Source organism: Streptomyces sp. NPDC020958 (assembly GCF_055562175.1).
The window spans coordinates 229,384-286,186 of record NZ_JBVHFU010000002.1 but is presented as its reverse complement, the minus strand read 5'-3'; the positions used below and the strand labels follow the sequence as shown (position 1 = coordinate 286,186).

50 protein-coding genes and 1 pseudogene (2 of these 51 running past the window's edge) are annotated in these 56,803 nt (G+C 71.1%); 40 read left to right on the top strand and 11 right to left on the bottom strand.

Annotated features, from left to right (window positions below; all coding sequences use genetic code 11):
* The 7 genes from ACZ3KP_RS07160 to ACZ3KP_RS07130 form a co-directional block, all read left to right on the top strand.
* Positions 1 to 847, top strand: the 3' portion of a protein-coding gene (locus tag ACZ3KP_RS07160) for an ABC transporter permease (RefSeq protein WP_132889703.1). It extends 161 nt beyond the left edge of the window; only the last 847 of its 1,008 coding nucleotides appear in the window; the start codon falls outside the window, past its left edge; the stop codon is at positions 845 to 847.
* Between the two features lie 69 nt (positions 848 to 916).
* Complete coding sequence (locus tag ACZ3KP_RS07155) at positions 917 to 2,713, top strand: ABC transporter substrate-binding protein (RefSeq protein ID WP_467497117.1); 1,797 nt, start codon at positions 917 to 919, stop codon at positions 2,711 to 2,713.
* 110 nt (positions 2,714 to 2,823) lie between these two features.
* A complete protein-coding gene (locus ACZ3KP_RS07150) occupies positions 2,824 to 3,822 on the top strand; it encodes an ABC transporter permease (RefSeq protein ID WP_132889705.1) in 999 nt (332 codons plus the stop codon).
* Positions 3,819 to 4,916, top strand: coding sequence for an ABC transporter ATP-binding protein (locus ACZ3KP_RS07145; RefSeq protein WP_132889706.1), 1,098 nt, complete (start codon positions 3,819 to 3,821; stop codon positions 4,914 to 4,916). The genes ACZ3KP_RS07150 and ACZ3KP_RS07145 overlap by 4 nt, the downstream gene beginning before the upstream one ends.
* Positions 4,913 to 6,292 carry an ABC transporter ATP-binding protein gene (locus ACZ3KP_RS07140; RefSeq protein WP_467497114.1) on the top strand — a complete coding sequence of 460 codons (1,380 nt, stop codon included), beginning with the start codon at positions 4,913 to 4,915 and terminating at the stop codon, positions 6,290 to 6,292. The genes ACZ3KP_RS07145 and ACZ3KP_RS07140 overlap by 4 nt, the downstream gene beginning before the upstream one ends.
* Before the next feature lie 189 nt (positions 6,293 to 6,481).
* Positions 6,482 to 7,873: a M1 family metallopeptidase gene (locus ACZ3KP_RS07135; RefSeq protein ID WP_467497112.1), complete on the top strand. Its 1,392-nt coding sequence runs from the start codon at positions 6,482 to 6,484 to the stop codon at positions 7,871 to 7,873.
* A 47-nt stretch (positions 7,874 to 7,920) separates the two neighbouring features.
* Positions 7,921 to 8,580: a trimeric intracellular cation channel family protein gene (locus tag ACZ3KP_RS07130; protein ID WP_132889710.1), complete on the top strand. Its 660-nt coding sequence runs from the start codon at positions 7,921 to 7,923 to the stop codon at positions 8,578 to 8,580.
* Here the strand turns inward: ACZ3KP_RS07130 and ACZ3KP_RS07125 are convergent.
* On the bottom strand, positions 8,489 to 9,712 hold the full coding sequence (locus tag ACZ3KP_RS07125) for an alpha/beta hydrolase (RefSeq protein WP_467497109.1): 1,224 nt from the start codon (positions 9,710 to 9,712) through the stop codon (positions 8,489 to 8,491). The two genes, ACZ3KP_RS07130 and ACZ3KP_RS07125, sit on opposite strands and share 92 nt — an antisense overlap.
* Before the next feature lie 164 nt (positions 9,713 to 9,876).
* Here ACZ3KP_RS07125 and ACZ3KP_RS07120 point away from each other — a divergent pair, with 164 nt between their 5' ends.
* Together ACZ3KP_RS07120 and ACZ3KP_RS07115 are read left to right on the top strand one after the other, a co-directional pair.
* Entirely contained in the window at positions 9,877 to 10,728 is an 852-nt protein-coding gene (locus tag ACZ3KP_RS07120; RefSeq protein WP_467497107.1) for a thioesterase family protein, read from the top strand.
* 195 nt (positions 10,729 to 10,923) lie between these two features.
* Positions 10,924 to 11,298 (top strand): hypothetical protein, encoded by a 375-nt coding sequence (locus tag ACZ3KP_RS07115; RefSeq protein ID WP_467497105.1) that lies wholly within the window; start codon positions 10,924 to 10,926, stop codon positions 11,296 to 11,298.
* Positions 11,299 to 11,358: 60 nt separating this feature from the next.
* Here the strand turns inward: ACZ3KP_RS07115 and ACZ3KP_RS07110 are convergent, their stop codons facing one another.
* The gene (locus tag ACZ3KP_RS07110) at positions 11,359 to 11,997 is read right to left on the bottom strand and encodes a TetR family transcriptional regulator (RefSeq protein WP_467497103.1); all 639 of its coding nucleotides are present in this window, start codon (positions 11,995 to 11,997) and stop codon (positions 11,359 to 11,361) included.
* Positions 11,998 to 12,118: 121 nt separating this feature from the next.
* On the opposite strand from ACZ3KP_RS07110, the gene ACZ3KP_RS07105 reads away from it, so the two are divergent.
* From ACZ3KP_RS07105 to ACZ3KP_RS07095, 3 genes are all read left to right on the top strand, one after another.
* On the top strand, positions 12,119 to 12,286 hold the full coding sequence (locus ACZ3KP_RS07105) for a hypothetical protein (RefSeq protein ID WP_165939399.1): 168 nt from the start codon (positions 12,119 to 12,121) through the stop codon (positions 12,284 to 12,286).
* A gap of 35 nt (positions 12,287 to 12,321) precedes the next feature.
* Complete coding sequence (locus tag ACZ3KP_RS07100; protein WP_358975312.1) at positions 12,322 to 12,594, top strand: DUF4190 domain-containing protein; 273 nt, start codon at positions 12,322 to 12,324, stop codon at positions 12,592 to 12,594.
* 184 nt (positions 12,595 to 12,778) lie between these two features.
* On the top strand, positions 12,779 to 13,942 hold the full coding sequence (locus tag ACZ3KP_RS07095; protein ID WP_467497101.1) for a cysteine desulfurase family protein: 1,164 nt from the start codon (positions 12,779 to 12,781) through the stop codon (positions 13,940 to 13,942).
* A 92-nt stretch (positions 13,943 to 14,034) separates the two neighbouring features.
* Here the strand turns inward: ACZ3KP_RS07095 and ACZ3KP_RS07090 are convergent, their stop codons facing one another.
* Positions 14,035 to 15,579, bottom strand: coding sequence for a multicopper oxidase family protein (locus ACZ3KP_RS07090; protein WP_467497099.1), 1,545 nt, complete (start codon positions 15,577 to 15,579; stop codon positions 14,035 to 14,037).
* Between the two features lie 256 nt (positions 15,580 to 15,835).
* Complete coding sequence (locus tag ACZ3KP_RS07085; RefSeq protein ID WP_467497097.1) at positions 15,836 to 16,498, bottom strand: N-acetylmuramoyl-L-alanine amidase; 663 nt, start codon at positions 16,496 to 16,498, stop codon at positions 15,836 to 15,838.
* A 72-nt stretch (positions 16,499 to 16,570) separates the two neighbouring features.
* On the opposite strand from ACZ3KP_RS07085, the gene mnmA reads away from it, so the two are divergent.
* Complete coding sequence (gene mnmA, locus ACZ3KP_RS07080; protein WP_132889718.1) at positions 16,571 to 17,707, top strand: tRNA 2-thiouridine(34) synthase MnmA; 1,137 nt, start codon at positions 16,571 to 16,573, stop codon at positions 17,705 to 17,707.
* On the opposite strand, the gene ACZ3KP_RS07075 is transcribed toward mnmA, so the two are convergent.
* Positions 17,683 to 18,009: a DUF427 domain-containing protein gene (locus tag ACZ3KP_RS07075; RefSeq protein ID WP_358974812.1), complete on the bottom strand. Its 327-nt coding sequence runs from the start codon at positions 18,007 to 18,009 to the stop codon at positions 17,683 to 17,685. The genes mnmA and ACZ3KP_RS07075 overlap by 25 nt on opposite strands.
* 85 nt (positions 18,010 to 18,094) lie before the next feature.
* On the opposite strand from ACZ3KP_RS07075, the gene ACZ3KP_RS07070 reads away from it, so the two are divergent.
* From ACZ3KP_RS07070 to ACZ3KP_RS07050, 5 genes and pseudogenes are all read left to right on the top strand, one after another.
* Entirely contained in the window at positions 18,095 to 18,634 is a 540-nt protein-coding gene (locus ACZ3KP_RS07070; protein WP_358974814.1) for an LOG family protein, read from the top strand.
* A 16-nt stretch (positions 18,635 to 18,650) separates the two neighbouring features.
* A pseudogene (locus ACZ3KP_RS07065) lies at positions 18,651 to 19,342 on the top strand (SDR family oxidoreductase).
* Between the two features lie 223 nt (positions 19,343 to 19,565).
* Positions 19,566 to 20,564 carry a methionine synthase gene (locus ACZ3KP_RS07060; RefSeq protein WP_358974818.1) on the top strand — a complete coding sequence of 333 codons (999 nt, stop codon included), beginning with the start codon at positions 19,566 to 19,568 and terminating at the stop codon, positions 20,562 to 20,564.
* Between the two features lie 13 nt (positions 20,565 to 20,577).
* Complete coding sequence (ligA, locus tag ACZ3KP_RS07055; RefSeq protein WP_467497093.1) at positions 20,578 to 22,773, top strand: NAD-dependent DNA ligase LigA; 2,196 nt, start codon at positions 20,578 to 20,580, stop codon at positions 22,771 to 22,773.
* A gap of 214 nt (positions 22,774 to 22,987) precedes the next feature.
* Positions 22,988 to 25,225, top strand: a complete 2,238-nt coding sequence (locus tag ACZ3KP_RS07050) for a putative bifunctional diguanylate cyclase/phosphodiesterase (protein WP_467497091.1) — start codon at positions 22,988 to 22,990, stop codon at positions 25,223 to 25,225.
* A gap of 97 nt (positions 25,226 to 25,322) precedes the next feature.
* Here the strand turns inward: ACZ3KP_RS07050 and ACZ3KP_RS07045 are convergent, their stop codons facing one another.
* Positions 25,323 to 25,922, bottom strand: a complete 600-nt coding sequence (locus ACZ3KP_RS07045) for a TetR/AcrR family transcriptional regulator (RefSeq protein WP_358974825.1) — start codon at positions 25,920 to 25,922, stop codon at positions 25,323 to 25,325.
* Positions 25,923 to 26,016: 94 nt separating this feature from the next.
* On the opposite strand from ACZ3KP_RS07045, the gene ACZ3KP_RS07040 reads away from it, so the two are divergent.
* From ACZ3KP_RS07040 to ACZ3KP_RS06985, 12 genes are all read left to right on the top strand, one after another.
* Positions 26,017 to 26,388 carry a DUF4267 domain-containing protein gene (locus tag ACZ3KP_RS07040; protein ID WP_467497089.1) on the top strand — a complete coding sequence of 124 codons (372 nt, stop codon included), beginning with the start codon at positions 26,017 to 26,019 and terminating at the stop codon, positions 26,386 to 26,388.
* 36 nt (positions 26,389 to 26,424) lie between these two features.
* Positions 26,425 to 26,952 carry a cupin domain-containing protein gene (locus ACZ3KP_RS07035; RefSeq protein WP_467497087.1) on the top strand — a complete coding sequence of 176 codons (528 nt, stop codon included), beginning with the start codon at positions 26,425 to 26,427 and terminating at the stop codon, positions 26,950 to 26,952.
* A 67-nt stretch (positions 26,953 to 27,019) separates the two neighbouring features.
* Positions 27,020 to 27,316, top strand: a complete 297-nt coding sequence (gene gatC, locus ACZ3KP_RS07030) for an Asp-tRNA(Asn)/Glu-tRNA(Gln) amidotransferase subunit GatC (protein WP_007384860.1) — start codon at positions 27,020 to 27,022, stop codon at positions 27,314 to 27,316.
* Between the two features lie 6 nt (positions 27,317 to 27,322).
* Entirely contained in the window at positions 27,323 to 28,816 is a 1,494-nt protein-coding gene (gene gatA, locus ACZ3KP_RS07025) for an Asp-tRNA(Asn)/Glu-tRNA(Gln) amidotransferase subunit GatA (protein WP_358974831.1), read from the top strand.
* Positions 28,813 to 29,055, top strand: coding sequence for a hypothetical protein (locus ACZ3KP_RS07020; protein WP_046726919.1), 243 nt, complete (start codon positions 28,813 to 28,815; stop codon positions 29,053 to 29,055). Before gatA ends, ACZ3KP_RS07020 begins: the two co-directional genes overlap by 4 nt.
* 15 nt (positions 29,056 to 29,070) lie before the next feature.
* Complete coding sequence (gatB, locus tag ACZ3KP_RS07015; protein ID WP_467497084.1) at positions 29,071 to 30,585, top strand: Asp-tRNA(Asn)/Glu-tRNA(Gln) amidotransferase subunit GatB; 1,515 nt, start codon at positions 29,071 to 29,073, stop codon at positions 30,583 to 30,585.
* 170 nt (positions 30,586 to 30,755) lie between these two features.
* Positions 30,756 to 31,118: a hypothetical protein gene (locus ACZ3KP_RS07010; protein WP_467497082.1), complete on the top strand. Its 363-nt coding sequence runs from the start codon at positions 30,756 to 30,758 to the stop codon at positions 31,116 to 31,118.
* A gap of 55 nt (positions 31,119 to 31,173) precedes the next feature.
* Positions 31,174 to 31,746: a GNAT family N-acetyltransferase gene (locus tag ACZ3KP_RS07005; protein WP_467497080.1), complete on the top strand. Its 573-nt coding sequence runs from the start codon at positions 31,174 to 31,176 to the stop codon at positions 31,744 to 31,746.
* A gap of 35 nt (positions 31,747 to 31,781) precedes the next feature.
* The gene (locus tag ACZ3KP_RS07000; RefSeq protein ID WP_467497078.1) at positions 31,782 to 32,399 is read left to right on the top strand and encodes a hypothetical protein; all 618 of its coding nucleotides are present in this window, start codon (positions 31,782 to 31,784) and stop codon (positions 32,397 to 32,399) included.
* Positions 32,400 to 32,596: 197 nt separating this feature from the next.
* Positions 32,597 to 32,788, top strand: coding sequence for a hypothetical protein (locus ACZ3KP_RS06995; RefSeq protein WP_467497076.1), 192 nt, complete (start codon positions 32,597 to 32,599; stop codon positions 32,786 to 32,788).
* A gap of 161 nt (positions 32,789 to 32,949) precedes the next feature.
* The gene (locus tag ACZ3KP_RS06990) at positions 32,950 to 35,985 is read left to right on the top strand and encodes a helix-turn-helix transcriptional regulator (RefSeq protein ID WP_467497074.1); all 3,036 of its coding nucleotides are present in this window, start codon (positions 32,950 to 32,952) and stop codon (positions 35,983 to 35,985) included.
* A gap of 31 nt (positions 35,986 to 36,016) precedes the next feature.
* Positions 36,017 to 36,241 carry a DUF6191 domain-containing protein gene (locus ACZ3KP_RS06985; protein WP_467497072.1) on the top strand — a complete coding sequence of 75 codons (225 nt, stop codon included), beginning with the start codon at positions 36,017 to 36,019 and terminating at the stop codon, positions 36,239 to 36,241.
* 10 nt (positions 36,242 to 36,251) lie between these two features.
* Here the strand turns inward: ACZ3KP_RS06985 and ACZ3KP_RS06980 are convergent, their stop codons facing one another.
* A complete protein-coding gene (locus ACZ3KP_RS06980) occupies positions 36,252 to 37,409 on the bottom strand; it encodes a PQQ-dependent sugar dehydrogenase (RefSeq protein ID WP_467497070.1) in 1,158 nt (385 codons plus the stop codon).
* Between the two features lie 168 nt (positions 37,410 to 37,577).
* A complete protein-coding gene (locus ACZ3KP_RS06975; protein WP_467497068.1) occupies positions 37,578 to 38,576 on the bottom strand; it encodes an aldo/keto reductase in 999 nt (332 codons plus the stop codon).
* 74 nt (positions 38,577 to 38,650) lie between these two features.
* Here ACZ3KP_RS06975 and ACZ3KP_RS06970 point away from each other — a divergent pair, with 74 nt between their 5' ends.
* The 6 genes from ACZ3KP_RS06970 to serA all read left to right on the top strand — a co-directional run bounded on the left by ACZ3KP_RS06970 (position 38,651) and on the right by serA (position 48,799).
* Complete coding sequence (locus ACZ3KP_RS06970; protein WP_467497066.1) at positions 38,651 to 39,601, top strand: 2-hydroxyacid dehydrogenase; 951 nt, start codon at positions 38,651 to 38,653, stop codon at positions 39,599 to 39,601.
* 411 nt (positions 39,602 to 40,012) lie between these two features.
* On the top strand, positions 40,013 to 43,015 hold the full coding sequence (locus ACZ3KP_RS06965) for a putative bifunctional diguanylate cyclase/phosphodiesterase (RefSeq protein WP_467497064.1): 3,003 nt from the start codon (positions 40,013 to 40,015) through the stop codon (positions 43,013 to 43,015).
* A 254-nt stretch (positions 43,016 to 43,269) separates the two neighbouring features.
* Positions 43,270 to 45,120 (top strand): acetolactate synthase large subunit, encoded by a 1,851-nt coding sequence (locus ACZ3KP_RS06960; RefSeq protein ID WP_467497062.1) that lies wholly within the window; start codon positions 43,270 to 43,272, stop codon positions 45,118 to 45,120.
* 20 nt (positions 45,121 to 45,140) lie between these two features.
* Positions 45,141 to 45,665, top strand: coding sequence for an acetolactate synthase small subunit (ilvN, locus tag ACZ3KP_RS06955; protein WP_046726929.1), 525 nt, complete (start codon positions 45,141 to 45,143; stop codon positions 45,663 to 45,665).
* A gap of 131 nt (positions 45,666 to 45,796) precedes the next feature.
* A complete protein-coding gene (ilvC, locus tag ACZ3KP_RS06950; protein WP_358974865.1) occupies positions 45,797 to 46,795 on the top strand; it encodes a ketol-acid reductoisomerase in 999 nt (332 codons plus the stop codon).
* A gap of 414 nt (positions 46,796 to 47,209) precedes the next feature.
* Positions 47,210 to 48,799, top strand: coding sequence for a phosphoglycerate dehydrogenase (gene serA, locus ACZ3KP_RS06945; RefSeq protein WP_467497060.1), 1,590 nt, complete (start codon positions 47,210 to 47,212; stop codon positions 48,797 to 48,799).
* A gap of 64 nt (positions 48,800 to 48,863) precedes the next feature.
* On the opposite strand, the gene ACZ3KP_RS06940 is transcribed toward serA, so the two are convergent.
* Positions 48,864 to 50,366, bottom strand: coding sequence for an MFS transporter (locus ACZ3KP_RS06940; protein WP_360561624.1), 1,503 nt, complete (start codon positions 50,364 to 50,366; stop codon positions 48,864 to 48,866).
* Between the two features lie 98 nt (positions 50,367 to 50,464).
* Here ACZ3KP_RS06940 and ACZ3KP_RS06935 point away from each other — a divergent pair, with 98 nt between their 5' ends.
* Entirely contained in the window at positions 50,465 to 51,040 is a 576-nt protein-coding gene (locus ACZ3KP_RS06935) for a TetR/AcrR family transcriptional regulator (protein WP_358974874.1), read from the top strand.
* A gap of 27 nt (positions 51,041 to 51,067) precedes the next feature.
* On the opposite strand, the gene ACZ3KP_RS06930 is transcribed toward ACZ3KP_RS06935, so the two are convergent.
* Entirely contained in the window at positions 51,068 to 52,366 is a 1,299-nt protein-coding gene (locus ACZ3KP_RS06930; protein ID WP_467497057.1) for a PucR family transcriptional regulator, read from the bottom strand.
* Positions 52,367 to 52,508: 142 nt separating this feature from the next.
* Between ACZ3KP_RS06930 and ACZ3KP_RS06925 the strand changes: the two genes are divergently transcribed.
* Together ACZ3KP_RS06925 and pruA are read left to right on the top strand one after the other, a co-directional pair.
* Entirely contained in the window at positions 52,509 to 53,435 is a 927-nt protein-coding gene (locus tag ACZ3KP_RS06925; RefSeq protein WP_467497055.1) for a proline dehydrogenase family protein, read from the top strand.
* 59 nt (positions 53,436 to 53,494) lie between these two features.
* Complete coding sequence (gene pruA, locus ACZ3KP_RS06920; RefSeq protein ID WP_467497053.1) at positions 53,495 to 55,126, top strand: L-glutamate gamma-semialdehyde dehydrogenase; 1,632 nt, start codon at positions 53,495 to 53,497, stop codon at positions 55,124 to 55,126.
* 9 nt (positions 55,127 to 55,135) lie between these two features.
* On the opposite strand, the gene ACZ3KP_RS06915 is transcribed toward pruA, so the two are convergent.
* Positions 55,136 to 56,038 carry a helix-turn-helix transcriptional regulator gene (locus tag ACZ3KP_RS06915; RefSeq protein ID WP_467497051.1) on the bottom strand — a complete coding sequence of 301 codons (903 nt, stop codon included), beginning with the start codon at positions 56,036 to 56,038 and terminating at the stop codon, positions 55,136 to 55,138.
* A gap of 95 nt (positions 56,039 to 56,133) precedes the next feature.
* Here ACZ3KP_RS06915 and ACZ3KP_RS06910 point away from each other — a divergent pair, with 95 nt between their 5' ends.
* Positions 56,134 to 56,803, top strand: partial view of an SDR family NAD(P)-dependent oxidoreductase gene (locus ACZ3KP_RS06910; RefSeq protein ID WP_467497049.1) — the 5' portion only. The gene runs 26 nt beyond the window's last position; 670 of the gene's 696 nt are visible here — the first part of the coding sequence; it begins with the start codon at positions 56,134 to 56,136; its stop codon lies beyond the right edge, outside the window.

The window sequence follows — 56,803 nt, the reverse complement described above, 5'->3', positions numbered from 1 at the left end:
CGTCGTGCTCGTCCTCATCGTGATCGCCCTGCTGGCGCCAGTGATCACCCACCTGCTCGGGCAGGACCCGGACAACTTCAACGAGAGCCTGATCGACCCGCTGTTCGGCACCCCCAAGGGTTCGCTGGGCGGCGTCAGCGGCGACCACCTGCTGGGTGTGGAGCCCGTCAACGGCCGCGACATCCTCGCCCGCATCCTCTACGGCGCCCGCGTCTCGCTCCTGGTGGGCTTCCTGTCCGCCGTCGTGGCCGTCGTCCTCGGCACCGTGCTGGGCATCCTGGCGGGCTTCTTCGGCGGCTGGGTGGACTCGCTCATCAGCCGTGTCATGGACGGCCTCCTGGCCTTCCCCCAGCTGCTGTTCACGATCGCGCTGGTCTCGGTGATGCCGAACAACATGCTGGGCCTGTCCGGTTCCAACGTGCGTGTGTTCGTGATGATCCTGGTCATCGGCTTCTTCGGCTGGCCCTACATCGGACGCGTGGTGCGCGGCCAGACCCTCTCGATGCGTGAGCGCGAGTACGTCGAGGCCGCCAAGTCGCTGGGAGCCGGGCGCTTCTACATCCTGTTCAAGGAACTGCTGCCCAACCTGGTCGCGCCGATCATCGTCTACACGACGATGATGATCCCCACGAACATCCTCACCGAGGCGGCGCTCAGCTTCCTGGGTGTGGGCGTCAAGCCGCCCACCTCCTCCTGGGGACAGATGCTGTCGAGCGCGATCGACTACTACGACTCCGACCCCATGTACATGGTGGTCCCCGGTGTGGCGATCTTCATCACCGTCCTTGCCTTCAACCTGTTCGGCGACGGCGTGCGTGACGCGCTGGACCCGAAGGCCTCCCGCTGAACCGCCGTACCCCAAGCGTCCCGTGGCACCAACACGGGGTCTCTCATCTAATCCGGAGGATCCGAGATCGTGACTACCCAACGCACCTCAGGGCGGCGTAAGCAGGCGTTTGCCGCCGCTGCTGCGGTCGCCGCACTGCTGACCACGGCGGCGTGCGGCGGCGGAGGCAGCGACAACAACGGTTCGAAGTCCGGCGCCGCCGGCTTCGACGCCGCCAACAACAAGGTCGCCCAGGCCTCGCTGGTCAAGAAGGGTGGCACGCTGCGGTTCGGCGGTGCCCAGGACGCGGACTCGTGGGACACCACGCGCGGCTACTACGGCTTCATGTGGAACTTCGCGCGCTACTACAGCCGTCAGCTGGTCACGGGCAAGACCGAGCCGGGCAAGGCGGGCGCACAGCTCACCCCGGACCTCGCCACCGGTCTGGCCAAGGTCACGGACGGCGGCAAGACCTACACGTACACCCTGCGTGACGGCGTCACGTGGGAGGACGGCAAGCCGATCACGTCCAAGGACGTCAAGTACGGCATCGAGCGCGTCTGGGCGCAGGACGTGCTGTCCGGCGGCCCGACCTACCTGAAGGACTTCCTGGACCCGAAGGGCGAGTACAAGGGCCCGTACAAGGACACGTCCAAGGACAAGCTCGGCCTGAAGGCGATCGACACTCCGGACGACAAGACGATCGTCTTCCACCTGCCGAAGGCCAACTCGGACTTCCAGGACGTGCTGGCCCTGGTCTCGGCCTCCCCGGTCCGCCAGGACCAGGACACCAAGTCCAAGTACGGCCTGCACCCGTTCTCCTCCGGCCCGTACAAGTTCCAGTCGTACAGCCCGGGCAAGAGCCTGACGCTGGTGCGCAACACCGCGTGGAAGCAGTCCTCGGACCCGGTCCGCAAGGCGTACCCGGACAAGATCACCGTCCAGTTCTTCTCGGACGCCAACCAGCTGGACCAGCGTCTGCTCAACGGTGACCTGGACCTGGACATCAACCAGACCGGCATGTCCCCGCAGGGCCGCACCACCGCCCTGAAGGAGCACAAGGCCAACCTGGACAACCCGGTCTCCGGCTACATCCGTTACGCGGTCTTCCCGCAGAGCGTGAAGCCGTTCGACAACATCGAGTGCCGCAAGGCCGTCATCCTGGGCGCCGACCACGTGTCGCTGCAGACCGCCCGTGGTGGCCCGATCGCCGGTGGCGACATCGGCACCAACATGCTCCCGCCGTCCGTCCCGGGCTCCGAGGGCCAGAAGTACGACCCGTACGGCATCTCCGGTGCCAACAAGAACGGCAACATCGCCGAGGCCAAGAAGGCCCTGAAGGCCTGCGGCAAGCCGAACGGCTTCTCCACCACCATCGCGGTCCGCAACAACAAGCCGGTCGAGGTGGCCACGGCCCAGTCGCTCCAGGCGTCGCTGAAGAAGATCGGCATCAACGCCCAGATCGACCAGTACGACGGTTCGCAGACCACCGGCATCATCGGCAGCCCCTCGAACGTCCAGAAGAAGGGCTACGGCATCATCATCATGGGCTGGGGCCCGGACTTCCCGACCGTCCAGGGCTTCGGTCTGCCGCTGTGGGACAGCAAGTACATCGTGCAGAGCGGTAACAACAACTACGCCCTGATCAAGGACAAGACCATCGACGGTCTGTTCGACCAGTACGTCACCACGCTGGACGAGCCGGGCAAGGCCAAGATCTCGACCGAGATCAACCACAAGGTCATGGAGGGCGCGTACTACCTGCCCTTCACCTTCGAGAAGTTCATCAACTGGCGCTCGGACAACCTGGCGAACGTCTACACGACGGACAACTACAGCGGTACGTACGACTTCGTCAACCTCGGTCTGAAGAACCCCAAGAAGTAAACCGGCACACCCGCCGTACGGCACGAAAGGCAGGTGAAGGCCGGCGCGGCGTGGTCGCGGGCCATCGGAAGACCTCCGGTGGCCCGCGGCCCCGCGGCGGGCCGTAAGCTGTGCTCGCTTACCTGATCAGGCGGCTGTTCGCCGCCGCAGTGATGCTGGTGGTCATCGTCATGGTGGTCTTCGGCATCTTCTTCCTCGTCCCCAAGTGGGCGGGCGTGGACATCGCCTCCAGCTTCGTGGGCAAGCAGGCCGACCCGGCCGCCGTCGAGGCCGTACGGCAGAAGCTGGGCCTGAGCGACCCGATCTACTCCCAGGTCTGGCAGTTCTTCAAGGGCATCTTCGTCGGCCGCACCTACTCCGGCGGCGGTGACGTGACGCACTGCGCCGCGCCCTGCTTCGGCTACTCCTTCCGCAGCGAGCAGGCCGTCTGGCCGGTGCTCACCGACCGCTTCCCGGTGACCCTGGGTCTCGCGCTCGGTGCCGCCGTGCTGTGGCTGGTCTTCGGTGTCGCGGCCGGTGTGCTCTCCGCGCTCAAGCGGGGCAGCATCTGGGACCGCGGCGCGATGGTCGTCGCCCTGGCGGGTGTCTCCCTTCCCATCTACTTCACCGGTCTGCTCAGCCTGGCGATCTTCGCCTTCGGCCTGAAGTGGATCGACGCGCAGTACGTGCCCCTCAGCCAGAGCGTCGGCGGCTGGTTCGGCGGCATGATCCTGCCCTGGATCACCCTCGCGTTCCTCTACGCGGCGATGTACGCCCGGATCACCCGCGCCACCATGCTGGAGATCCTCGGCGAGGACTACATCCGCACGGCACGCGCCAAGGGCCTCACGGAGCCGGTCGTCATCGGCAAGCACGCCATGCGCTCCACGATGACCCCCATCCTCACCATGCTCGGCATGGACCTCGGCGCCCTCATCGGCGGCGCCATCCTGACGGAGTCGACGTTCAACCTGCCCGGCCTCGGCCGCGCGGTGCTCGACGCCATCCGGAACCAGGACCTGCCCATCATCCTGGGCGTCACCCTGATCACTTCTCTCGCGGTGCTGATCGCCAACCTCGTGGTGGACATCCTGTACGCCGTGATCGACCCCCGAGTGAGGCTCTCATGACGGAACTGAGCAAGAGCGGAGCAGCCGTGGGCGAGCCCACGAGCGACTCGCCCGCTCCGACCGCCTTCCTCGAAGTGCGCGACCTGAAGGTGCACTTCCCGACCGACGACGGTCTGGTCAAGTCCGTCGACGGGCTCTCCTTCAAGCTGGAGAAGGGCAAGACCCTCGGTATCGTGGGCGAGTCCGGTTCCGGCAAGTCGGTGACCTCGCTCGGCATCATGGGCCTGCACACCGCCGGGCAGTACGGCAAGCGCAAGGCGCAGATATCCGGCGAGATCTGGCTGGACGGCACCGAGCTGCTCGGCAGCGACCCGGACGAGGTGCGCAAGCTGCGCGGCCGCCAGATGTCCATGATCTTCCAGGACCCGCTGTCGGCGCTGCACCCGTACTACACGATCGGCCAGCAGATCGTGGAGGCGTACCGCATCCACCACGACGTCGACAAGAAGACCGCGAAGCGACGCGCCGTCGAGATGCTCGACCGGGTGGGCATCCCCCAGCCGGACAAGCGGGTCGACAGCTACCCGCACGAGTTCTCCGGCGGCATGCGCCAGCGCGCGATGATCGCGATGTCGCTGGTCAACAACCCGGAACTGCTCATCGCGGACGAGCCGACGACCGCCCTGGACGTGACCGTCCAGGCGCAGATCCTCGACCTGATCCGGGACCTGCAGAAGGAGTTCGGCTCCGCGGTCATCGTCATCACCCACGACCTGGGCGTGGTCGCCGAACTCGCCGACGACATCCTGGTGATGTACGGCGGCCGATGCGTGGAGCGCGGCCCGGCCGAGAAGGTGTTCTACGAGCCCCGTCACCCCTACACCTGGGGTCTGCTCGGCTCGATGCCGCGCCTCGACCGCGAGCAGCAGGACCGCCTGATCCCGGTCAAGGGCTCCCCGCCCTCCCTGATCAACATCCCGTCCGGCTGCGCCTTCAACCCGCGCTGCCCGTACGCGGACGTCCCCAAGGACAACGTCACCCGCACGGTCCGCCCGGAGCTGACCGAGGTCGGCAGCCGGCACTGGGCCGCCTGCCACATGACGCAGGAGCAGCGGGAGCGGATCTGGACCGAAGAGATTGCGCCGAAGCTGTGAGCGAGAAACCCACCAAGGACGCGGCAGTCACCATTCCCGCGCAGAGCGACGGTGCCGTCTCCACCCGGGGCGTGGCCCAGGGCGAGACCCTGCTCAAGGTGACCGGCCTTCAGAAGCACTTCCCGATCAAGAAGGGCCTGCTCCAGCGGCAGGTCGGCGCCGTGCACGCCGTCGACGGGCTCGACTTCGAGGTCAAGGCCGGTGAAACCCTCGGTGTCGTGGGCGAGTCCGGCTGCGGCAAGTCGACGATGGGCCGGCTGATCACCCGGCTGCTGGAGCCGACCGGCGGCACGGTCGAGTTCGAGGGCAAGGACATCACGCACCTCGGCGTCGGCGGCATGCGCCCGCTGCGCCGCGACGTGCAGATGATCTTCCAGGACCCGTACTCCTCGCTGAACCCGCGCCACACCATCGGCACGATCATCGGGGCGCCCTTCAAGCTCCAGGGCGTGACGCCGGAGGGCGGTGTCAAGAAGGAGGTGCAGCGGCTGCTGTCGGTGGTCGGGCTCAACCCCGAGCACTACAACCGCTACCCGCACGAGTTCTCCGGCGGTCAGCGCCAGCGCATCGGCATCGCCCGCGCGCTCGCCCTGAAGCCGAAGCTGGTCGTGGCCGACGAGCCGGTCTCCGCGCTCGACGTGTCGATCCAGGCGCAGGTCGTGAACCTCATGGACGACCTCCAGGAGGAACTGGGTCTCACCTACGTGATCATCGCCCACGACCTCTCGGTGGTACGGCACGTTTCGGACCGCATCGCCGTGATGTACCTCGGCAAGATCGTCGAACTGGCCGACCGGGACTCGCTGTACAAGGCGCCGATGCACCCGTACACCAAGGCCCTGATGTCGGCGGTGCCGATCCCGGACCCGAAGCGGCGAGGCCAGAAGAGCGAGCGCATCCTGCTCCAGGGCGATGTGCCGTCCCCGATCTCCCCGCCGTCCGGCTGCCGCTTCCACACGCGGTGCTGGAAGGCGACGGAGATCTGCAGGACGACCGAACCGCGCCTCCTCGAACTGCGCACCGGCCAGCAGGTCGCCTGCCACCACCCGGAGAACTTCGCCGACCAGGCACCGCAGGACACGGTCCTGCTGACCGCGGCGAAGCAGGCCGCGGAACTGGTCGGCGAGGCGGCCCTGGAGGAGTCGGCGGAGACGTCGGCGGCGGTGGCCGCGGCGGCGGAGGAGATCGCCACGTCGGAGGAGACCACCGAGGCGGAGGAGACTGCCGCGTCGGAGGAGACCGCCGAGGCGCCCGAGGCGGCTGCCGCGCAGCCGGAGACAGCGGAGACGGCGAGCGAAGAAGTCGCGACCGCGACCGCGCCCGAGGCCGCGCCCGCGACCGAATCCGCAGAACCGGAAACCCGCGACGAGAAGTGAGCGGACCCTCCGCGTGAATGCCCCGGCGGCCCGAACGGGCTGCCGGGGCATTCGTGTTCCACGCGGGAACAGGGGTCAGCCGGGGGTGACTCATGACACGTCTCGATAAAGCCATGTACATGCCCTGACGGGAGCATGCAGAGTCGTCCGTGTCCGTCCACTGACCGGCACGCTCGAAAGGGACGACCCATGCGCCTCTCCCGTTCGGCACGGCTGGCGGCTGTCGCGACCGCGGCAGCCGCCTCCTTCGTCATCTCCGCCGCTCCCGCCCCCACCCCGGGCGCCGACGGCATCGGCGACCCCTACTTCCCGCAGCTCGGCAACGGCGGTTTCGACGCCCGGCACTACGACCTCGACATCGCCTACGCCCCCGACACCGGCCGCCTGGACGGCCGTACGACGATCACCGCGCGCGCCACCCAGAACCTCTCCTCCTTCGACCTCGACCTCCAGAAGCTGGACGTCACCCGGATCGAGGTGAACAACAGACGCGCCGAGTTCACGCGCAGTGGCGACGAGATCACCGTCACTCCAAGGAACTTCCTCGCCAGGGGCCGGGAGTTCACCGTCTCCGTCACCTACGGCGGCATACCCCAGCCCCTCAACAGCCCCATCGTCTTCGGTTCCGACTACGGCTGGCTGAAGACCCCCGACGGCGTCTTCGTCGCCTGCGAGCCCAACGCGGCCTCCACCTGGTTCCCCTCCAGCGACCACCCCTCCGACAAGGCCACCTACGACATCAGGGTCAAGGCGCCCAAGGGACTGACCGCGGTGTCCAACGGCCGGCTCGTCTCGACCTACGACAAGGGCGCCTCGACGTACACCCACTGGCGCGAGTCGAAGCCCATGGCGACCTACCTCGCCACCGCCACCATCGGCAAGTTCGACGTACGGACCGGGAAGACCCCCTCCGGCATACCGATCTACGTGGCCATCGACCCCACCCTCGCCAACAGCAACAGCGTCGACGTGTACGCCGTCACGGCCGCCGCCACCGACTACTGGGCCTCGCTCTTCGGGCCGTACCCCTTCGAGGAGACCGGTGCGATCGTCGACAACATGCCGCAGGCGGGGTTCTCGCTGGAGGTGCAGAGCAAGCCGGCCTACTCGGCGGTGCGCAACGAGACGACGATCGTGCACGAACTGGCCCACCAGTGGTTCGGCGACTCGGTGAGCGTGGCGCAGTGGAAGGACACCTGGCTCAACGAGGGCTTCGCCACCTACGCCCAGTGGCTGTGGGCCGAGCACCAGGGCACCAGGTCGGCCCACGACTCCTTCCTCGCCGCCTACAACGCCCGGGCCGCCGACAACCCTTTCTGGGGGATCACCGTCGCCGACCCGCAGCGCGACACCATGTTCGCCTCGGCCGTCTACCAGCGCGGCGCCATGACCCTCCAGATGCTGCGCGAACGGATCGGCGACACGGCCTTCTTCAAGCTGCTCCCCGCCTGGACGAGACTGCACCGCTACGGCAACGCCGACACCGCCGACTTCATCCGGCTCGCGGAGAAGGTCTCCGGGCAGCAGCTCGACGACCTGTTCCACACCTGGCTCTTCACCCCTGGCAAACCGACCCTGTAGGCCTGGCTTTGTAAGGTGCACGCACCCTGACGGTCCACAATGTCAGGGTGCAGCTCCAGCAACTCTTCTCCCCGTCCGTCCAGCACACCCTCGACGTCATCGGCATCTTCGTCTTCGCGATCTCCGGCGCGCTGCTGGCCGTCCGCAAGAACTTCGACGTCTTCGGCATCGCCGTGCTGGCCGAGGTCACCGCGCTGGGCGGCGGGATCTTCCGGGACGTGATCATCGGCGCGGTGCCCCCGGCCGCCTTCACGGACCTCGGGTACTTCATGACCCCCCTCATCGCCGCCCTGGTGGTGTTCTTCCTGCATCCGCACGTCGAACGCATCCAGTCGGCGGTCCTGGTGTTCGACGCGGCCGGCCTCGGCCTGTTCGCCGTCAGCGGCACGACGAAGGCGTACTCCTACGGCCTCAACCTCACCGCCTCGGCCGCTCTGGGGCTCGCCACCGCGGTCGGCGGCGGCGTGCTCAGGGACGTGCTCGCCAACGAGGTTCCCTCGCTGCTGCGCTGGGACCGCGACCTGTACGCGGTCCCAGCGATCGTCGGGGCGACGACCGTGGTGCTGTGCATCCACTACGACGCGCTGACCCCGTACACCAGCGGGCTCGCGGTGGTCACCGCTTTCGTACTGCGCCTGCTCGCGATGCGGTACCACTGGCGAGCGCCGCGCGCGTGGAACCGGCGCTCGACGGTTCGAGAGGAGTAGTGGAACGGCCCTTGACGTGGCTCTGGCCCATGTTGACCGTGAGCCACTCGAACACGGTCGCCACCTGGGGCCGCCACAGCGCCATGTTGTGGCCGCCGTCGCTGCGCGGCAGGAACACCACGTGCACGGTGGTCGGCGCCTTCGCGACCTGTTCGAGCGCCACCCCGGCCTGGTAGCCGTCACCGGACTCGCCGGACAGGTAGAGCGCGATCCGGGGCGGGCTGGCCGCCTTTCGCAGCAGCAGGTAGGGGTTGTTCTGCTGGCGCAGGGTGAGGTTCTGCGCGGCGAGCGAGTTGCGCTCGCCGATGGGGTCGTTGTACCCGGACAGGCTGACCGCGGCCCGGTAGCGGTCGGGGTGCGCGACCGCCAGCTTGACCGCGCAGTGCGCGCCGGCCGAGTAGCCCGCGGTGGCCCAGTTCGCCGGGGCGGGGGCGGCCCGGAAGTTGTCGGTGACCATCTTCGGGACGTCGATGCTGAGCCAGGTGTCGGCGTTGACCGTGCCCGGGATGTTGGCGCACCCGGTGTCCACGCCGGCCAGCAGGTTGGTGCGCGGGGCGACCAGGATGAAGGGCGCGACCCTGCCGCTCCTCATCAGCGGCTCCAGCTGCTGGGTCACCTTCATCGAGCCGAACCACGCCTTGGCCGAGCCGGGGTAGCCCGGCAGCAGCTCCACCACCGGGAACCTGCGGTTCTTGTACCTGGGCTCGTTGTACTGGGGCGGCAGCCACACGTAGACCTCGGCGTTCACCCCCGAGATCCGGCCCTTGAGCTGCGTGACCTGCACCCCGCGCATGCCCGGTCCGCTGGCCGCGGCGAAGGTCTGCTTCACCTTGGGCAGCGTCTTCAGCGCTATGCCGCCGGTCCCGTCCTGGCCGAGGTTGGCGGCCTGCTGGACGTGGTTGCCGGTGCCGAGGAGATCGGCCCAGTTGTCGTACAGGTTGTTCTGGTTGTTGACCAGTACGAAGATCAGCGTCACCGCCGTGGCCTGAGCGAACAGCAGCATCAGGACCCGGGCCGCGGCACGCACGATCCTGGGCCCCCGCATCCGCGACCACAGGGCGAGCGGCAGTATGAGAGCGACCACGGTCAGGACGATGGTCGTGTAGAGGAACGGAGTCCCGGTGAGGCTCATGTCCCCATAGAGGGGAATTCCCGGGTCCGGGTTACGGACGTCTCCGGACACTTACCTAGAAATTGCCGGAACCTCACTCGGGAGGGGGATCCCTTACCGGGGAGTCACTGCCGCATGGCTCACAAAAGCGACCGCTTAGTAATTTTCTCTTGTACTGTTCAGGCATGTCAGAAGCAGCTGCGACGCAGGCCGCCATCGGCGACAGCGAGTTCGACCGCGACACCGCGGTGACCCCGCGCGCGCCCGGCGTGTACGACATCGACCTCTCGGCCGGCTGGACCATCATCCGCGCCGTCAACGGCGGCTATCTGCTGGCGGTGCTCGGCCGGGCCCTGGCGGACACGCTGCCGCACCCGGACCCGTTCACGGTCTCCGCGCACTACCTGACCGCGTCCCGGCCGGGCCCGGCCGTGATCCGCACGGACACCGTCCGCACCGGCCGCACCCTCTCCACCGGCCAGGCCTCCCTCTTCCAGTACGACGACGAGGGCAACGAGGTCGAACGCATCCGCGTCCTGGCCTCCTACGGCGATCTCGCCGCCCTCCCCGACGACGTCCGCACGACGGCCGTGCCGCCCGCCATCCCGCCCATGGACCAGTGCTTCGGTCCCCAGGACGGCCCCGCCCCGGTCGACGGCAGCTCCGCCATCACCGAGCGCCTGATGCTCAAGCTGGACCCGGCGACCCTGGGCTGGGCGCTCGGCGCACCCTCCGGCAAGGGTGAGATGCGTGCCTGGTTCGGGCTCGCCGACGGCCGGGACGCCGACCCGCTCTCGCTGCTGCTGGCCGTGGACGCGCTGCCGCCCACCGCGTTCGAGATCGGCCTCACGGGATGGGTCCCGACGGTCGAGCTCACCGTCCACGTCCGGCACCGCCCCGCCCCGGGCCCCCTCCGGGTCTCCATCACCACCCGGAACCTCGCCGGCGGCTTCCTGGAGGAGGACGCCGAGGTCTGGGACAGCGCGGACCGGCTGGTCGCCCAGTCGCGGCAGCTGGCCCGCGTCCGGCTCGGCTGACCACCGGTCCCTGTCACGGGCCTGTACCAGCGCCCAGGCCGCCACCGTTCGGGAAAGCACAGCTCAGAGCGGTGCCTTGAGCCGCCCTTTGCCCGAATCACAGGCGGGGGACAGGGTGGCCCCAAGAACGCCCTAAGCGCCGTTGGTTGAGTGCCACGCCTCAGGACTCCCTCATCCTTTATGGAGTTGGCTCTCATGAAGCGTGTACGTCTCGTCCCCGCGGTCGCCCTGCTCGCCGTGTCCCCGCTGCTGCTGACCGCGTGCGGTTCGAGCGACTCGTCCTCCTCCGGCAGTGGCGACTCGGGCGGGAACCAGTCCTGTCAGCAGCCGTCCGGGATGCCGACCGGCAACGCGTCGGGCCGCCCGAGCGGCGCCCCCTCGGGGGCTCCCACCGGCACCGCCAAGCCGGCCGGCACCCCCACCGGCATGCCGAGCGGTGCGCCGGGCGGCGGCGGTCAGGGCGGTCCCGGCGGCGGCATGGGCGGTGGCTGCGGCGGCGGCCAGGGTGGTCCCGGGGCCGGCGGCACGGCCCCCAGCGGCGCGCCGACCGCGCAGGCGACGAAGAGCTGACGGCACAGGTCGTACGACAGGGGCGGCGCGTCCGGCGAACGGACCCGCCGCCCCCGTGCGTCACGGCTCCTGGTCCAGCCAGTGCTGCCGGCCGAGGCTGATGAGCCGCATCTGACGGGTGGCGATCCGGGTCACGCGCTGCCGCTCCGCCTCCGAGGGCTCCGGCGACTCCAGGGTCTCCAGGAACAGCGAGGCGGTGATGAGCATCTGGTCCACGTACAGGTGGGCCAGCATCAGCAGGTCGTCGTCCTGCCACCCCTCGGCCTCGGGGTCCTTGGCCAGCTCCGTCTTGACCTCCTCGGCGAACCGGGCCAGCTGGTCGCGGATCGCCGCCCGCACCGGCTGCACCCCGCCGTGCCGCTCGCGCGCGATGAACCGGACGTGCGCCGGGTGCGCGGCCACGTGGTCGGCGATCAGCCGCACGGCCCGGGTGATGCGCTCGGCGCCGGGGGTGGCGACCGTCGTGCGGACCATGGGGTGCAGGCTGCCGAGCGCCTCGTCGACGAGGGCGACACCCAGGTCGGCGGTGGAGCGGAAGTGCCGGTAGAAGGCGGTCGGGGCGACCCCGACGGCCCGGGTGACCTCGCGCAGCCCCAGGCTGCTCAGGCTCTGCTCCTCCAGCAGCCCGAGCGCCGCGTCCAGGAGGGCCTGGCGGGTCTTCTGCTTCTGGGCCTGCCGGATGCCGAGGGTGTGACTCATGTCATCCAGTTAACAACTGTTCTCCAGAATTGAAAAGCCGTAGGGGTTGGTAGACTCGAAGTCAGTGAACAACTGTAACTACAACCGTTCACCCAAATGTAACGGAGGGGGATCGAAACCCATGCTGTTCCTCGTCGCCGCACTCATGCTGCTCGGCGTGGTGCTGGGCACCGTGGCCCACGCGCCGCTCGACGTCACCGCCGGGCTGGCCGCCGTCATCGCCGTCTGGCTCGCCGTCTTCGCGGTCCGTGAGCGCATCGCCCGTCACCGCCGCACCTCGGCCAACTGACCTTCCGTCCCCGCTCGCCAGAGGAGCCGACCATGATGCACCTCACCGCCCCGGCCACCCCCCGCACCCAGCCCCGCGCCCGCGACGCCGACGGCATGGCCGTCGCGTCCTTCATCCTGGGCCTGCTGGGCCTCCTGGTCCTGAACCTGTTCCTGGGTCCGGTCGCGATCGCCCTGGCCGCCGTCGCCCTGTGGCGCGGCACGGCCCGCAAGGGCCGCGCCTACCTCGGCCTGTTCCTGGGCGTGGCGGACCTCGCGGTCCTCGGCATCGCGATGGCGGTCTCGCACACGATCTCCTGGAGCCTGTAGACGTGACGCCTGAAGCGCCGTCCACGGCAGCGCCCCTTCAGAGGCGGAGGCGCTGGGGGTACCCCGGCAGAAGGCTGGGGGAGGAACTGCGCCACCAGCCACGGCCCACCGGCACCCGCAACCGGCCATAGACCCCTACGGCGCTGGGCGACCCGTACCCCGCCCCCCGTAGAATCGACCCACCATGGCCTACCTCGACCACGCAGCCACGACCCCGATGCTCCCGGAAGCGGCCGCTGCCCTCACCGCCGCCCTGGGCGTCACCGGCAACGCGTCCTCCCTGCACGCCTCCGGCCGCCAGGCCCGCCGCACGGTCGAGGAATCCAGGGAGACCCTGGCCGAGGCGCTCGGCGCCCGCCCCAGCGAGGTCGTCCTCACCTCCGGCGGCACCGAGGCCGACAACCTCGCGGTCAAGGGCCTCTACTGGTCCCGCCGCGACGCGGACCCCGCCCGTACCCGTGTCCTGTCCAGCCCCGTCGAACACCACGCGGTCCTCGACGCGGTCCACTGGCTCGGCGAACACGAGGGCGCGACGGTGGAGTACCTCCCCGTCGACGGCTACGGCCGGGTCCACCCCGACGCGCTGCGCGAGGCGATCGCCCGCAACCCCGACGACGTGGCCCTCGCCACCGTCATGTGGGCCAACAACGAGATCGGCACGATCCTGCCGGTCCGCGAACTCGCCGACGTGGCACGTGAGTTCGACATCCCCCTGCATGCGGACGCGGTGCAGGCGTTCGGCCAGACCCCGGTGGACTTCGCCGCCTCCGGCCTCGCCGCGATGACCGTCTCCGGCCACAAGATCGGCGGGCCCTACGGCATCGGCGCCCTGCTGCTCGGCCGTGAGTACAGCCCCGTACCGGTCCTGCACGGTGGCGGCCAGGAGCGGCACGTGCGCTCCGGCACCCTCGACGTCCCGGCGATCGCCTCCTTCGCGGTGGCGGGGCGCCTCGCCACCGAGCGCCGCGAGTGGTTCGCGCGCGAGGTCGGCGCCCTGCGGGACCAGCTGATCGACGCGGTGCGGACGGCCGTACCGGACGCGATCCTCGGCGGCGACCCGGTGGACCGCCTCCCGGCCAACGCCCACTTCACGTTCCCCGGCTGCGAGGGCGACTCGCTGCTCCTGCTGCTCGACGCGCAGGGCATCGAGTGCTCGACGGGCTCCGCGTGCACGGCCGGGGTGGCCCAGCCGAGTCATGTCCTGCTGGCCACCGGGACCGACCCGGACCTGGCCCGGGGCACCCTGCGCTTCTCGCTCGGCCACACCTCCACCCAGGCCGACGTCGACGCCGTCGCCAAGGCGATCGGCCCGGCGGTGGAGCGGGCCCGGGCCGCTGGACTGTCGTAGACCGGTTCCGCCGGAGCACGACACGCGAACGCCTGCCGCCGGCGCTTTGACCGCCGGCGGCAGCCTGACCGGGAGGACCGGCCTCCGGCCGGCTAGCTCTCGGTCACCATGAGGGACGCCATCATTCCCTCGTCCTCGTGCTGGAGCAGATGGCAGTGCAACATGTACATGTAGGTGTCGTCCGCGAAGTCCGTGAACTCCATGGCGATCTGGATCGAGCCGCCGCCGACCACTTCGTAGGTGTCGAACCAGCCCAGGTCGACTCCCGTCGGATCCTCGCCGTTGACGGAGACCAACTGGTAGGGCACGTCGTGCAGGTGGAACGAGTGCTCCAGCTGGGTGCCGTTCTTGATGGTCCAGATCTCCTTGGACCCCAGCGTGGTGCTGATCATGGCCATCGAGGACATGCTCGTCCCCGCCGACCCGTTGATCGTCATGGTCGTGCCGCTCTGGCCGAGGGTGATGGTCCGGGCGGTGAAGTCACTGGTGTCGTACCGGTCGATCGTGTTGAGCGAGGCCGGCAGGTCGTCGGGGGTGTCGGTGCCGGACGCGGTGATCGCGAGCACGTCGTAGGTGCCGCTGCCGCCGCGGACCCAGCCGGTGGTGACGACGGCCTGCAGCGTGACGGCGTCCGACAGGTCGAGGACGAACTCGGCGCGGGCGCCGGCCACCAGCCGGATGCTGGTCACCTCGGTGGCCGCGGTGAGGTAGCCCTGGTCGGTGGCGATCTGGTTGAGGTTGCCGCCGTCGCTGCGCTGGATGGTGATGATGTCGGACGGCGAGGCGTTGAGCACCCGGAACCGCGTGCGGGTCTTGGTCGCCGTGAACGTCAGGGTGGTGTCGTCCACGTTGGTGCCGTTCAGCAGCAGCGGGAAGCTCAGCCCGTTGCCCAGGTAGCCGCTGAGGTTGTACTTGATGTCGCCGGCGCTGTCCGTGGCGAGGCTCTGGAAGATCAACGGGATGTCGTCGGTGCCGTAGGTGCTCGGCAGGTCCGAGGAGGCGGTCGAGCCGTCCTCCACGATGATCATGCCGGCCAGTCCGTGCACCGCCTGCTTGGCCGTGGTGCCCAGGGCGTGCGGGTGGTACCAGAGCGTCTTGGCGTCGTCCTTGACCGTGAACGTCGGGGACCAGGTCTCCCCGTCGGCGAAGGCGACCTGGGGGCCGCCGTCCATCTTGGCGGGGACGTGGGCGCCGTGGAAGTGGACGGTGGTGTCCTCGCCCAGGCTGTTGGTGATGTCGAGCAGCACCGTGTCGCCGTTGGTCCACTTCATGGTGGGGCCGAGGAAGGACTGGTTGTAGCCCATCGTTGAGCTGGTGACCCCGGAGAGCACCTCGGCGGTGCCGGTCTTCGCCTCCAGGGTGAAGGTGGTGGTGCTGCCGGAGGTGGTGCCCTCCAGGAGGTCCGGGACGGTCAGCGTCGCCGTGTTGGTCGCGGCGCCGGCCTTGTTGCCCTTCGCGTCGGCCAGCAGGGCGAAGGTCGCGCCGCCCGCGGCGACGGCGCCGAGCCCGACCCCGGCCATGCCGCCGAGGAACTTGCGGCGGTGAACTCCCTTGCGGCGCCTGGTCGTCGTCTCGCCGCGGGTGACCTGCTCGTCGGTGCCGTCCGCCTCGAAGGCGGGATCTGTGGTGTGGGTCATGGCCCCGGATGGTTGTTCTGGGGACTGTGCGCAATCTGAGGCGAAGTTAGGAGCCGACCCGGAGGACTGTGCGGCGGCCGTGGGTGTCGGCATCGCTCAACTACCCTGTCGACAAACCCGAATGGGCGAGGTGCAGCTGGCGCCCGGGGTGAGGGACGCAACGGACACAGACGGTGCGCAGGGCGACCACAGGGTCACGATTGAGTCACGTGAGTCACGTGAGTCACGTGAGCCACGTGAGTCGGGGAGGGGCGGGTCACGCCTGTCCGGCGCGCCGCACCAGCCGCATGTAGCGATCCCAGTCCCAGTGTTCGCCCGGATCGGTGTGGTCCGTCCCCGGCACCTCCACGTGACCGATCACGTGCTCGCGGTCCACGGCCATGCCGTAGCGCCCGCATATCGCGGCCGTGAGCCGTGCCGAGGCCGCGTACATCGCGTCGGTGAAGTCCTGCGGGCGGTCCACGAACCCCTCGTGCTCGATCCCGACGCTCCGCTCGTTGTACGACCGGTTGCCCGCGTGGAACGCCACGTCCAGCTCGCGGACCAGCTGGGTGATCCGTCCGTCCTTGCGCACGATGTAGTGCGCGGCCGCCGCGTGCGCCGGGTCCTGGAAGGCCTTCACCGCGCTCGCGTAGCCGCCCTGCGTGACATGGACGACCACCCGGTCCACCGGGTAGTCGTCCGGCCGGTTCGCCGTCCGGTAGTTCGCCGGGGACGCCGCCACCCAGCGCGCCCCCCTGAAGTCCACCGCCCCCGCCACCCGGGCCTTGCGCACGCCCGGCAGCCGCCAGTAGAACCGCGTCAGCTCGTCCCTGCTCAGCGCCGCCGTGCCGACGGCCGCCGCCACCCCGCCGACCAGCAGCGCGCGGCGCCCGATCCGCCGGTCCCTGTCAGCCGCCACCGTCCGATCCACCCCCATGTGCGCCCCCGTGTGATCTCCAACGGATACTCGTGGGCCGTGGTTCCCGCGCCCCCGTACCCTGGAGGGGCTATGACTGACACCCCGCAGCGCACCCGTCCCCTCCGCGTCCTCGCCGCCATGTCGGGTGGCGTGGACTCCGCCGTCGCCGCAGCCCGCGCGGCGGAAGCCGGCCACGACGTCACCGGCGTCCACCTCGCGCTCTCCGCGAACCCGCAGTCCTTCCGCACGGGCGCCCGGGGCTGTTGCACCATCGAGGACTCCCGCGACGCCCGCCGCGCCGCCGACGTCATCGGCATCCCGTTCTACGTCTGGGACCTCGCCGACCGCTTCCGTGAGGACGTCGTCGAGGACTTCGTCGCCGAGTACGAGGCCGGGCGCACCCCCAACCCGTGCCTGCGCTGCAACGAGAAGATCAAGTTCGCCGCGCTCCTGGACAAGGCCCTGGCCCTGGGCTTCGACGCGGTGTGCACCGGCCACTACGCGAAGGTGGTCGTCGGGGACGACGGCTCCCGCGAACTGCACCGCGCCTCCGACATGGCCAAGGACCAGTCGTACGTCCTCGGCGTCCTGGACGAGAAGCAGCTCGCCCACGCGCTCTTCCCGCTCGGCGACACGGTGACCACCAAGGACGAGATCCGCGCGGAGGCCGAGCGCCGCGGCCTCGCCGTCGCCAAGAAGCCCGACTCGCACGACATCTGCTTCATCGCGGACGGCGACACCCAGGGCTTCCTGGCCCGGCGGCTCGGCAAGGCGGAGGGCGACATCGTCGACGAGTCCGGCGCGAAGGTCGGCACCCACGAGGGCGCGTACGGCTTCACCATCGGCCAGCGCAAGGGCCTGCGGATCGGCACCCCGGCCGCCGACGGCAAGCCGCGCTACGTCCTCGACATCTCACCGGTGGACAACACGGTCACGGTCGGCCCGGCCGCCGCCCTCGACGTCACCGGCCTCACCGCGATCAAGCCCCGCTGGTGCGGCACGGCCCCCTCCGGCCCCGGCACCTACACCGCCCAGCTCCGCGCCCACGGCGGCGAGACCGAGGTGAGCGCCGAGCCGGTCGGCGGCGAACTGCACGTCACGTTCACCGAGCCGGTCCGCGGCGTCGCCCCCGGCCAGGCCATCGTCCTGTACGACGGCACCCGCGTCGTCGGCTCGGCGACCATCGCGTCGACCGTACGCCGTCAGTCGGTGACCTCGACGTCGTAGAAGCAGAGGTGGTCCTTGATCCGGGCGACGTCGGGCTTGGGCTCGGGATACGCCCAGACCAGGTCCGGCGCGTCCGGCAGGGACCAGTAGGAGGCGGTCCCCTTGAAGGGGCAGACGCTGTGCGACGCGGACGGCGTGAGCAGGTCGAGCCGCACGTCGTCGGCGGGGATGTAGTAGCGCGGGGGACAGCCGGTCTCGTGCAGTACGAGGGCCCGGTCGCTCTCGGCGAGGACCAGGTCGCCGTGCGTCACGCGCACGTGCCGGTCACTGTCTTCGACGGTGATGGTGTGTCCTGAGGCCATGTAGAGGTGACGCGTATCGGCGCCCACTTGTTCCCGGCGCCGGCACCCGCGCCCGCCGCACTCCGCCAGTGCCTACCCTGACCCCATGCGAATCTGCGTCTTCCTCTCCGCCGCCGACCTCGACGACCGCTACACCCGGCCCGCCCGCGACTTCGGCAAACTCATCGGAGAGGGCGGCCACGCCCTGGTCTGGGGCGGGTCCGACACCGGCCTCATGAAGGTCGTCGCGGACGGGGTCGAGGAGGGCGGTGGCAGGCTGATCGGCGTCACCGTCGAGTTCCTCGCCAACAAGGCCCGCCCCGGCGTCGACGAGATGGTCGTCGCGGCCTCCCTCGCGGAGCGCAAGCGGCTCCTCCTGGAGAAGGCCGACGCGGTCGTGGTCATGGTCGGCGGCACCGGCACCCTGGACGAAGCCACCGAGATTCTGGAGCTGAAGAAGCACGGCCGCACGGACAAGCCGGTCGTCCTGCTCAACACCGCCGGTTTCTACGACGGCCTGGAGGAACAGTTCCGCCGTATGGAGGCCGAGGGCTTCCTGCCCCGCCCCCTGCCGGAGCTGATGCACTTCGCCGCCGAACCCGCCGACGCGCTCGCCTACCTGGAGGCGAACCGGCCGCCCCGCTGATGCGAGCATGGCCCTCATGGCAACTCATGTGATCACCGGCGCCGGCTCCGGTATCGGCGCCGCCGTGGCCCGCAGGCTGCACGCGCGCGGGGACGACCTCGTCCTGCACGCGCGCGACGCGGCCCGCGCCAAGGAATTCGCCGCCGAGTTCCCGGGCGCCCGCACCCTGGTGGGCGACCTGGCGGACCCGGACAGGCTCTCCTGGGCCTTCTCCCACCAGTCGCTCCCGGACCGGGTGGACTCGCTGCTGCACATCGCGGGCGTGGTGGACCTGGGCGAGGTCGGCGAGCTGACCCCGAAGTCCTGGCGGCACCAGCTGAACGTCAACCTGGTCGCACCGGCGGAACTGACCCGGCACTTCCTGCCCCAGCTGCGCGCCGCCCGCGGCCATGTGCTGTTCGTGAACTCGGGCGCGGGACTCAACGCCCACGCCGGCTGGTCGGCGTACGCGGCGTCCAAGCACGGCCTGAAGGCCCTCGCGGACTCCCTGCGCCAGGAGGAGGCCGGCAACGGGGTCCGGGTCCCTCGGTCTACCCGGGCCGGACGGCGAGCCCCATGCAGGCGAAGGTCCATCAGCAGGAGGGCAAGGAGTACGACCCGGCCCGCTGGATCGACCCGGAGTCGGTGGCGACCACCGTCCTGACCGCCCTGGACCTCCCGAGGGACGCGGAGATCACGGACGTCAGCGTGCGCCCCGGCCCGGCGTAGCGGCGGTCGCGGGCGCCACGACCGGCGCACCGCACCGGCGCGCCCGCGCCCGCACCAGCGCACCTGCACCAGCACACCTGCGCCAGGGCCACCCGCGCCGCCGCACCCCGACCACCGCACCCCGACCACCGCACCCCGACCACCGCACCCCGACCACCGCACCCCGACCGCCGCACCCCGACCACCGCACCCGCGCCGAGGTCACCCCGCATAGGCTCCTCGTGTGAACGCACACCCCACCTTCGGCCCGGCCACCGGCGTCGGCTCGCTTCCCGGCACCGACGCCAGGGAGGCCGCGAAAACCGCGACGGGCAGCTTCGAGGACTTTCCGTTCCTGCCCGAACTGCCCGCCCGCGGCCCCGGCGCCGACATGATCGGCCGCACCGCGGGCCTGCTCGTCGAGCTGTACGCGCGCGTGGAGCCCAGCGGCTGGCGGATCGGCGACCGGCCGGGCCGCGACACCCGGCGCGCCCGGTCCTGGCTGGGCGAGGACCTGGACGCACTGGAGGAGTACACCCAGGGGTACGAGGGTCCGCTGAAGGTGCAGGCGGTCGGGCCCTGGACGCTCGCCGCCGCCCTGGAGCTGAGGAACGGCGAGTCGGCCCTGTCCGACCCCGGCGCCTGCCGCGACCTGGCCGCGTCGCTCGCCGAGGGCCTGCGCCTGCACCTGGCCGAGGTGCGGCGGCGGGTACCCGGAGCCGGCCTCGTGCTGCAACTCGACGAGCCGTCCCTCACCGCCGTGCTGCGCGGCCAGGTGCGGACCGCCAGCGGCTACCGCACCCACCGGGCCGTCGACCGGCAGCTCGTCGAGTCGACCCTGCGCGACGTCATCGACGTCCATGCCGGCCCGGTGGCCGTCCACTCCTGCGCCCCCGACGTGCCCTTCGCGCTGCTGCGCCGGGCCGGGGCCGCCGCGGTCTCGTTCGACTTCTCGCTCCTCACCGAACGTGACGACGAGACGATCGGCGAGGCCGTGGAGGCCGGTACCCGGCTGCTGGCCGGTGTCGTGCCCGGCACGGACACCGCATTGTCAGACCCTGCCGGTAGCGTCATGGGTGTCAGGACGCTGTGGCGCAGGCTGGGGCTGCGACCGGGGCTGCTCGCGGAGACCGTCACGGTCACACCGGCGTGCGGGCTCGCGGGCGCCTCCCCGGCCTACGCCCGGCAGGCGCTCGCCCACTGCGTCCGGGCGGCGAGATCACTCGCGGACAACCCAGAGTAACGGGAGGAAAACGGTGGCCGGCGACAAGCAGCAGGCTCAGACGGCGGTGCCCGCCGAGGCACGGGAGCAGCACGCGCAGCTCGCCGAGCAGATCGAGGAGCACCGCTTCCGGTACTACGTGAAGGACGCCCCGGTCGTCAGCGACGCCGAGTTCGACAGGCTCCTGAAGACGCTGGAGGCGCTGGAGGACCAGTACCCGCCGCTGCGCACCCCGGACTCGCCGACCCAGAAGGTCGCGGGGTCGTACGAGACGGAGTTCACCTCGGTCGAGCACCGCGAGCGGATGATGTCGCTGGACAACACGTTCAACGACGACGACCTCGCGGCCTGGGTCGAGCGCATCCACAAGGAGCTGGGCGACCAGGAGTTCCACTTCCTGTGCGAGCTGAAGGTCGACGGCCTCGCCGTCAACCTGACGTACGAGCGCGGGCGTCTCGTCCGCGCGGCGACCCGCGGCGACGGCCGCACCGGCGAGGACATCACACCCAACGTCCGCACGATCGCCGAGATCCCGGACCGGCTGCACGGCGAGAAGGTCCCGGACCTGGTGGAGATCCGGGGCGAGGTCTACTTCCCGATGGAGAAGTTCGCCGAGCTCAACGAACGGCTGGTGGCGGCCGGTGACAAGCCGTTCGCCAACCCGCGCAACGCGGCGGCCGGTTCGCTGCGCCAGAAGGACCCGCGCGTCACCGCCTCCCGGCCGCTGCACATGGTCGTGCACGGCATCGGCGCCCTGGAGGGCTTCGAGGGCCTTGGCCGGCTCTCCGAGGCGTACGAGCTGCTGAAGACCTGGGGGCTGCCCACCTCCCGGCACAACAGGGTGGTCGACGACCTCGACGGAGTACGGGAGTTCATCGCCCACTACGGCGAGCACCGGCACTCGGTGGAGCACGAGATCGACGGCGTCGTCGTCAAGCTGGACGAGATCCGCCTCCAGGGCCGCCTCGGTTCGACGGCCCGGGCCCCGCGCTGGGCGATCGCGTACAAGTACGCGCCGGAGGAGGTCAACACCAAGCTCATCGACATCAAGGTCGGTGTCGGGCGCACCGGGCGGGTCACACCGTACGCGCAGGTCGAGCCGGTGACGGTGGCGGGCAGCGAGGTGGAGTTCGCGACCCTGCACAACCAGGAGGTCGTCAAGGCCAAGGGTGTGCTGATCGGCGACACCGTGGTGCTGCGCAAGGCCGGTGACGTGATCCCCGAGATCCTCGGCCCGGTCGCCGACCTGCGCGACGGCAGTGAGCGGGAGTTCGTGATGCCGGCCGAGTGCCCCGAGTGCGGCACTCCGCTGCGGGCCATGAAGGAGGGCGACATCGACCTCCGCTGCCCCAACGCCCGTACCTGCCCCGCCCAGTTGAGGGAGCGGGTGGCGTATCTCGCGGGCCGGGAGTGCCTGGACATCGAGCACTTCGGCTCGGTGGCCGCGGCCGCCCTCACCCGGCCGCTGGAGCCGGCCGACCCGCCGCTGGTCGACGAGGGCGACCTCTTCGACCTCACGGTGGAGAAGCTGCTGCCCATCAAGGCGTACGTCCTCGACCCCGACAGCGGGCTGCCCAAGCGCGACCCCAAGTCGGGCGAGGAGAAGGTCGTCACGGTCTTCGCCAACCAGAAGGGCGAGCCCAAGAAGAACACCCTCGCCCTCCTCCAGCACATCGCGGAGGCGAAGACCCGTCCGCTCGCCCGCTTCCTCAACGGCCTGTCCATCCGGCACGTCGGACCGGTCGCCGCACAGGCACTGGCCCGCGAGTTCCGCTCCATCGACCGCATCGAGCAGGCCACCGAGGAGGAACTGGCGGGCATCGACGGCGTCGGAGGCATCATCGCGACGGCGCTCAAGGAGTGGTTCGCCGAGGAGTGGCACCGCGAGATCATCCGAAAGTGGAAGGCCGCTGGAGTCCCGCTCGAGGACGAGTCCACCGGCGACGAGGAGGGGCCCCGTCCCCTGGAAGGACTCACCGTCGTCGTCACCGGAACGCTGGAGCGCTACACCCGGGACGGCGCCAAGGACGCACTGCAGAGCCGCGGGGCCAAGGTGACCGGCTCGGTGTCCAAGAAGACATCGTTCGTGGTCGTCGGTGACAACCCCGGATCGAAGTACGACAAGGCGATGCAGGTGAAGGTTCCGGTCCTGAACGAGGACGGATTCGTCGTCCTTTTGGAGCAGGGGCCGGAAGCGGCGGCCGAAGTGGCGCTTCCGACCGGGGAGTAGCGGTTGAAGGCCACCCGTTCGACGCATACCAGATGCATACGGGTGGCCGGTGCGCAATCGGGCAACCGTCCACGACCGTTGCCCGGGAAAGCCTTCCGCGGCCTACTGTTGGGATATGCGCCCGCGCCGTGCCCAGCTGCGGTCGGGGCATTCCCGTGCTCCGCAGGGCACGGACCGCATGGCGTGGGCACCGCCGGCTGTGAGAGGGACGGGAATGGAACCGACCGAGAGCGCCGCCCCGGGCGCACGGCTGCCGCTGCGCCGCCGGGCAGGCGCGTGGCGGGAGAGCCACGGGACGGGGCGGGGCGACCGGCGCGCCGGTTTGCCGGTCGCGAGCCTCGTGACGGACGCCCGTGACCCGCTGCCGCTGGCCGCCGTCGAGCCACCGCCCCGCTCGACCGGCTCCGAACACGACTCCGAACGGCACCTGTCCTGGCCCGCGCTGCCCGCCGGAACCGTCGGCGCCGCCGCGTTCGTCCTCGGCGCCGGCTTCTACCGCGCCTTCACCGACCACCACGCCCTGTTCCCGTCGGGCGCGGTCGGCTGGTCGCTGGCCGTGCTGACCGGCATCATCGTCGGCCACCTGGTCCTGCTCGGCCGCGCCCGCTGGTGGGGCGGCACCGGCTCCGGCGCCGCCCTCACCCTCGCCGTCCTGCTGCTCTACGGCTGGGTCCCGGCCGGCATGGTCAGCCTCACCGTCGTCGTCCTGGTCGGCATAGCCCGGCGCCACCGCTGGCGGCAGGGCGTCCTGCACGGCGCGGTGGACATCCTCGGCATCGGCGCCGGCGCTCTCGTGCTCGGCGCGTTCGGCCGGGTGCCGACCGTCGAGTCCCCCTGGAACCCCGCCGGTTGGAGCGTCACCGCGGCCCCCGAGGTCGTGCTGGTGGCGGTGGCCTACCTCGCCGTCACCCGCGCCCTGCTCTGGTACCTGCACATCCCGCGCGACGGCGGAGTGCCCACCGTCGCTCGCACCGCCCTGATGCGGCAGGGCCTGGTCGCCGTCGCCCTGCTCGGCATCGCCCCGCTCGTCTGCGTGGTCGCCGTCGCCCAGCCGCTGCTGCTCCCGCTGTTCTCCATCCCGCTGGTCGCCCTCGACTCCACGCTGTGGATAGCCCGGGCCCGCGCCGAGGAACAACTGCGCGACCCGCTGACCGGACTGCCCAACCGGCAGTGGCTCCTGGAGCGCATCTGGACCGCCCTCGACGACGCGGAACGCATCGGCGCCCGCTCCGCCCTCATGCTGATCGACCTCGACCGGTTCCGTTCGGTCAACGACACGCTCGGTCATCTCGCCGGTGACCGGCTGCTGCTCCAGATAGCGGACCGGCTGCGGGCCGCGCTGCCGCGCGGTGCGGAGGCGGCCCGGCTCGGCGGTGACGAGTTCGCGGTCTTACTGCCCGTCGCCGACTCCACGACGTCCGCGACCCGGGTGGCCCGCAACCTGGTCACCGCCCTCTCCTCCCCGCTCGACCTCGACGGCCTCACCCTCGTCCTGGAGGCCAGCGCCGGCGTCGCCGTCTTCCCCGACCACGCGCTCGACGCGGAGGGGCTGCTGCGCCGGGCCGACGTGGCCATGTACCAGGCGAAGCGGGACCGCACCGGCGTCGAGGTCTACGAGTCCAAGCGGGACTCCAACACCCCTGACCGGCTGGGCCTGCTGGGCGATCTGCGCCGCGCCCTGGACGCCCACGAGGTACAGCTGCACTACCAGCCCAAGGTGCGCTTCGACGGCCAGGTGGCCGGACTCGAGGCCCTCGTCCGCTGGGTGCACCCCGAGCGCGGCAAGGTGCCGCCGGACGAGTTCATAGCGATCGCCGAGTCCTCCGGGCTGATGCCCCATCTGACGGAATACGTCCTGGAGACCGCGCTCGGGCAGGTCGCCGCGTGGCGGGCGCAGGGGCTGCGGGTGCCGGTGGCGGTCAACGTCTCGCCGCGGGACGTTCACACGCCCGGGTTCGCGGGCCTGGTAGCGGCGCGGCTGGCCCGGCACGGCGTACCGGCCGGGGCGCTGCAGCTGGAGATAACCGAGCATGTGCTGCTCGAGGACCCGCAGCGGGCCGCCGACACCCTCGCGGGACTGAACGGGCACGGCGTGAAGATGTCCCTGGACGACTTCGGTACGGGGTACTCGTCGCTGGTGCACCTGCGGCGGCTGCCGGTGAGCGAGCTGAAGATCGACCGGTCCTTCGTGGCCCGCCTGGCCGTGGACAACGAGGACGCCGAGATCGTGCGCTGCACGGTCGACCTCGCGCATTCGCTGGGACTGCTGGTCGTCGCGGAGGGCGTGGAGGACGACGAGACCTGGGAGCGGTTGCGGGACCTCGGGTGCGACGCGGTGCAGGGGTGGCTGGTCGCCGCCGCCATGCCGCCGGAGGAGACCACCGCGTGGCTGCTGGCGCGCGGGGCGCGGGGGTGGGAGCGGCCGCGGGCGGCTCTCCCGGCGGCCGAGTAGGCCCGCCCGCCCGTGAAGGCCGCCCTGGGGGCCGGTCCCTGTTTTCAGTCGCGGGTCCCTCGTGGTTGCTCGCGCCCATGCGGCGCAGCCGTGTGTGTCACGCAGCCCCGCGCTCCTGGCGGGGCGCTGTGAAGTGGGCGATCAGCAAGGTCAGGCGTTCCTCGTGGGCGGGTTCCGGGAGGCGGCCGCTCCGGGTCAGGGTCACCAGGCCGTGCAGAGCCGCCCAGAAGGTCTCCGTCAGGATGCCGGAGTTCTCGTCGGGGCCGGTGATCGGCTCGATCACCCGGAGGATCTCGCCGAACGCCGCCTGCAGCGGCTCCGGGGCCTCGGGGGTCGCGAAGGGCAGGTCCACCAGATGGGTGAACATCGCGTCGTAGAGGGCCGGGCGGCGGCGCCCGAAGGACGTGTACGTGGCCGCGACCGCGGCCAGCGCCTCGCGCGTGGTCCTCGCCGACGTGCGCGCCGCCCGTAGCTCCACCGCGAGGTCGGCGCAGCCCTGCACCGCCACCGCCGCCATGATCGCGTCCTTGCCCTTGAAGTGGCTGTAGAGGACCGGCTGGCTGTACTCGATCTCGGCGGCCAGTCGGCGGGTCGTCACCGCGTCCCAGCCCTCCGTCTCGGCGAGTTCGCGTGCGGCCGTGACGATCAGCTGCTCGCGCTCTGCCCGTTCGCGTTCCCGGCGGTTCTGAATCGACATGCTCTGGATTCTAGCAGCGCTAGCCAATCTGTCGATGCTCTGCTAGCTTCGCTATCAGTCCTAGCACTGCTAGAAAATCTCTCAGGGGGAGACCATGACCGTCACCGCGTACACCCTCGCCATCCTGCTCGACCTGTTCTGCCTGTTCCTCGGCTACCGGTTCCTGTGCCAGCCGGGCCCCGCCGCCGCCGGCTACGGCGTGCCGGCCGACCCCGAGGGCGACGTCGGCGCCTACCTCTCGATCAAGGGCCTCAGGGACGGCACGTACGGAGTCGTGGGGCTCCTGCTGCTGGCCTTCGCCGGGGCGCACGCCGAGGCCTGGTTCATGCTCGGCGTGGCACTCGTACCGCTCGGGGACACGGTGAACGTGCTCCGCAACGGCGGGGCGAAGGCGGTCGCCTACGGGATCCACTTCGCCACCGCGATCATCATCCTGATCAGCGCCGCCCTGCTGTTCCTCGTCTGACCGCTCGTCGCGCCGCCACCGACCGGGGGTTCCACGATGTCGTTGTTCGTACCGAAATTCGACGAGTCCGTGATCGTGCGGGAGGCCGCCGCCGAGATGGTCGGCGGTGAGCCGACCCGGGTCCGGCTGCTCGCCGACAGCAGCGCCACCGGCGGCGCGCTCTCCACCGTCCGCGTCACGCTCGGCGAGGGCGCCGACGGCGCCGTACCGCACCTGCACCGCACCTCCGCCGAGCTGTTCTACCTGCTCGACGGCGCCGCCGAACTGCTCTCCGGCGACGACGTCGTCACCGCCGAACGCGGCGACCTGGTCGTCGTCCCGCCCGGCAGGCCGCACGCCTTCGCCGCCGTCCCCGGCAGCACCGCGGACCTCCTGGTCGTCATCACCCCGGGCGTGGAGCGCTTCGAGTACTTCCGCCACCTCCAGCGCCTGCGCCTCGGCGAGGCCACCCCGGAGAGCCTCCTGGAGACGCAGGAGCTGTACGACAACCACTTCCTGCGCAGTACGGCCTGGGAGAAACGCCACCGAAACCCGATGGATACGGGGCCCGGCCAAACCGTTTAACAGCCACCGGGCCCCGCCCCATAGGATTGGCTCCAAACCGCACACACTCACCCCAGAGGAACGCTGCATGCCTGGCATCACGCGCGAGGAGGTCGCCCACCTCGCCCGGCTGGCGCGTCTGGAGCTGAAGCCCGAAGAGCTCGAACACTTCGCGGGACAGCTGGACGACATCATCGGCGCGGTCGCCCGCGTCAGCGAGGTCGCCGACCAAGACGTACCGCCGACCTCGCACCCGCTGCCGCTGACGAACGTCATGCGCGCGGACGAGGTCCGTCCCTCGCTCACCCCCGAGCAGGCGCTCTCCGGCGCCCCGGCCCAGGAGCAGCAGCGTTTCAAGGTGCCGCAGATCCTGGGGGAGGACTAGACAGCCATGACGGACATCATCAAGCTCACGGCCGCCGAGACCGCCGCGAAGATCGCCTCCGGCGAGCTCACCGCCGTGCAGGTCACCGAGGCCCACCTCGCCCGCATCGAGGCCGTCGACGAGAAGGTGCACGCCTTCCTGCACGTCGACCGCGAGGGCGCCCTGGCACAGGCCCGTGCCGTCGACGAGAAGAAGGCCCGAGGCGAGCGGCTCGGCCCGCTGGCCGGCGTCCCGCTCGCCCTCAAGGACATCTTCACCACCGAGGGCATCCCGACCACCGTCGGCTCGAAGATCCTGGAGGGGTGGATCCCGCCGTACGACGCCACCCTCACCAAGCGTCTCAAGGCCGCCGACGTCGTCATCCTCGGCAAGACCAACATGGACGAGTTCGCCATGGGGTCCAGCACCGAGAACAGCGCGTACGGCCCGACCGGCAACCCCTGGGACCTCACCAAGATCCCCGGTGGCTCGGGTGGCGGTTCGTCCGCGGCCCTCGCCTCCTTCCAGGCCCCGCTCGCCATCGGCACCGACACCGGCGGCTCCATCCGCCAGCCGGCCGCCGTCACCGGCACGGTCGGCGTGAAGCCGACGTACGGCGCGGTGTCGAGGTACGGCATGGTCGCCTTCTCCAGCTCCCTGGACCAGGGCGGCCCGTGCGCCCGTACGGTCCTGGACGCGGCGCTCCTGCACGAGGTCATCGCCGGACACGACCCGCTCGACTCCACCTCCATCGACGCCCCGGTCCCCCCGGTCGTCGAGGCCGCCCGCAACGGCAGCGTCGAGGGCATGCGCGTCGGCGTCGTCAAGCAGTTCCGCGGCGAGGGCTACCAGGCCGGCGTCATCCAGCGCTTCGACGAGTCCGTCGCCCTCCTCAAGGAGCTGGGCGCCGAGATCGTCGAGCTGGACTGCCCGTCCTTCGACCTCGCGCTCTCCGCGTACTACCTGATCGCGCCGAGCGAGTGTTCGAGCAACCTCGCCCGCTTCGACGGCCTGCGCTACGGCCTGCGGGTCGGCGACGACGGCTCGCACTCCGCCGAGGAGGTCACCTCGCTCACCCGGGAGGCGGGCTTCGGCCCCGAGGTGAAGCGCCGCATCATGCTCGGCACCTACGCTCTGTCGAGCGGCTACTACGACGCCTACTACGGCTCCGCCCAGAAGGTCCGCACGCTCATCACGCGCGACTTCGAGAAGGCCTTCGAGCAGGTGGACGTCATCGTGTCGCCCACGACGCCGACCACCGCCTTCGCGATCGGCGAGCGCGCCGACGACCCGATGGCGATGTACCTGGCCGACCTGTGCACCATCCCGACGAACCTCGCGGGCAACGCGGCGATGTCGCTGCCCTGCGGTCTCGCCCCGGAGGACAACCTCCCGGTGGGCCTGCAGATCATCGCCCCGGCGCTCAAGGACGACCGTCTTTACAAGGTCGGAGCCGCTGTCGAGGCCGCCTTCGTGGAAAGGTGGGGCCACCCGCTGCTTGAGGAGGCACCGTCGCTGTGAGCAACGCACTGTCGAAGGCCAAGGGCTTCAAGAAGTCGAAGTCCGGCACGTACCTGTCCATGGCCACCACCGCGTTCGGCGCGGTGAGTGTCGCCAAGCAGATCAAGAAGGCCCGCGCCGAGCACGACACGCTCCGGCTGATCGACGCCACGGTCTCCGCCGTGGCGATCGTGACCGGCCTCGCGATCCTCTACCGCGAGCTGAAGCGGCTGGGCGACGACGACGTCCTGCTGGGCTGAGAGGGAAGTTTCACCGTGACCACCACGACCGACCTGGTGCCGTACGAGGACGCGCTGGCGTCGTACGACCCCGTCATGGGCCTTGAGGTCCATGTCGAACTCGGCACCAGGACCAAGATGTTCTGCGGCTGTTCGACCGAGCTGGGCGCCGAGCCCAACTCGCAGACCTGCCCGACCTGCCTCGGCCTGCCCGGCGCGCTCCCGGTCGTCAACGCGACCGGGGTCGAGTCCGCGATCAAGATCGGTCTCGCGCTGAACTGCGAGATCGCCGAGTGGTGCCGCTTCGCCCGGAAGAACTACTTCTATCCGGACATGCCGAAGAACTTCCAGACCTCCCAGTACGACGAGCCGATCGCCTTCAACGGCTACCTCGACGTGCAGCTGGAGGACGGCGAGACCTTCCGCGTGGAGATCGAGCGCGCCCACATGGAGGAGGACACCGGCAAGTCCACCCACGTGGGTGGTGCGACGGGCCGTATCCACGGCGCCTCGCACTCGCTGCTCGACTACAACCGCGCCGGCATCCCGCTCATCGAGATCGTCACCAAGCCGATCGAGGGCGCGGGCGAGCGTGCCCCCGAGGTGGCGCGGGCGTACGTCCGTGAGCTGCGCGAGGTCATCCGGGCCCTCGGTGTGTCCGAGGCCCGCATGGAGATGGGCCAGATGCGCTGCGACGTGAACCTGTCGCTGCGGCCGCACGGCACCGAGAAGTTCGGTACCCGTTCCGAGACGAAGAACGTGAACTCGCTGCGGTCCGTGGAGCGTGCGGCCCGCTTCGAGATCATGCGGCACGCGGCCGTGCTGAGCGGCGGCGGGACGATCGTCCAGGAGACCCGGCACTTCCACGAGGACACCGGGTCGACGACCTCGGGCCGCGTGAAGGAGGAGGCCGAGGACTACCGGTACTTCCCGGAGCCGGACCTGGTTCCCGTGGCGCCCTCGCGCGAGTGGGTCGAGAAGATCCGCTCGGCGCTGCCCGAGCTGCCGCTGGCCCGCCGTACCCGGCTGCTGGCCGAGTGGGGCGTGTCGGCGGTCGAGATGCAGGCCATCCAGAACGCCGGCGCGCTGGACCTGATCGTCGCCACCATCGACGCGGGTGCCGACGCGGCCTCCGCACGCAAGTGGTGGATGGGCGAACTGGCGCGCAGCGCCAACGAGTCCGGCACCTCGCTGGACGAGCTGGCGATCACCCCGGCGCAGGTCGCCCGGGTCACCGAGCTGGTCTCCAAGGGCGACCTCAACGACAAGCTGGCCCGCCAGGTCATCGAGGGCGTCCTCGCGGGCGAGGGCACCCCGGACGAGGTCGTGGACAAGCGCGGCCTCAAGGTCGTGTCGGACGAGGGCGCGCTCGGCAAGGCCGTCGAGGAGGCCATCGCCGGCAACCCCGGCATCGCCGACAAGATCCGCGGCGGCAAGGTGGCCGCGGCCGGTGCCCTGGTGGGCGCGGTCATGAAGGCGACCCGCGGTCAGGCCGACGCGGCCCGCGTGAAGGAACTGATCCTGGAACAGCTCGGCGTCAGCGAGGGCTGAGCACCCGGTTCGGGAACCGGTTCGCACGGTACGGCCCCGCAGGCAGCGCCCGCGGGGCCGTACCCGTCAGACGCGGCGGCCGACGACGCACGGTCAGTCGGCCGGTCGTCGGCGGTCCCGGTTTCGGACATCGGTGAACGGGCTCCTTGTGATCTTCGTAGTGGTAGGCGATGCGTAGGAGCTCATTCGAACCGGCAAACAACGCCCCCGCTTCGGTCGTCGGCGAAGGGCCGGACAAGGCTGGCCGGCGGAAGCCGGAAGCTCAGGCGGCGGACGACGAGGTCGTCGTCGAGGACGCCCGCCGGGCCCGCTGGATCGCCACCGTGACCGGGGTGCTGCTGGCCATGATGGGGGTCACCGCGTCCTCGATGAGACTGAGCGGGGTGCCCGGCCTGGTGCCGGCCGCCTACGGCCTGGGCGCCGTGGTCTGCGTCCTCGCGTCGGTGCTCGGTGCCCGGGGCCGCACCCGCGTGGCCCTCTGGCTGATGATCCTGGGGACCATGGTGATGGCCCTCGGGGACCAGTTCGACTAGGGGCTGTCCGGCGGAGGCGGCCACCTTCCCCCTGGAGAGAAGGAGCAACGCCCGGATGTACGCGGTATCCCTGGATGACGGCGCCGAACTGCGGCCCCTGGAGGTCTGGCACGCCGAGGAACTGCTCGCGGACATCGACCGGGGGCGCGAGTCCATCGGGCGGCACATCGCCCTTGCCGACGTGATCCGGGACCTGGACGGCGCGCGCGCCTACCTCCGCTCCTACGCCGACAAGCGGGCCGCCGACGCCGGCAGCCTGCACGGGGTGTGGCTGGACGGGAGGCTCGTCGGCGGGCTGCTGTTCCGGACCTGGGACACGGCGGCGGGCGTCTGCGAGGCCGGCTGCTGGCTGGAGCCCGCGGCCGCCGGGCGCGGACTGGCCACCCGGGGCATGCGGATCCTTCTGGACTGGGCGTTTGACGAGCGCGGCATGCACCGTGTGGAGTGGCACGCGTCGTCGGCGAACGAAGCGAGCATCAACGTGGCCCGGCGGCTGGGCATGACCCGCGACGGCGTGCTGCGGGAGAACCACCCCCACCGGGGCGTGCGCACGGACACCGAGGTCTGGTCGGTGCTGGCCCCCGAGTGGCGCGCGGCACGCGCGCGTACCGCACAGCCCGATCATTAAGAGACCTCTCAGACAGCGTCCGTACGGTGCGAGGTATGGGAACGAAGACAGTGGACGGGGCCGGGACCGGCGCCGAGGCGAAGAACGACGAGACGGCGACGGAAGAGGCGACGGTGGACACCACGAAGGCTCCGGCCGAGGCACCTGCGGGGACCGGGAGCGAGGCCCCCGCGGAGGCCGTCGAGCCGGAGGCGCAGGAGTCCGACGACCTCACCGAGGAGGGGCCGGCCGCCCTCGTCGAGGAGGAGCCGCAGGGTCCGTCCGGCGTCGGCCAGGGCGCCGGCGCCGTGGTCTCCGTCGCGCTCGGCCTCGTCTCCCTCACGGGCGGCTGGATCGGTACGGTCGCCGCGGCCCGCGAGACCCTCATAGGCCAGCTGCAGACCTCGTCGAGCGCGAGCGTCGCCAAGCAGGTCAAGGAGGTGTACGGCGACGCGTGGCAGACCACCGCGCTGTGGGCCGGCCTGTTCGCGCTGGTCGCGCTGGTCACCGGCGTCGTGGTGCTGGTCAGGCCCGCCTTCGGCGCGCCGGGCCGGGCGCAGGCGCCGTGGATCAAGTCGGTCGCCTGGGCGGGTGTCGCGCTCGGCGTCATCGGTCTGCTGCTGGCGGTCCTCAAGTACTCCGACGCACTCCTCGCCCTGCCCTCGACCGGCTGAGGAAGCGCAGTTCACCAGGGGCCTCAGTGCGTCCGTAAGCACCTTACGGACGCACTGAGGCCCCTTACGCGTACCCGGGCCCCCGCGGCCGCCCGAAGATGCGGAACTCTCCCGATGTGGCACACCCCCCTGGGAGACGAGGGTGGAGCCATCGCAGAAAGCGAAGCCCCACCGAATCCTCATCCAAGGGAACCGCCATGTTCGCGTACGAACTCCACCAGATCCGGTCCGCCGAACTGCGCCGGCAGGCCGCCGACGCCCGCCTCGTCCGCGTGGCCGTCCGCTCCCGCCGCGCCGCCCGCCGCGCGGAGCCGGCCGGCGGCGCCGCGGAGCCGGCCGAGTCCCATACCGCCGGCCGGAGCGGGAGCCGGCTCCCCCGCACGGCGTGACCGGGCCCCGGGCGGGCGGCGACGCCCGCCCGCAGGCCGGGGGAGAAGCCGCCGGCGGCCGGACGGGGGTCGGCCGCCGGCACCTCCCCTCGTCATCGGCTCATACGACAAGCGCGCCGGCGCTGTGGAAAACCGTTGCCGTCCCCTCCACGCCCCGTGCGATGCTCTGGCCCGTGGAGACCAGGTCCGTGAGTCCCGTGTTCGTAGGCCGCAGCGACGAGTTGGGAGCCCTCGACGAGGCGCTCACCCGCGCCGGGGCCGCCGAGCCGCAGGCGCTGCTGCTCGGCGGCGAGGCCGGCGTCGGCAAGACCCGACTGGTCGAGGAGTTCGCCACGGCCGCCTGCCGCAGGGGCGCGGTCGTCGCGCTCGGCGGCTGCGTGGAGATCGGGGCCGACGGGCTGCCGTTCGCCCCCTTCTCCAGCGCGCTGCGCACCCTGCGGGCCGCCCTGCCCGACGAATGGGCCGCGGCCGCCGCGGGCCATGAGGAGGAACTGGCCCGGCTGCTGCCCGAACTCGGCGAGGCCACCACCAGCCGCCACGACGAACAGGGCACCGCCCGCCTCTTCGAACTCGCCGCCCGGCTCCTGGAGCGGATCGCCGCCGACCGCACCGTGGTCCTCGTCCTGGAGGACCTGCACTGGTCCGACGCCTCCACCCGCCACCTCCTCGCCTACCTGCTGCGCACCCTGCGCACCGGCCGGCTCGTCGTCCTCGCCACCTACCGCTCCGACGACATCCACCGCCGCCACCCGCTGCGCCCCCTGCTCGCCGAACTCGACCGGCTGCGCACCGTCCACCGCCTCGAACTCGCCCGCTTCAACCGCGAGGAGGTCGGCCGCCAGATCGCCGGCATCCTGGCTGCCGAACCCGACCCCGCCCGGGTCGACGAGATCTTCGACCGCTCCGACGGCAACGCCTTCTTCGTCGAGGAACTCGCCGTCGCCGGCGCCGAGAGCTGCCGCACCGGTCTCACCGACTCGCTGCGCGACCTGCTCCTGGTGCGCGTCGAGGCGCTGCCGGAGAGCGCCCAGCGGGTCGCCAGGGTCGTCGCCGAGGGCGGCTCCACCGTCGAGTACCGGCTGCTGGAGGCCGTCGCCGGGCTCGCCGAGGACGACCTCATCGAGGCGCTGCGGGCCGCGGTCGGTGCCAACATCCTCACTCCCACCCCGGCCGGCGACGGCTACCGCTTCCGGCACTCCCTGGTCCGTGAGGCCGTCGCCGACGACCTGCTGCCCGGCGAACGCGCGCGGCTCAACCGGCGCTACGCCGAAGCCCTGGAGGCCGACCCCACCCTGGTGCGGCCCGACGCGCGGGTGACCCGCCTCGCCAGCTACTGGTACCAGGCCCACGATCCCGCCAAGGCGCTGCCCGCCGTCCTCGACGCCTCTGTCGTGGCCCGCCGCAGGCACGCCTACAGCGAGCAACTGAGGCTGCTGGAAAGGGCGATGGAGCTGTGGGACAGCGCCCCCGAGGAGATCCGCGCCGCTCTGCGCCCCGTCGACTACACCGACGTCTACCCGCCCTGCGGCTGCGACCCGGCCACCACCCCGTTGCGCTACCTCGACCTGATGGCGGAGGCGGCGGTCGCGGGCCGTTTCTGCGGTGAGCGGGAACGCGCCCTGAAGATCACCAAGAAGGCGCTGCGGATCCTGGAGGAGGAGGGCGACCAGCTGCGCGCGGCATGGTTCTGGGTGCAGCGCTCCCGGCTCGTCCAGGCCTTGGCGCGGGGCGACGGCTGGCAGGAACTCGGCACCGCCCAGGACCTGGTGCGCGGTCTGCCGCCCTCCGAGGTGCACGCCGACGTGCTGGCCAACGTCGCCGCCTGGTCCATGCTCCACGAACCGGGCCCGGAGGCCTTCGCCGCGGCGGAACGGGCCGTGGAGTACGCCCGGATGGTGGGCGCCCGCGAGATCGAGCTCAACGCGCGCCTCACCCTCGGCGGCCTCATGGTCGACGCGGGCGACGTCGAGGCCGGGCTGACGGAGATGGCCCGGGTCAAGGAGGCCGCCCTCCAGGAAGGCGTGGCGCATGTCGCGGGCCGCGCCTATGTGAACCTGCCGTCCGAACTGGAGGCGGTCGGCCGTTCCCGGGAAGCGGTGGCGCTGCTGCGTGAGGGCCTGGCCTTCACCCGCAGGTTCGGGCTGCTGGACCCGGAGGCCTGGATCTGGGACAACCTCTCCGACTCCCTGTACACACTGGGGCAGTGGGAGGAGGCCGCCGAGGCCGCGGCGGGCGCCCTCGGCTCCGCGGCCGGCGCCAAGCCCCGCGGCTCCAGCGTCCTGCGCCTCGCCCATCTCGCCCTGGCCCGGGGCGACCTCGCCGAGGCAGGCCGCCAGCTGTCCGTCGCCCGCGCCCACCTCGGCACCCACGACCCGATGCCCGAGCAGTGGCTGCCGGTGGCCCGCGTCACCATCGGCGTCGCCGCCGGGGAAGGCCGTCTCCTGGACGCCCGCGCCGAACTGCACCGCGCCCTGGAGGGCGGCTTCCCGCCCGGTACCCAGCGCTACGGCTGGTCCGTGCTGCTGGCCGCCGCCACCGCCGAGGCCGACGCCCGTGCCCTGCCCGCGGTCGCCGACGGCCGCACCGAGGTCCTCGACAGGCTCGCCGAAGCGGTCCGCAAGCTCGCCACCGGCGCGCCCGTCTGGCAGGCGTACGAGCGCTGGACCCGCGCCGAACTGCATCGCGCCCACGGCACCGACACCGCCGCCCTCTGGTCGGACGTGGTCACCGACTTCGAGACCCTGGACCGCCCCTACGACCTTGCCCGGGTCCGCCGCCGGCTCGCCCAGGCACTGCTCGAAGAGGCCGCCGGTGACGACGAGCGCGAGCGGGCCCGGGAACTGCTCCGCCTGGCCGGTGCGGTCGCCGAGCACCTGGGCGCCCGACCGCTGGCGGACGCCGTCGCCCTGCTGGCCCAGCGCGCCCGTCTCACCCTCACCGGAAAGACCCCCGGCCGGGCCCTCGACCCCGCCGAGAGCCTCGGTCTCACCAGCCGGGAGCGGGACGTACTGCGCCTGGTCTCGGCCGGGCGCACCAACCGTCAGATCGCCGAGGAGCTGTTCATATCCCCGAAGACCGCGAGCGTCCACGTCTCGAACATTCTGGGCAAGCTGAGCGTTGCAGGGAGGGGCGAGGCAGCGGCGGTGGCCCACAGACTGGGGTTGTTCCCCGTCGAGGCCCTCGACCCGACCAGGTAGGGGGACCGGCACAGGAGGCACCGTGTTCAACATGTTCGACGAGCTCTTCGCACCCGGCCGCAAGCACACGCACGACGAGCGGAAACGGCTGGAACTCACCCGGGAGGACGTGGGGGACACGGATCCCGGACGCGGTCCGATAGACCTCGCGTCCGGCAAGGTCGTCATTCGCCTTTCCCAGGAGGAGCCCGAGGCGGAGCCCGCCGAGGACTCCGGTGACGCCCCAGGTGACGCCGCCGGCGACGACAGGGGGTGAGCGGCGCCGCCTACTTCACCTTCAGCTCGAGAATCCGGTCGTCGCCCGCCTTCGGCCTGCCCCGGCCGTCCGTGTTGCTGGTCACCAGCCACAGCTTGTCGCCGCCCGCCGCCACCACCGTCCGCAGCCGGCCGTACTCACCGGTGAGGAAGGCCTGCGGCGCGGCGGCCGCGGTCGTGCCGCGGAGCGGAACACGCCACAGCCGCTGCCCCTTCAGGGCCGCCATCCAGATCACCCCGTTCACGTAGGCGATCCCGCTGGGGGAGGCGTCGTCGGTGTGCCACTGGGCGATCGGGTTCACGTACTTCGGGTCGCCGGACCTGCCCTCCGCGTTCGGCCAGCCGTAGTCTCCGCCGGGCTTGACGGCGTTCAGCTCGTCCCAGGTGTCCTGGCCGAACTCCGAGGCGAACAGCCGCTGTTCGTCGTCCCAGGCCAGACCCTGCACGTTGCGGTGGCCGTAGGTGTAGACGGGGGAGTTCGGGAACGGGTTGCCGGGGGCCGGATCGCCCTCCGGGGTCAGCCGCAGGATCTTCCCGCCCAGTGACCCCTTGTCCTGGGCGAGACCGCGCCGCCCGCTCTCGCCGGTGCCGGCGTAGAGCATGCCGTCGGGGCCGAAGGCGATCCGGCCGCCGTTGTGAATGAATCCCTTGGGGATGCCCTTGAAGATCGTGTCGGGGGCGCCCAGCTGCTCTCCCGCCGGCTTGTTCGCGTCCCACAGCATCCGCACGATCCGGTTGTCGGAGGCCGAGGTGAAGTAGGCGTAGATCATGTGGTCCGAGGCGAATCCGGGGGAGAGGGCGATACCGAGCAGGCCGCCCTCACCGGCGGCGGCCACGCCCGACACCGTGCCCAGCTCCGTGATCTTCCCGGTCCTCTCGTCGACCTTGCTGATCGTCCCGTCGTCCCGGTCGGATACCAGCAGCCCGCCCCCGTCCGGCAACACCGCGAGCCCCCAGGGCGACTTCAGCCCCTGGGCGACGGTCCGCACCACCGTGACCGACCCGGTGGCGGGTGCCACGGCCTCGGCGGACGCGGAGGCGGACGCACCGGCCGACGCACCGGGCGAGGCACTCTCGGCCCACGGCGCCGTGGGCGCCCCACCACTCCCGCCCCCGGAGGAACACCCGCCGACGAGCAGCACCCCGGCCGCGGCCAACACAGCGGTCACACCTCGACGTTGCACGATCACGGTCCTTCCGGCAGCCCTCTGCCCGACGTTAGTGCAGCGCGCCCCAAAGGGGCGCGGGGCGGTGTCGACATGCGGCTCCGCCGCGTGAACGCGACCAGCCACGACGGCGCCGCACCGGACCACCGGCAGCCCCCGGCAGTCGCACCGCTAGTCCCACGACCCCTGCGCAGCAGGCAACCGCCCCAGCTCGGCAAGATCCTCCGCACTCAGCCGCACCTCCACGGCCCCGGCGTTCTCGGCCACCCACCGCCCCCGCTTCGTCCCCGGCACCGGCACCACATGTGCCCCCTGCGCCAGCACCCATGCCAGCGCCACCTGAGCGGCGGTGACCTCATCCCCGTGCCGCCCCGCGACCCTGCGCAGTCCCGCGACGATCGGCTGGTTCGCCGCCATCATCTCCGCCGTGAACCGGGGGTGCCGGGCCCGCAGGTCGTCCGGTTCGAACCCCTCACCCGGCCTGAGCGTCCCGGTGAGGAAACCATTGCCCAGCGGCATCGCGGCGAGGAAGCCGACGCCCCGCGCCGCGCACCACGGCAGCAACGCCTCCAGCGCCTCCGGCGACCACACCGACAGCTCCGCCTGCACCGCGGCCACCGGAAACACCTGCTGCACCCGCCGAAGCTGCCGCAACGTGGCGTCGTGCATCCGCGCCCCCGACCTGCGCCCCCCGCGCGCCCCCACGGCGCACAACCCCAGCGCGCGCACCTTCCCCGCCTGCACCAGTTCCGCCATCGCGCCCCAGGTCTCCTCGACGGGGACCTCGGGATCGGCACGGTGCAACTGGTAGAGGTCTATGACGTCCGTCTGGAGCCGGCGCAGCGAAGCGTCGCAGGCCCGCTTCACGTACCCGGGCCGGCCGTTCGCCACGATGTGCTGGTCGCCCACCAGCAGCCCCACCTTCGTCGACACGAAGGCCTCGGCCCGCCGCTCCCTGAGCACCCGGCCCAGCAGCAGCTCATTGGTGAACGGCCCGTACATGTCCGCGGTGTCCAGCAGCGTCACGCCCAGGTCCAGCGCCCGGTGCACCGCTCTCGCCGACTCGTCGCCCCGCTGTCGCGAACCGCTGTACGCCCAGCTCATCGGCATGCACCCGAGTCCGACGGCCCCCACCGCGAGCGCCCCCGCGCCGATCGTCCTGCGCTCCACCAGCCCGTGAACCTCCTTCTTGGACCCCCAACCTAACCTCTGCGCGCTCACGCCCCTGACATAGCCTCCTGACCATGACTCAAGACGCATGGCTGCCCATCCCGCCGGACGAGTTCACCGAACTGCCCGAGGGGCTCGACTATCTGTTCTGGGACGGTGGCCAGGAGTTTCCCGGTGACCCCGCCGACTGCGCCGTCTACGTCGTCCCCTACATGAAGCGGCAGACCGTGAAGGTGCGTCCGCTTCGGGGGATGCGCAACGTCCGGCTCATCCAGACCCTCACCGCCGGCGTCGACGACATGATCGCGGCGAAGGACCTCATCGTCCCCGGCGTCCAGTTGTGCAACGCGCGCGGAGTGCACGAGGCGAGCACCGCCGAACTGGCGCTCGCCCTGACGCTGGCGTCGCTGCGCGGCATCCCGGGCTTCGTCCGGGCCCAGCAGCAGGAGCACTGGCAGAGCGGCTTCCACCCCGCCCTCGCCGACCGCAACGTCCTCATCGTCGGCTACGGCGCCATCGGCGAGGCCATCGAGGACCGGCTCGTGCCCTTCGAGGTTGCGCGGGTGGCACGTGTCGCGCGCTCCGGGCGCGCATCGGCGCGCGGTCCCGTGCATCCGCTCACCGAACTGCCGAATCTGCTTCCGGAAGCCGATGTCGTCATCCTTTCCACGCCCCTCACGGACACCACACGCGGCCTCGCCGGCGCCGAGTTCCTCGCCCGGATGAAGGACGGCGCACTGCTCGTGAACGTCGCGCGCGGGCCCGTCGTGGACACCAAGGCCCTGCTCGCCGAACTGGAGAGCGGCCGTATCACCGCGGCCCTGGACGTCACCGATCCCGAGCCGCTGCCGGCCGGACACCCCTTGTGGCAGGCGCCCGGAGTGCTGATCAGCCCTCATGTCGGCGGTCCCACCTCGGCTTTCCTGCCCCGCGCGAAGCGACTCGTCACCGAGCAGTTGAACCGGTTCGTGAACCGCGAGCCGCTGCGCAACGTGATCCTCACGACGGGATCCGCGGCCGGCTGACCCCCGCGGCAGCGCGCCCGCGAGCCGCTTCCGGCACGGTCCGCGACCTCCCGGGCGCGGTGCGTGCGGGCATAGTCGCTGATCGTCACGGAGCGTAGAGAAGCTATGTCCCTGAGTGACGAGACTGGTGTATCGTCCCGACAGGGGCTGCGCCGTGAGCCGTTCGGCGCCGGGGACGGACATGTCAGATTTGTGAGGGGGGCGACGGGCGATGCACGGCCTATGGACGAACGATCCGACGCGGCGGAGCCGCCGGCGGCGACCCTGGCGCACAGCTGCGCGCAGACGCGGCCACCACATCAGCCACCACACCAGCCATCACCAGCACACGAACAGCGCACGCGGGCGGCACCCCCGTCCAGCGCACCGGGACCCGAGGCACCCGGGAGCGGCGCGGGCCGGGAGGATCCGGTGACAGCGCCGACGTCTGTGACGACCGCTCTCCCCGGAGCGCTGCGGGCACAGCCTCCGGCAGGGATGACGCAGCCCCGTCCGCCGGCCGCCGGCGGCCGCACCGGCATGGTCCGCCAACTCGTCCTGGCCCTGATCTGCGCGGGTTACGCCGTCGGCGCCGCGTTCGACTGGGGCTCGAACCAGCTCGCCCTGTTCATGGGCGACTTCGGTCTGACCGCGGCCGCCGGCACCGCCGCCGTGTCGTGCTTCGTCTACGCCCGCTCCCCGCGGGTCCGCTTTCGATCCGCCTGGCTGCTGTTCTCCCTCTCCTCGGCGATGGCGGCCCTGGGCAACGCGGTCTGGGGATGGTACGAGGTCGTGCTCCAGCGGCCGGTGCCCAGCCCCAGCTACGCCGACCTGTTCTTCCTGTGCTTCGCGCCGCCCGCCATCGTGGGCCTGCTGGTGCTGGCCAAGCGGCCCGTGACCAAGGCCGGCTGGATCTGCCTGGGCCTGGACGCCTGGCTGATCGGCGGTTCGCTGCTCACCCTGTCCTGGAGCCTCGCGCTCGCCCAGGCCGCCCGGTTCGACGGGCCCAGCGTCGCGCACACCGCGCTCTCGCTGGCGTACCCGCTGCTGGACATCGTCCTGGTCAGCATGGTGCTCGCGCTGCACTTCCGGCGTTCGCCCGGCAACCGCACCGCGGTGAACACCGCGATCGGCGCGCTCGCCCTGACCGTGATGTGCGACGCCCTGTTCACCTCGCCGCTCCTGCACAGCAGTTACCGCTCGGGTCAGCTGCTGGACGCGGGCTGGTTCGCCGGGTCGCTGCTGCTGGCGTACGCCCCCTGGGCCGCGCCCCGGGCCCAGGGCGCCCAGGAGCCCGAAGGGCACACGCGCGTCGTCCACGAGCACGTGCCCGGCGGGCGGGCCCCGGCGCCCAGGCAGCCGTCCGCGCCCGCCCCGGGAGGGGATCACAGCCGCTACCCGGCCGGCCGCCCGATCACCGGCTCCCTGGCCGCGCTCACCCCGTACCTGGCCGCCGGCGTGTGCACCCTGGGCATCCTCTACAACGTCCTCGACGGCCGCAGCCCGGACCACGTGGTCCTGATCACCGCCGGCTGCGTGGTCCTCGCGCTCGTCGTGCGCCAGGGCATCATGCTGCTCGACAACATCACCCTCACCCAGGAACTGGCCCAGCAGGAGAACCACTTCCGCTCCCTGGTGCAGGGCTCCAGCGACGTCATCATGATCGCCGCGCCCAACGGCATCCTCCGGTACGTCTCCCCGGCCGCCGCCGGGGTCTACGGACGGCCCGCCGAGGACCTGGTGGGTTCGGAACTGGCCAGCCTCATCCACCCGGAGGACCTCGGCTGCGTGGTGCACGAGGTGCGCCGCTTCCTCGCCGCCAGGCCGCAGGAGGAACCGACCACCCGGATCGAGTGCCGTTTCCGGTCCGGCGAGGGCGGCTGGCTCAATGTCGAGTCCACCGTCAACCGGCACCACGGCGGCCTCATCTTCAACAGCCGGGACGTCACCGAGAGAGTGCGGCTGCAGGCCCAGCTCCAGCACAACGCCGAGCACGACCCGCTCACCGACCTGCCCAACCGCGCCCTGTTCACCCGGCGTGTCCAGCAGGCGCTGTCCGGCCGCCGCTCCTCGGACCGGGGCCCCGCCCTCAGGAACACGGCGGTGCTCTTCATCGACCTGGACGGGTTCAAGGCCGTCAACGACACGATCGGGCACCAGGCCGGGGACGAACTGCTCGTCCAGGCCGCGCGCAGACTCCAGGACGCGGTCCGCCAGGGCGACACCGCCTCCCGGCTGGGCGGCGACGAGTTCGCGGCGCTGATCGTCGGGGACGGCACCCGTGACCGCAGTGCCCGGGAGCGGCACATCCTGGAGCTCGCCGACCGCCTCAGGGTGACCCTCTCCCAGCCGTACCTGATTGACGGCAACGATGTCCGTGTCAACGCGTCCATCGGCGTCGCCTTCGCCGAACCGGGCCTCGGAGCGGGCGAGTTGCTGCGCAACGCCGACCTGGCGATGTACCGCGCCAAGTCGGCCGGGAAGGGCCGCGTCGAGCTGTACAAGCCCCAGATGCAGCAGGACGTCGTACGCAAGGCGGAGCTGGCCACCCGGCTGCGGGCCGCGCTGCACGACGGCGAGTTCGCGCTGCTGCACCAGCCCGTGGTGTGCCTGGAGAACGGCCGGATCGAATCGGTCTCCGCGCAGGCGCGCTGGCGCTCCTCGCAGGGGGTGCTGTTCACGCCCGCCGAGTTCCTCAGGGCGGCCGAGGACAGCGACAAGACCGCCGAACTGGACCGGTGGATCTTCCAACAGGCGGTCGAACAGGCCGCCGAGCGGGCCGCTGGCGGGCTGGTGGTGCCGGTCGCCGTGCGCCTGAGCGCCCGGCGGCTGCTCGACCGGTCCTCGCCGCTCGGCTCCGTCGAGGCCCTGCTCACCCGGCACGGGCTGCCCTCCGGGTCGCTGGTCCTGGAACTGTCCGACACCGACCCCAGGATCCCGCTGGACGAGCTGGAGCGGCGGCTGACCGCGCTCAGCAGGCACGGCGTCCGGATCGCGCTGGACGGCTTCGGCAGCGGCTACGCGGCGATCACGGCGCTCCGGAAGCTCCCCGTCGACGTGCTCAAACTCGACCGCGGTCTGGTCGAGGGGATCGTCGAGTCGCCCCGGCTGCACAAGATCACCAGCGGGTTGCTGCGGATCGCCGGCGACCTGGGCCTCCAGTCCGTCGCCGAGGGCGTGGACCTGCCCGAACAGGTCACCGCGCTGCGCGCGATGGGCTGCACCCACGGCATGGGGATGGCCTTCTCCGGCCCGGTGGACGAGTACCGGCTGCGCCGGGCGCTCGGCTCCGGCCACTACCCGGTCCCGCACGCACCGGCCGAGCCGGCCTTCGCAGGGGGCGGCGCGGGGGTGTACACCAGTGGTGTGCCCGCGGTGCTCGGAGGCGGAAATGCCCTTCGCTCACATAATGAGACTCCCGTCCCACCCACTTGACACGTGGTGCGCGTCAGAGGGAGGGTCAGTCCCATGCGCACCCGAATTCTCGTACTTGGACAGCGCGTCGGCTGAGCTGGGACCCACCGGAGACGGCTCCGGAAACCCCAGCGACCACACCGGCGCGCTCCCCTCGCTTGCCTTTTGGCACGAGGGGTTTTTTGTTGCACCAGCACCACTCGTACAGCATGCGTACGGCAGCAGAATCCCGTACGAACCTCGCAAAAACCCTCAGCATCGAGAAGAGAATGCCGATGACCGAGCAGAGCGCCGCGGCCCACCATCCGCAGCCGCGGCCCCGTTCCGGAGGACAGCAGTCCGCCCCCGTCGAGCACGTCACGGGTGCGAAGTCCCTCATCCGCTCCCTCGAGGAGGTCGGCGCTGACACGGTATTCGGCATCCCCGGCGGCGCGATCCTGCCCGCCTACGACCCGCTGATGGACTCCACCCGGGTGCGCCACGTCCTGTGCCGGCACGAGCAGGGCGCCGGTCACGCCGCCACCGGCTACGCGCAGGCCACCGGCAAGGTCGGCGTCTGCATGGCGACCAGCGGCCCGGGTGCCACCAACCTGGTGACGCCTATCGCGGACGCGCACATGGACTCGGTGCCGCTCGTGGCGATCACCGGGCAGGTCGCGTCCTCCTCGATCGGCACGGACGCCTTCCAGGAGGCGGACATCGTCGGCATCACCATGCCGATCACCAAGCACAACTTCCTGGTCACCAAGGCCGAGGACATCCCGCGGACCATCGCCCAGGCGTTCCACATCGCCTCGACCGGCCGTCCCGGCCCGGTCCTGGTCGACATCGCCAAGGACGCCCTCCAGGCGAAGACCACCTTCTCCTGGCCGCCGGTCATGGACCTGCCCGGCTACCGCCCGGTGACCAAGCCGCACGCCAAGCAGATCCGCGAGGCCGCCAAGCTGATCACCTCCGCGAAGCGGCCCGTCCTCTACGTCGGCGGCGGCGTCATCAAGGCGCGCGCCACCGCCGAGCTGAAGGTCCTCGCCGAACTCACCGGAGCGCCCGTCACCACCACCCTGATGGCGCTCGGCGCATTCCCCGACAGCCACCCGCTGCACGTGGGAATGCCGGGCATGCACGGTGCGGTCACCGCCGTCACCGCGCTGCAGAAGGCCGACCTGATCGTCGCCCTCGGAGCCCGCTTCGACGACCGTGTCACCGGCAAGCTGGACAGCTTCGCCCCGTACGCGAAGATCGTCCACGCCGACATCGACCCCGCGGAGATCGGCAAGAACCGCGCCGCCGACGTGCCGATCGTCGGGGACGCCCGCGAGGTCATCGCCGACCTGATCCAGGCCGTGCAGAAGGAGCACAGCGAGGGCCACCAGGGCGACTACACCGCCTGGTGGAAGGACCTCTCCCGGTGGCGCGACACCTACCCGCTCGGCTACGACCAGCCGGACAACGGCTCGCTCTCCCCGCAGCAGGTCATCGAGCGGATCGGGCAGCTCGCCCCGGAGGGCACGATCTTCGCGGCGGGCGTCGGCCAGCACCAGATGTGGGCCGCGCACTTCATCCGGTACGAGAAGCCCGCCACCTGGCTGAACTCCGGCGGCGCCGGAACCATGGGCTACGCGGTCCCGGCCGCCATGGGCGCCAAGGCCGGCGCGCCCGGCAACACCGTCTGGGCGGTCGACGGCGACGGCTGCTTCCAGATGACCAACCAGGAGCTCACCACCTGCGCCCTGAACAACATCCCGATCAAGGTCGCCATCATCAACAACGGCGCCCTCGGGATGGTCCGCCAGTGGCAGACCCTCTTCTACAACCAGCGGTACTCCAACACGGTGCTGCACTCCGGGCCGGACGACGTCAACCCGGACGCGCGCGGCACCCGTGTCCCCGACTTCGTCAAGCTGTCGGAGGCCATGGGCTGCCACGCCATTCGCTGCGAGTCCCCGGACGACCTCGACAAGGTCATCGAAGAGGCGAACTCCATCAACGACCGCCCCGTCGTCGTCGACTTCATCGTCCACGAGGACGCCATGGTGTGGCCGATGGTCGCCGCCGGCACCTCCAACGACGAGATCCTGGCCGCCCGGGACGTCCGCCCCGACTTCGGCGACAACGAAGACGACTGAGCGAGAGAGACGCAGAAAACATGTCCAAGCACACGCTCTCCGTCCTGGTGGAGAACAAGCCGGGCATCCTGGCCCGGATCGCGGCCCTCTTCTCCCGCCGGGGCTTCAACATCGACTCGCTCGCCGTCGGGGTCACCGAGCACGCCGACATCTCCCGCATCACGATCGTGGTGAGCGTCGAGGCCCTGCCGCTCGAACAGGTCACCAAGCAGCTCAACAAGCTCGTCGAGGTGCTGAAGATCGTCGAACTGGAGCCGGGTTCGGCCGTTCAGCGGGAACTCGTTCTGGTGAAGGTGCGCGCCGACAACGAGACGCGCTCCCAGATCGTGGAGATCGTCCAGCTGTTCCGTGCCAAGACCGTCGACGTCTCCCCGGAGGCCGTCACCATCGAGGCCACCGGAAGCAGCGAGAAGCTGACCGCCATGCTCAAGATGCTGGAGCCGTTCGGCATCAAGGAACTGGTCCAGTCCGGCACCATCGCGATCGGCCGCGGCGCCCGGTCGATCACGGACCGCTCGCTGCGCGCCCTCGACCGTTCTGCGTAAGGCTTGAACCCTGGCTTGACACGGGCGGCCGACGGCCGTCGGCCGCCCGTATGCCGAGACCCCGAGACTTCCCTTCCCCCCGCCGTCATACGGTGGGACGCAACATCTGCACACCAAGGAGAGAACCCAAAGTGGCCGAGCTGTTCTACGACGCTGACGCCGACCTGTCCATCATCCAGGGCCGCAAGGTCGCGGTCATCGGCTACGGCAGCCAGGGCCACGCCCACGCGCTGTCGCTGCGCGACTCCGGTGTTGACGTCCGTGTCGGTCTGCACGAGGGCTCCCAGTCCAAGGCGAAGGCCGAGGAGCAGGGCCTGCGCGTGGTGACCCCGTCCGAGGCTGCCGCCGAGGCCGACGTCATCATGATCCTGGTGCCGGACCCGATCCAGGCCAAGGTCTACGAGGAGTCGATCGCCCCCAACCTGAACGACGGCGACGCCCTGTTCTTCGGTCACGGCCTGAACATCCGCTTCGGCTTCATCAAGCCCCCGGCCGGCGTCGACGTCTGCATGGTCGCCCCTAAGGGCCCGGGCCACCTGGTGCGCCGCCAGTACGAGGAGGGCCGCGGCGTCCCCTGCATCGTGGCCGTCGAGCAGGACGCCACCGGCAACGGCTTCGCGCTGGCCCTGTCGTACGCCAAGGGCATCGGCGGCACCCGCGCCGGCGTCATCAAGACGACCTTCACCGAGGAGACCGAGACCGACCTCTTCGGCGAGCAGGCCGTTCTCTGCGGTGGCACCTCCGCCCTGGTCAAGGCCGGTTTCGAGACCTTGGTCGAGGCCGGCTACCAGCCGGAGATCGCCTACTTCGAGTGCCTGCACGAGCTGAAGCTCATCGTCGACCTGATGTACGAGGGCGGCCTGGAGAAGATGCGCTGGTCGGTCTCCGAGACCGCCGAGTGGGGCGACTACGTCACCGGCCCGCGGATCATCACCGACGCCACCAAGGCCGAGATGAAGAAGGTCCTCGCGGAGATCCAGGACGGCACCTTCGCCAACAACTGGATGGAGGAGTACCACGGCGGTCTGAAGAAGTACAACGAGTACAAGACCGCGGACTCCGAGCACCTGCTGGAGACCACCGGCAAGCAGCTGCGCAAGCTGATGAGCTGGGTGAACGAGGAGGCGTAAGCCTCAGCGACGGGGCCGGAGCGCACTGCTCCGGCCCCGTTGTCCACCCCGTCGAATCTCGGACGGGTGATCCTTCCGCAGAGGCGCAGGACGACCACCGCCACGCCACTACACTGCCGTACTACATACGCGTCAGGCCCACAGCGTCGTGCGTCTCCGCGGCTTAGCGACACCGAGGAATGTGCGGCACAGCCCCACGCCGCCCGGCACGCACTCTCGCCGCACCGGTCAAAGGCCCTGGTAGCTCCGCTACGAGGACCTTCGCCCGGCACACCGAGAGCACGCACCGGCTGTGACACACAGCCGCTGCCGCGGCGGGCGCGGGACCGCACCGCACATTCCTCGGCGCCGCTCCCCCCTCCACCGCCTGCGGCCGTCGGGACGGCCGTCCGCATTGGACCTGTGAGGACTCACGTGAGCTCGAAACCTGTCGTACTCATCGCTGAAGAGCTGTCGCCCGCCACTGTCGACGCGCTGGGCCCGGACTTCGAGATCCGGCACGCCAACGGAGCAGACCGAGCCGAACTGCTCCCCGCCATCGCCGACGTGGACGCGATCCTGATCCGCTCCGCCACCAAGGTCGACGCCGAGGCCATCGCCGCGGCGAAGAAGCTCAAGGTCGTCGCGCGAGCCGGCGTCGGCCTGGACAACGTGGACGTCTCCGCCGCCACCAAGGCCGGCGTGATGGTCGTGAACGCTCCGACCTCCAACATCGTGACCGCCGCCGAGCTGGCCTGCGGTCTGCTGATCTCCACCGCGCGGCACATCCCGCAGGCGAACTCCGCGCTGAAGAACGGCGAGTGGAAGCGCAGCAAGTACACCGGCGTCGAGCTCGCCGAGAAGACCCTCGGCGTGGTCGGCCTCGGCCGGATCGGCGCCCTGGTCGCGCAGCGGATGTCCGCGTTCGGCATGAAGGTCGTCGCCTACGACCCCTACATCCAGCCCGCGCGCGCCGCCCAGATGGGCGTCAAGGTGCTCTCCCTCGACGAGCTGCTCGAGGTCGCCGACTTCATCACCGTGCACCTCCCGAAGACCCCAGAGACGGTCGGTCTGATCGGCGACGAGGCGCTGCGCAAGGTCAAGCCGTCCGTGCGCATCGTCAACGCCGCCCGTGGTGGCATCGTCGACGAGGAGGCGCTGTACGCGGCGCTCAAGGAGGGCCGGGTCGCCGGCGCCGGCCTCGACGTGTACGCGAAGGAGCCGTGCACCGACTCCCCGCTCTTCGAGCTGGACCAGGTCGTCTGCACCCCGCACCTCGGCGCCTCCACCGACGAGGCCCAGGAGAAGGCCGGTATCGCGGTCGCCAAGTCCGTCCGCCTCGCGCTCGCCGGCGAGCTGGTCCCGGACGCGGTGAACGTCCAGGGCGGTGTCATCGCCGAGGACGTCAAGCCGGGCCTGCCCCTCGCCGAGCGCCTCGGCCGCATCTTCACCGCGCTCGCGGGCGAGGTCGCGGTCCGCCTCGACGTCGAGGTCTACGGCGAGATCACCCAGCACGACGTGAAGGTGCTGGAGCTGTCCGCGCTCAAGGGTGTCTTCGAGGACGTCGTCGACGAGACCGTCTCCTACGTCAACGCGCCGCTGTTCGCCCAGGAGCGGGGCGTCGAGGTCCGCCTCACCACCAGCTCCGAGGCCAGCGACCACCGCAACGTGGTGACCGTGCGCGGCACCCTCTCCGACGGCGAGGAGGTGTCGGTGTCCGGCACGCTGGCCGGCCCCAAGCACATCCAGAAGATCGTCGCGGTCGGCGACTACGACGTCGACCTCGCCGTCGCCGACCACCTGCTGGTCCTGCGCTACGAGGACCGGCCGGGCGTCGTCGGCACCGTCGGCCGCATCCTCGGCGAGGCGGGCATCAACATCGCCGGCATGCAGGTGGCCCGCGCGGCGGTGGGCGGCGAGGCGCTGGCCGTCCTCACCGTGGACGACACGGTCGCCCCGGCCGTGCTGGCCGAGGTCGAGACGGAGATCGGCGCCACGTCGGCCCGCTCCGTCAACCTGGTCTAGCGACAACGCCACGAACGCCGGGTGGACCGACGGAAGTCGGCCCACCCGGCGTTCGCGCGTCCGCCTAGTCGCCGGCGTCGCGCAGCGTCACCCCCGCTCCCACCGCGGCCGCCACCAGCAGCACCGCCCCCGCGATCGCCGCCCCCTGCATCCCGCTGGTGAACGCCTCCCTCGCGGTGGCCAGCAGGGACTCACCGGCCCGGCCGGGCAACCCCGCCGCCGTGGCGAGCGCGCCGCTCAGCGTCTCGCGGGCGCCCGACGGAGCCGTGGCCGGCATCTCGTGGCGGTAGACGGCGGTGCCTATCGACCCGAGCACGGCCATGCCGAGCGCCCCGCCGAACTCCGCGCTGGTCTCCAGCAGGGCGGAGGCCGTGCCCGCCCGTTCCACCGGCGCCCCGCCCATCGCCAGGTCGGTCAGCTGGGACATGATCGCCACCATCCCGCAGGCGAGCACCCCGGCCCCGGTCAGCACCAGCCACAGCGAGTCGGTGCCGAGGAGGGCGAGCAGGACGAACCCGGCGGCCATCGCCGCGAAGCCGCCCGCGACGACGTATCCGCGGTCCACGCCCCGCTGCACCAGGTGTGCGGTGAGGGGACCCGCGACCCCGATGAACACCGAGGGCACCAGGCTCCACAGCGCGGCCGCGAGCGGGCTCATCCCGAGGACCGACTGCAGGTACTGCGTGGTGAAGATCGCCGAGCCCATCATGGCGAGTGAGGCGACGAGGTTCAGGACCAGCGCCGGGGTGAAGCCGCGGCCCCTGAGCAGCGCGGGCGGGATCAGCGGGGAGCCGGTGGTGCGCTGGCGGTGGACGAAGAGGGCCGCGAAGCCCAGGCCGACGGTGACCGAGACGACGTACAGCGGGTGCCAGCCCTCGGAGGGGATCTCCTTGACGCCGTAGATCACGGGGAGCACGGCGGCCATCGAGAGCGGGACGCTCAGCCAGTCGAAGCGGCCGGGGGAGGGGTTCCTCGACTCCGGGAGCAGGACCGGGCCGAGGAGCAGGAGCAGGGCCATCGCCGGGAGGTTGACCAGGAAGACCGAGCCCCACCAGAAGTGCTCCACGAGGATGCCGCTCATCACCGAGCCGAGCGCGATCCCGCCCGTCATCACCCCGGACCACAGGCCGATCGCCTTCGCGCGCTGACCGGGGTCGGTGAACATGGTGCGCAGCAGGGCCATCGTCGACGGCATCAGGGTCGCGCCGCCGACGCCGAGGACCGCGCGGGCGGCGATGAGGGTGCCGGCGCTGTCGGCGTAGGCCGCGAGCAGCGAGGCGCCGCCGAAGGCCGCGGCGCCGCACAGCAGCAGGCGCCGGCGGCCGATGCGGTCGCCGAGCGCGCCCATCGTCATCAGCAGGCCGGCCAGGACGAAGCCGTAGATGTCCAGGATCCACAGCTGCTGGGTGCCGCTCGGCCTGAGGTCGGCGCCGATCGCCGGGAGTGCGAAGTAGAGGACCGAGACGTCCATCGAGACCAGCAGCAGCGGCAGCATCAGCACGCCGAGCGCGGTCCATTCGCGGCGCCCCGCACGTGCGGGGGCGGTCGTGCTCTTCGGGTTCGTCATGCCACCGAATGTACGAGTGTATTAAACGCGTGTCTAGAACGCTTGTATAAGTCATGCGTCTAGGACGTCCGTATGGATCCGGGGGTAGGCTGGTCCGCATGGGACACCGTGAGGATCTGCTGGACGGCGCCAAGCGCTGCCTGCTCGAGAAGGGGTTCGCGCGGACGACGGCGCGCGACATCGTCAGGGAGTCGGGGACCAACCTCGCCTCGATCGGCTACCACTACGGCTCCAAGGACGCGCTGCTCGCCCAGGCCTACATCGCGCTGGTGGAGGAGATGTCCTTCGAGGGCGACGACACCGGCCTCACCGGCGCGCCCGGCTCGCTGGAACGGTTCCGCGAGGTCTGGTCGAACATCGTCGCCACCATGCGTGAGCCCGGCACGATGTGGCGGCTCAGCGTGGAGGTCGTGGCGATGGGCGACCAGCTGCCGGAGGTGCGCGAGCAGCTGGCGCGCGCCCAGCGCGAGGGCGGCCGGGGGCTGACCTCGCTGTTGATGGGCGTGCCGGAGGACGAGGTCTCCGACGAGACCGCCGACACCCTGGGCCGCTTCTACATGACCCTGATGTCCGGCCTGATCTCCCAGTGGACCTTCGACCCGAAGACCGCGCCCGACGGCGACACCCTCACCGAGGGCCTGCGCCAGATCATCGAGGCCGCGGGCCGGACCTGACCACCGGCCCCCGAGCGGTCCGGCCGGCTACAGCCGGGCCCCCTTCAGGGCCATGTGCAGCAGCAGTCGGTCCTCGCCGTCGTCCAGGTCGAGGCCGGTGAGCTGTTCGACGCGGGACAGGCGGTAGTAGAGGGTCTGCCGGTGGATGCCGAGGGCCGCGGCCGTGCGGCCCGCCTGGCCCGCGCAGTCCAGGTAGACCTCGGCGGTCCTGGCCAGTTCGCGGTGGGCCGCGGTGAGCAGCGGGGCCACCACCGGGTCGCGGGACGCCTCCGGCGGCAGCGCGGTCAGCAGCCGGTAGGGGCCTATGCGCGCCCACTGCGCCACCGGTCCGAACCGGGGTTCCGCCAGCGCGGCGCGGGCGGCCGCCGCGGCCTCCTGCCAGACCGCGCCCAGCTCGGCCAGCCCGGTCCTGGCCTCGCCCACCCCCGCGACCGACGCCACCGCCGGGCCCGCGGCGAACCCCGCCGCCACGGCCGCCGCCGTCCGGGCCCCGGCCCCGCGGGCCGCCGCCGAACCGGCCTGCCGGGCCTCCTCGGCCTCCCTGAGCAGCCGGGCCGCCGCCGCCAGGGCGGGTGCGGCCACCTGGGTGCTGCGCAGCCGGACCAGTACCACGAGGCTGTGCGCCGTCGCCCCCCACGGCAGCGTGCACAGCGCGGTCGCGTGCGGGACCGTGCGCGGGGACGGGGCGTCGTCCGGGTCGGCGGACGGCCAGGGGGCGACACAGACCAGCGTGTGCGGGCCGTCGCCGCGTGTCCCCAGGGCCGTGCGCAGCTCGGCCACCGCCATGTCCTGCTGCCAGCCGCGCTCCGCGACCAGCACCGCCCGCAGCTCCCGGCTCAGCCCCGCCCCGGCCTGCGCCTCGTCCGCGAGCAGCGCGCCGATCCGCCCGGCCACCCCCATGGCCGCGGCCAGTTGGGCGTCCGTCGGGCCGGGATCGCCGTCCAGCAGCCAGACGTAGCCGAGGACGACACCCCGGTGGCGTACCGGCAGGCAGATCCTTCCCCGGTACACCCCCGCCTCCGGGGTCGGCGGGATCCGGACCGGGCCGGTCGCCCGGGTGATGCCGAAACCCTCGAACCAGGCGCGGACCGCCGCCGTGGACCGCCGGGTCAGGATCGAACGGGTGCGGACCGGGTCCAGCGCGGACGGATCCAGGTCGCCCTCGCTGTCGTACGCCCCGAAGGCGATCAGCTCGAAGTCGCGGTTCTCCAGGGTCGCGGGGACACCCAGCAGCTCCGAGATCTCGTCGACCAGCTCCTGGTAGTCACCCTTGGATTCCGACGTCACCCGGGCATTCTCCCGCAATCCGCGGTCCCCTTCATACATCTGTCTGAGATCTCCGGCGCGGATGCGTGACAGCTGTCGATGGCCGACGATCAAAGAGATCCCTACCTTTCACGGTGGTTCCCCTTGCCGTGTCCACATCGTCGGATCGCGGCTTTTCCGGCATGTGTTGTGGAGGTGCCCCGTGCTGGGTCCCGTGATTCTCGCCGCGTCGCGCAGCGACCGGATGCGTCGCCTGATCTCGGCGGCCCCGGTGACGAAGCAGGTCGTCGACCGCTTCATCCCCGGTGAGACGGTCGGTGACATCGTCCCGGTCATCGAAGAGCTCACGGGCCGCGGCCTGGAGCTGACGATGGACGTCGTCGGCGAGGACATCACCAGCCCCGAGCAGGCCGCCGCCGCCCGGGACGCGTACCTGGCGCTCGTCGAGCACCTGCGCACGCTGGGCCAAGGCGAGCGCGTCGAGATGTCGGTCAAGCTGTCCATGTTCGGCCAGGCGCTGCCCGGCGGCCACGAGCTGGCCCTCGCGAACGTCCGGCCCGTCGTCGAGGCCGCCGCCGCCATCGGTACGACCGTCACCCTCGACGCCGAGGACCACACCACCCTCGACTCGATGTTCGCCATCCACGAGGAGCTGCGGAAGGACTTCCCGGGGACCGGCTGCGTCATCCAGGCCTACCTCTTCCGCACCGAGGCCGACGCCCGCCGCCTCGCCGCCGCGGGCAGCCGGGTCCGCCTGGTCAAGGGGGCCTACAAGGAGCCCGCCGAGGTCGCCCACCAGCAGAAGAGCGAGATCGACAAGGCGTACGTGCGGGTCCTGCGCATCCTGATGGAGGGCCAGGGGTACCCGATGGTCGGCTCCCACGACCCGCGCCTGATCTCCATAGCCCAGGAACTCGCCCGGCGCGCCGGACGCAAGCCGGACGAGTACGAGTTCCAGATGCTGTACGGCATCCGCAGCGACGAACACCTCCGGCTCGCCGCCGAAGGCCACCGGATGCGCGTCTACACCGCCTACGGCACCGACTGGTACGGCTACTTCATGCGCAGGCTCGCGGAGAAGCCGGCGAACCTGCGGTTCTTCCTGCGCTCGATGGTCAGCAAGGGCTGAGACCCACCCCCGCTCGACAAGCCTCAACACCCGCTCACGTACAAGGAGTTACGGAACCCATGGACGCTGTGACCCAGGTCCCCGCCCCCGTCAACGAGCCGGTGCACGGCTATGCCCCCGGCTCGGCCGAGCGCACCCGCCTGGAGGCGAAGCTCAAGGAGCTCGCCGAGAACCCGATCGAGCTGCCGATGACGATCGGCGGCGAGAAGCGGCTCGGCGGCGGCGAGCCCTTCCAGGTGGTGCAGCCGCACAACCACAAGTCCGTCATCGGCACCGGCCGCCACGCCACCCGGCAGGACGCCCAGGACGCCGTCGACGCCGCCCTCGCCGCCGCGCCCGCCTGGCGCGCGATGTCCTTCGACGACCGCGCCGCGATCATCCTGCGCGCCGCCGAACTGCTCTCCGGCCCCTGGCGCGAGACCCTCGCCGCCTCCACCATGCTCGGCCAGTCCAAGACCGCCCAGCAGGCCGAGATCGACACGCCCTGCGAGCTGATCGACTTCTGGCGGTTCAACGTCCACTACGCCCGCCAGATCCTGGCCGAGCAGCCGCCGGCCAACTCCCCGGGCGTCTGGAACCGCATGGACCACCGCCCCCTGGAGGGCTTCGTCTACGCGATCACGCCGTTCAACTTCACCGCCATCGCGGGCAACCTGCCGACGGCCCCCGCCCTCATGGGCAACGTCGTCGTCTGGAAGCCGTCGCCGACCCAGACCCACGCGGCCGTCCTGCTGATGCGGCTGCTGGAGGAGGCCGGTCTGCCCAAGGGCGTCATCAACCTGGTCACCGGTGACGGCATCGAGGTCTCCGAGGTCGCCCTGAACCACCGGGACCTGGCCGGCATCCACTTCACCGGCTCCACCAAGACCTTCCAGTACCTGTGGAAGACGGTCGGCGCCAACATCGAGAAGTACCGCACCTATCCGCGCCTGGTGGGCGAGACCGGCGGCAAGGACTTCCTCGTCGCCCACCCGAGCGCCGACCGGGCCGTCCTCAAGACCGCCCTGACCCGCGGTGCCTTCGAGTACCAGGGCCAGAAGTGCTCCGCCACCTCCCGCGCCTACATTCCGGCGTCCATCTGGAACTCCGGTTTCCGCGAGGAGTTCGCCGCCGAGGTCGACTACCTGACCATGGGTGACGTCACCGACCTGTCGAACTTCATCGGCGCCGTGATCGACGAGCGTGCCTTCGCCAAGAACAAGGCCGCGATCGACCGCGCGAAGACCGACCCGTCCTGCGAGATCGTGGCGGGCGGCTCCTACGACGACTCGGTCGGCTGGTTCGTCCGCCCGACGGTCGTCGTCTGCGACGACCCGGAGAACGAGGTGTTCCGCACCGAGTACTTCGGCCCGTTCCTCGCCGTGCACGTCTACGAGGACGACAAGTACGACGAGATGCTGACCCAGATGGAGTCGGTGTCGGACTACGCGCTGACGGGTTCGGTCATCGCCAACGACCGCGCGGCCGCCGCGTACACGATGGAGAAGCTCCGCTACGCGGCGGGCAACTTCTACATCAACGACAAGTCGACCGGTGCCGTCGTCGGCCAGCAGCCCTTCGGTGGCGGCCGGGCCTCCGGCACCAACGACAAGGCCGGTGCCCCGCAGAACCTGCTGCGCTGGACCCTGACCCGGGCGATCAAGGAGACCCTGGTCCCGCCGACCGACTACACGTACCCGCACATGGGCTGACCCCCGCCGTCACTCCACCCGAGCACGGGGCGGGAAGCCTGACCCACGAGCAGGCTTCCCGCCCCGTTCCCACGGCCGGAACAGGGCCCACAGCCCGGCCTGGTCCGAGCTGCCCGGCGCCGCCGACAGGATCACGATCTTCAGTTCCGAATCGCCGTCCGTGAGGACGTCGCAGTCCACCTCCACCGGCCCGACCTCCGGATGCTCGACCGTCTTGCGGTCCTCGCGGTGGGCGGCCACCGTGCCGTTCGCCCAGAGCCTGGCGAACCGCTCGTTGCCCTGGGCCAGTTCGTGGATCAGGCCGGCCAGCCGGGCGTCGTGCGGGAAGCGGCCGGTGGCCCGGCGCAGGTCCGACACGATCGCGAGGTCGGAGTCGTCGCCGTTCGCCACCCGCACCGGCCACGCCGAGAGCCGGGCCGCCTCGCCGCCCACCGGGAACCGCTCGCGGGCGAGGTTGCGCAGCTCGGGCGGGATGTCCGACGGGTCGCCGAGCAGCGCGGCCCAGGCGGGGTTCCAGCACAGCAGCTGCCAGTGCGCGGTGAACACGGCGACCGCCACGTCGCCGAGCCGGTTCAGCACGCGGTGCACGCCCGGCGGGAGCCGGTCGGGGATCGGGCCGTCGTCCGGGGGCAGCAGCCCCGCCATGCGGTAGAGGTGCTCACGCTCGGTGCGGGTCAGCCGCAGGGCGCGGGCGAGGGCGGCGACCACCTGTCCGGAGGGCGCCGTGGCCCGGCCCTGCTCCAGGCGGACCACGTAGTCGACGGACACCCCCGCGCGTTCGGCGAGTTCCTCGCGGCGCAGTCCCGGCGCGCGCCGGGCGCGGCCGACCGGCAGTCCCAGGTCCGACGGTGACAGCCGCTCCCGCCAGGCTCGGATGGTGGTCCCCAGGTCGGTCGTCGTTTTCCCGGTCATGTCCGCCATCCTGCCTCCTCGGCGATCCTGGTACCGCCGTTCCTACGGTCCGGGCGTCCCTGGCACCGCCTCCGGGCGCCGCGCAGGATCGGACCATGACCATCACCTTCATCACCGGAGCCAACAAGGGGCTCGGCCGGGAGACCGCCCGCCGTCTCGTCGAGCTCGGCCACACCGTGCTCGTCGGCGCCCGTGACCCGGAGCAGGGCGCCGCCGCGGCGGACGCGCTCGGCGCGCGGTTCGTGCGGATCGACGTCACCGACGACGCCTCGGTAGCCGCCGCGGCCGCCGACGTGGCCGCCCACGAGGGCAGGATCGACGTCCTCGTCAACAACGCCGGTGTCGCCGAACCGGGCGCCGACCCGGCCGAACTCACCGCCGCCGACGGCCTCGCCGTCTTCGACGTCAACCTCTTCGGCGTCATCCGCACGACCACCGCGTTCCTGCCGCTGCTGCGCGAATCGGCGGACCCGGTCGTGGTCAACGTCAGCAGCGGACTGGGGTCGGTCGCCGTCACCCACGAGCCGGACCGCGTCGAGTCCACCGTCGTGGCACCGCTGTACACCTCCTCCAAGGCGGCCCTGGTCATGCTCACCACCCAGTACGCCAAGGCCTTCAAGGACATCCGCGTCAACGCCGTCGACCCCGGCTACACGGCGACCGACCTCAACGCGCACAGCGGCCCGCAGACCGTCACCGAGGGCACCGACGCGATCGTCCGACTCGCCACCGAACCGGCTGGCTCCGGCACCGGCCGGTTCATCG

Excerpts from the sequence above, each read along its gene's own strand:
- ACZ3KP_RS07145 (WP_132889706.1), top strand. The coding sequence starts at position 3,819 with ATGACGGAACTGAGCAAGAGCGGAGCAGCCGTGGGCGAGCCCACGAGC.
- ACZ3KP_RS07135 (WP_467497112.1), top strand. The coding sequence starts at position 6,482 with ATGCGCCTCTCCCGTTCGGCACGGCTGGCGGCTGTCGCGACCGCGGCA.
- ACZ3KP_RS07125 (WP_467497109.1), bottom strand. The coding sequence starts at position 9,712 with ATGAGCCTCACCGGGACTCCGTTCCTCTACACGACCATCGTCCTGACC.
- ACZ3KP_RS07120 (WP_467497107.1), top strand. The coding sequence starts at position 9,877 with ATGTCAGAAGCAGCTGCGACGCAGGCCGCCATCGGCGACAGCGAGTTC.
- ACZ3KP_RS07115 (WP_467497105.1), top strand. The coding sequence starts at position 10,924 with ATGAAGCGTGTACGTCTCGTCCCCGCGGTCGCCCTGCTCGCCGTGTCC.
- ACZ3KP_RS07110 (WP_467497103.1), bottom strand. The coding sequence starts at position 11,997 with ATGAGTCACACCCTCGGCATCCGGCAGGCCCAGAAGCAGAAGACCCGC.
- ACZ3KP_RS07105 (WP_165939399.1), top strand. The coding sequence starts at position 12,119 with ATGCTGTTCCTCGTCGCCGCACTCATGCTGCTCGGCGTGGTGCTGGGC.
- ACZ3KP_RS07100 (WP_358975312.1), top strand. The coding sequence starts at position 12,322 with ATGCACCTCACCGCCCCGGCCACCCCCCGCACCCAGCCCCGCGCCCGC.
- ACZ3KP_RS07095 (WP_467497101.1), top strand. The coding sequence starts at position 12,779 with ATGGCCTACCTCGACCACGCAGCCACGACCCCGATGCTCCCGGAAGCG.
- ACZ3KP_RS07090 (WP_467497099.1), bottom strand. The coding sequence starts at position 15,579 with ATGACCCACACCACAGATCCCGCCTTCGAGGCGGACGGCACCGACGAG.
- ACZ3KP_RS07085 (WP_467497097.1), bottom strand. The coding sequence starts at position 16,498 with ATGGGGGTGGATCGGACGGTGGCGGCTGACAGGGACCGGCGGATCGGG.
- mnmA (WP_132889718.1), top strand. The coding sequence starts at position 16,571 with ATGACTGACACCCCGCAGCGCACCCGTCCCCTCCGCGTCCTCGCCGCC.
- ACZ3KP_RS07075 (WP_358974812.1), bottom strand. The coding sequence starts at position 18,009 with ATGGCCTCAGGACACACCATCACCGTCGAAGACAGTGACCGGCACGTG.
- ACZ3KP_RS07070 (WP_358974814.1), top strand. The coding sequence starts at position 18,095 with ATGCGAATCTGCGTCTTCCTCTCCGCCGCCGACCTCGACGACCGCTAC.
- ACZ3KP_RS07050 (WP_467497091.1), top strand. The coding sequence starts at position 22,988 with ATGGAACCGACCGAGAGCGCCGCCCCGGGCGCACGGCTGCCGCTGCGC.
- ACZ3KP_RS07045 (WP_358974825.1), bottom strand. The coding sequence starts at position 25,922 with ATGTCGATTCAGAACCGCCGGGAACGCGAACGGGCAGAGCGCGAGCAG.
- ACZ3KP_RS07040 (WP_467497089.1), top strand. The coding sequence starts at position 26,017 with ATGACCGTCACCGCGTACACCCTCGCCATCCTGCTCGACCTGTTCTGC.
- ACZ3KP_RS07035 (WP_467497087.1), top strand. The coding sequence starts at position 26,425 with ATGTCGTTGTTCGTACCGAAATTCGACGAGTCCGTGATCGTGCGGGAG.
- gatC (WP_007384860.1), top strand. The coding sequence starts at position 27,020 with ATGCCTGGCATCACGCGCGAGGAGGTCGCCCACCTCGCCCGGCTGGCG.
- gatA (WP_358974831.1), top strand. The coding sequence starts at position 27,323 with ATGACGGACATCATCAAGCTCACGGCCGCCGAGACCGCCGCGAAGATC.
- ACZ3KP_RS07010 (WP_467497082.1), top strand. The coding sequence starts at position 30,756 with ATGCGTAGGAGCTCATTCGAACCGGCAAACAACGCCCCCGCTTCGGTC.
- ACZ3KP_RS07005 (WP_467497080.1), top strand. The coding sequence starts at position 31,174 with ATGTACGCGGTATCCCTGGATGACGGCGCCGAACTGCGGCCCCTGGAG.
- ACZ3KP_RS07000 (WP_467497078.1), top strand. The coding sequence starts at position 31,782 with ATGGGAACGAAGACAGTGGACGGGGCCGGGACCGGCGCCGAGGCGAAG.
- ACZ3KP_RS06995 (WP_467497076.1), top strand. The coding sequence starts at position 32,597 with ATGTTCGCGTACGAACTCCACCAGATCCGGTCCGCCGAACTGCGCCGG.
- ACZ3KP_RS06990 (WP_467497074.1), top strand. The coding sequence starts at position 32,950 with ATGCTCTGGCCCGTGGAGACCAGGTCCGTGAGTCCCGTGTTCGTAGGC.
- ACZ3KP_RS06985 (WP_467497072.1), top strand. The coding sequence starts at position 36,017 with ATGTTCGACGAGCTCTTCGCACCCGGCCGCAAGCACACGCACGACGAG.
- ACZ3KP_RS06970 (WP_467497066.1), top strand. The coding sequence starts at position 38,651 with ATGACTCAAGACGCATGGCTGCCCATCCCGCCGGACGAGTTCACCGAA.
- ACZ3KP_RS06960 (WP_467497062.1), top strand. The coding sequence starts at position 43,270 with ATGACCGAGCAGAGCGCCGCGGCCCACCATCCGCAGCCGCGGCCCCGT.
- ilvN (WP_046726929.1), top strand. The coding sequence starts at position 45,141 with ATGTCCAAGCACACGCTCTCCGTCCTGGTGGAGAACAAGCCGGGCATC.
- ACZ3KP_RS06940 (WP_360561624.1), bottom strand. The coding sequence starts at position 50,366 with ATGACGAACCCGAAGAGCACGACCGCCCCCGCACGTGCGGGGCGCCGC.
- ACZ3KP_RS06935 (WP_358974874.1), top strand. The coding sequence starts at position 50,465 with ATGGGACACCGTGAGGATCTGCTGGACGGCGCCAAGCGCTGCCTGCTC.
- ACZ3KP_RS06930 (WP_467497057.1), bottom strand. The coding sequence starts at position 52,366 with ATGTATGAAGGGGACCGCGGATTGCGGGAGAATGCCCGGGTGACGTCG.
- pruA (WP_467497053.1), top strand. The coding sequence starts at position 53,495 with ATGGACGCTGTGACCCAGGTCCCCGCCCCCGTCAACGAGCCGGTGCAC.
- ACZ3KP_RS06915 (WP_467497051.1), bottom strand. The coding sequence starts at position 56,038 with ATGACCGGGAAAACGACGACCGACCTGGGGACCACCATCCGAGCCTGG.